The organism is Halocynthiibacter namhaensis (assembly GCF_000812685.1).
GTDB lineage: Bacteria > Pseudomonadota > Alphaproteobacteria > Rhodobacterales > Rhodobacteraceae > Halocynthiibacter > Halocynthiibacter namhaensis.
The window spans coordinates 57,249-114,919 of the sequence record NZ_JWIF01000012.1 but is presented as its reverse complement, the minus strand read 5'-3'; the positions used below and the strand labels follow the sequence as shown (position 1 = coordinate 114,919).

General features: G+C 53.1%; 56 protein-coding genes and 1 pseudogene (2 of these 57 cut by a window edge). 27 read left to right on the top strand and 30 right to left on the bottom strand.

Annotated features, from left to right (window positions below; all coding sequences use genetic code 11):
- The 3 genes from argF to RJ38_RS02035 all read right to left on the bottom strand — a co-directional run.
- On the bottom strand, positions 1-175 hold the beginning of the coding sequence (gene argF / locus RJ38_RS02045; RefSeq protein WP_039017246.1) for an ornithine carbamoyltransferase. The gene continues 752 nt to the left of window position 1, outside the view; 175 of the gene's 927 nt are visible here — the first part of the coding sequence; it begins with the start codon at positions 173-175; its stop codon lies beyond the left edge, outside the window.
- Positions 176-189: 14 nt separating this feature from the next.
- Complete coding sequence (locus RJ38_RS02040) at positions 190-1,365, bottom strand: aspartate aminotransferase family protein (RefSeq protein WP_039017274.1); 1,176 nt, start codon at positions 1,363-1,365, stop codon at positions 190-192.
- A 249-nt stretch (positions 1,366-1,614) separates the two neighbouring features.
- Positions 1,615-2,355, bottom strand: a complete 741-nt coding sequence (locus tag RJ38_RS02035) for a hypothetical protein (RefSeq protein ID WP_039017245.1) — start codon at positions 2,353-2,355, stop codon at positions 1,615-1,617.
- A 257-nt stretch (positions 2,356-2,612) separates the two neighbouring features.
- Here RJ38_RS02035 and RJ38_RS02030 point away from each other — a divergent pair, with 257 nt between their 5' ends.
- Positions 2,613-3,512 carry a DMT family transporter gene (locus tag RJ38_RS02030; RefSeq protein ID WP_039017244.1) on the top strand — a complete coding sequence of 300 codons (900 nt, stop codon included), beginning with the start codon at positions 2,613-2,615 and terminating at the stop codon, positions 3,510-3,512.
- Between the two features lie 20 nt (positions 3,513-3,532).
- On the opposite strand, the gene RJ38_RS02025 is transcribed toward RJ38_RS02030, so the two are convergent.
- Positions 3,533-3,751, bottom strand: coding sequence for a DUF6500 family protein (locus RJ38_RS02025; protein ID WP_039017243.1), 219 nt, complete (start codon positions 3,749-3,751; stop codon positions 3,533-3,535).
- A gap of 197 nt (positions 3,752-3,948) precedes the next feature.
- Between RJ38_RS02025 and RJ38_RS02020 the strand changes: the two genes are divergently transcribed.
- Positions 3,949-4,545 (top strand): GcrA family cell cycle regulator, encoded by a 597-nt coding sequence (locus RJ38_RS02020; protein ID WP_039017242.1) that lies wholly within the window; start codon positions 3,949-3,951, stop codon positions 4,543-4,545.
- A 66-nt stretch (positions 4,546-4,611) separates the two neighbouring features.
- Here RJ38_RS02020 and RJ38_RS02015 read toward each other — a convergent pair whose 3' ends face one another.
- The 6 genes from RJ38_RS02015 to RJ38_RS01990 all read right to left on the bottom strand — a co-directional run bounded on the left by RJ38_RS02015 (position 4,612) and on the right by RJ38_RS01990 (position 13,145).
- Complete coding sequence (locus tag RJ38_RS02015; protein ID WP_039017241.1) at positions 4,612-5,208, bottom strand: hypothetical protein; 597 nt, start codon at positions 5,206-5,208, stop codon at positions 4,612-4,614.
- Positions 5,209-5,213: 5 nt separating this feature from the next.
- Entirely contained in the window at positions 5,214-7,235 is a 2,022-nt protein-coding gene (locus RJ38_RS02010) for an AsmA family protein (RefSeq protein ID WP_039017240.1), read from the bottom strand.
- A 121-nt stretch (positions 7,236-7,356) separates the two neighbouring features.
- A complete protein-coding gene (locus tag RJ38_RS02005) occupies positions 7,357-9,360 on the bottom strand; it encodes a hydantoinase/oxoprolinase N-terminal domain-containing protein (protein WP_039017239.1) in 2,004 nt (667 codons plus the stop codon).
- A gap of 294 nt (positions 9,361-9,654) precedes the next feature.
- Positions 9,655-11,304: a chaperonin GroEL gene (groL, locus tag RJ38_RS02000; protein WP_039017238.1), complete on the bottom strand. Its 1,650-nt coding sequence runs from the start codon at positions 11,302-11,304 to the stop codon at positions 9,655-9,657.
- A gap of 60 nt (positions 11,305-11,364) precedes the next feature.
- Complete coding sequence (locus RJ38_RS01995) at positions 11,365-11,652, bottom strand: co-chaperone GroES (RefSeq protein ID WP_039017237.1); 288 nt, start codon at positions 11,650-11,652, stop codon at positions 11,365-11,367.
- Between the two features lie 689 nt (positions 11,653-12,341).
- Positions 12,342-13,145 carry a helix-turn-helix transcriptional regulator gene (locus RJ38_RS01990; RefSeq protein WP_052245133.1) on the bottom strand — a complete coding sequence of 268 codons (804 nt, stop codon included), beginning with the start codon at positions 13,143-13,145 and terminating at the stop codon, positions 12,342-12,344.
- A gap of 130 nt (positions 13,146-13,275) precedes the next feature.
- On the opposite strand from RJ38_RS01990, the gene RJ38_RS01985 reads away from it, so the two are divergent.
- The 9 genes from RJ38_RS01985 to RJ38_RS19450 all read left to right on the top strand — a co-directional run bounded on the left by RJ38_RS01985 (position 13,276) and on the right by RJ38_RS19450 (position 22,940).
- Entirely contained in the window at positions 13,276-15,258 is a 1,983-nt protein-coding gene (locus RJ38_RS01985) for a CocE/NonD family hydrolase (RefSeq protein ID WP_039017236.1), read from the top strand.
- Positions 15,259-15,290: 32 nt separating this feature from the next.
- Positions 15,291-16,841: an ABC transporter substrate-binding protein gene (locus RJ38_RS01980; protein ID WP_238321625.1), complete on the top strand. Its 1,551-nt coding sequence runs from the start codon at positions 15,291-15,293 to the stop codon at positions 16,839-16,841.
- Between the two features lie 68 nt (positions 16,842-16,909).
- Entirely contained in the window at positions 16,910-17,848 is a 939-nt protein-coding gene (locus RJ38_RS01975; RefSeq protein WP_039017235.1) for an ABC transporter permease, read from the top strand.
- Positions 17,849-17,860: 12 nt separating this feature from the next.
- The gene (locus RJ38_RS01970) at positions 17,861-18,718 is read left to right on the top strand and encodes an ABC transporter permease (protein ID WP_039017234.1); all 858 of its coding nucleotides are present in this window, start codon (positions 17,861-17,863) and stop codon (positions 18,716-18,718) included.
- A complete protein-coding gene (locus tag RJ38_RS01965) occupies positions 18,715-19,689 on the top strand; it encodes an ABC transporter ATP-binding protein (RefSeq protein WP_039017233.1) in 975 nt (324 codons plus the stop codon). Before RJ38_RS01970 ends, RJ38_RS01965 begins: the two co-directional genes overlap by 4 nt.
- On the top strand, positions 19,686-20,609 hold the full coding sequence (locus tag RJ38_RS01960; RefSeq protein ID WP_039017232.1) for an ABC transporter ATP-binding protein: 924 nt from the start codon (positions 19,686-19,688) through the stop codon (positions 20,607-20,609). Before RJ38_RS01965 ends, RJ38_RS01960 begins: the two co-directional genes overlap by 4 nt.
- Before the next feature lie 26 nt (positions 20,610-20,635).
- The gene (locus RJ38_RS01955) at positions 20,636-22,252 is read left to right on the top strand and encodes an amidohydrolase (RefSeq protein WP_238321624.1); all 1,617 of its coding nucleotides are present in this window, start codon (positions 20,636-20,638) and stop codon (positions 22,250-22,252) included.
- Between the two features lie 197 nt (positions 22,253-22,449).
- Entirely contained in the window at positions 22,450-22,707 is a 258-nt protein-coding gene (locus RJ38_RS01950) for a hypothetical protein (RefSeq protein WP_039017230.1), read from the top strand.
- Positions 22,708-22,712: 5 nt separating this feature from the next.
- A complete protein-coding gene (locus RJ38_RS19450) occupies positions 22,713-22,940 on the top strand; it encodes a TraB/GumN family protein (protein ID WP_420319405.1) in 228 nt (75 codons plus the stop codon).
- Here the strand turns inward: RJ38_RS19450 and RJ38_RS01945 are convergent.
- Positions 22,835-23,521, bottom strand: coding sequence for a DUF2161 domain-containing phosphodiesterase (locus RJ38_RS01945; protein WP_039017229.1), 687 nt, complete (start codon positions 23,519-23,521; stop codon positions 22,835-22,837). The genes RJ38_RS19450 and RJ38_RS01945 overlap by 106 nt on opposite strands.
- Positions 23,522-23,946: 425 nt before the next feature.
- Here RJ38_RS01945 and RJ38_RS01940 point away from each other — a divergent pair, with 425 nt between their 5' ends.
- On the top strand, positions 23,947-24,312 hold the full coding sequence (locus RJ38_RS01940) for an MmcQ/YjbR family DNA-binding protein (protein WP_039017228.1): 366 nt from the start codon (positions 23,947-23,949) through the stop codon (positions 24,310-24,312).
- 399 nt (positions 24,313-24,711) lie between these two features.
- Here RJ38_RS01940 and RJ38_RS01935 read toward each other — a convergent pair whose 3' ends face one another.
- Entirely contained in the window at positions 24,712-25,254 is a 543-nt protein-coding gene (locus RJ38_RS01935; RefSeq protein ID WP_039017227.1) for a hypothetical protein, read from the bottom strand.
- A gap of 185 nt (positions 25,255-25,439) precedes the next feature.
- Between RJ38_RS01935 and RJ38_RS01930 the strand changes: the two genes are divergently transcribed.
- The 6 genes from RJ38_RS01930 (at position 25,440) to RJ38_RS01905 (ending at position 30,388) form a co-directional block, all read left to right on the top strand.
- Positions 25,440-26,360, top strand: coding sequence for a manganese-dependent inorganic pyrophosphatase (locus RJ38_RS01930; protein ID WP_039017271.1), 921 nt, complete (start codon positions 25,440-25,442; stop codon positions 26,358-26,360).
- 78 nt (positions 26,361-26,438) lie between these two features.
- Positions 26,439-27,314, top strand: coding sequence for a TIGR01459 family HAD-type hydrolase (locus RJ38_RS01925; RefSeq protein WP_039017226.1), 876 nt, complete (start codon positions 26,439-26,441; stop codon positions 27,312-27,314).
- A 132-nt stretch (positions 27,315-27,446) separates the two neighbouring features.
- Complete coding sequence (locus RJ38_RS01920; protein WP_039017270.1) at positions 27,447-27,887, top strand: MaoC family dehydratase; 441 nt, start codon at positions 27,447-27,449, stop codon at positions 27,885-27,887.
- Between the two features lie 64 nt (positions 27,888-27,951).
- Positions 27,952-28,893: a bifunctional riboflavin kinase/FAD synthetase gene (locus RJ38_RS01915; protein WP_039017225.1), complete on the top strand. Its 942-nt coding sequence runs from the start codon at positions 27,952-27,954 to the stop codon at positions 28,891-28,893.
- Positions 28,890-29,339, top strand: coding sequence for a YcgN family cysteine cluster protein (locus RJ38_RS01910; protein WP_039017224.1), 450 nt, complete (start codon positions 28,890-28,892; stop codon positions 29,337-29,339). Before RJ38_RS01915 ends, RJ38_RS01910 begins: the two co-directional genes overlap by 4 nt.
- On the top strand, positions 29,339-30,388 hold the full coding sequence (locus RJ38_RS01905) for a threonine aldolase family protein (RefSeq protein WP_039017223.1): 1,050 nt from the start codon (positions 29,339-29,341) through the stop codon (positions 30,386-30,388). The genes RJ38_RS01910 and RJ38_RS01905 overlap by 1 nt, the downstream gene beginning before the upstream one ends.
- Here RJ38_RS01905 and RJ38_RS01900 read toward each other — a convergent pair whose 3' ends face one another.
- Together RJ38_RS01900 and RJ38_RS01895 are read right to left on the bottom strand one after the other, a co-directional pair.
- The gene (locus RJ38_RS01900; RefSeq protein WP_039017222.1) at positions 30,389-31,183 is read right to left on the bottom strand and encodes an alpha/beta fold hydrolase; all 795 of its coding nucleotides are present in this window, start codon (positions 31,181-31,183) and stop codon (positions 30,389-30,391) included.
- Positions 31,184-31,218: 35 nt separating this feature from the next.
- Positions 31,219-31,818: a 2-hydroxychromene-2-carboxylate isomerase gene (locus RJ38_RS01895; protein ID WP_039017221.1), complete on the bottom strand. Its 600-nt coding sequence runs from the start codon at positions 31,816-31,818 to the stop codon at positions 31,219-31,221.
- 126 nt (positions 31,819-31,944) lie between these two features.
- Between RJ38_RS01895 and RJ38_RS01890 the strand changes: the two genes are divergently transcribed.
- Both RJ38_RS01890 and RJ38_RS01885 read left to right on the top strand, forming a co-directional pair.
- Positions 31,945-32,967 carry a ribose-phosphate pyrophosphokinase gene (locus RJ38_RS01890; RefSeq protein WP_039017220.1) on the top strand — a complete coding sequence of 341 codons (1,023 nt, stop codon included), beginning with the start codon at positions 31,945-31,947 and terminating at the stop codon, positions 32,965-32,967.
- A gap of 141 nt (positions 32,968-33,108) precedes the next feature.
- The gene (locus RJ38_RS01885) at positions 33,109-34,056 is read left to right on the top strand and encodes a capsular polysaccharide export protein, LipB/KpsS family (protein WP_039017219.1); all 948 of its coding nucleotides are present in this window, start codon (positions 33,109-33,111) and stop codon (positions 34,054-34,056) included.
- Positions 34,057-34,069: 13 nt separating this feature from the next.
- Here the strand turns inward: RJ38_RS01885 and RJ38_RS01880 are convergent, their stop codons facing one another.
- The 6 genes and pseudogenes from RJ38_RS01880 to RJ38_RS01855 form a co-directional block, all read right to left on the bottom strand.
- Positions 34,070-34,420: an H-type lectin domain-containing protein gene (locus tag RJ38_RS01880; protein ID WP_039017218.1), complete on the bottom strand. Its 351-nt coding sequence runs from the start codon at positions 34,418-34,420 to the stop codon at positions 34,070-34,072.
- Positions 34,421-34,559: 139 nt separating this feature from the next.
- On the bottom strand, positions 34,560-34,964 hold the full coding sequence (locus RJ38_RS01875; RefSeq protein WP_039017217.1) for a F0F1 ATP synthase subunit epsilon: 405 nt from the start codon (positions 34,962-34,964) through the stop codon (positions 34,560-34,562).
- A gap of 12 nt (positions 34,965-34,976) precedes the next feature.
- Positions 34,977-36,400: pseudogene (gene atpD, locus RJ38_RS01870) on the bottom strand (F0F1 ATP synthase subunit beta).
- Between the two features lie 17 nt (positions 36,401-36,417).
- Positions 36,418-37,290 (bottom strand): F0F1 ATP synthase subunit gamma, encoded by an 873-nt coding sequence (locus RJ38_RS01865; protein ID WP_039017216.1) that lies wholly within the window; start codon positions 37,288-37,290, stop codon positions 36,418-36,420.
- 19 nt (positions 37,291-37,309) lie between these two features.
- Positions 37,310-38,848 carry a F0F1 ATP synthase subunit alpha gene (gene atpA, locus RJ38_RS01860; protein ID WP_039017215.1) on the bottom strand — a complete coding sequence of 513 codons (1,539 nt, stop codon included), beginning with the start codon at positions 38,846-38,848 and terminating at the stop codon, positions 37,310-37,312.
- Positions 38,848-39,414, bottom strand: a complete 567-nt coding sequence (locus tag RJ38_RS01855; RefSeq protein WP_039017269.1) for a F0F1 ATP synthase subunit delta — start codon at positions 39,412-39,414, stop codon at positions 38,848-38,850. The genes atpA and RJ38_RS01855 overlap by 1 nt, the downstream gene beginning before the upstream one ends.
- A gap of 199 nt (positions 39,415-39,613) precedes the next feature.
- On the opposite strand from RJ38_RS01855, the gene RJ38_RS18730 reads away from it, so the two are divergent.
- On the top strand, positions 39,614-40,450 hold the full coding sequence (locus RJ38_RS18730; protein ID WP_156121720.1) for a hypothetical protein: 837 nt from the start codon (positions 39,614-39,616) through the stop codon (positions 40,448-40,450).
- Here RJ38_RS18730 and RJ38_RS01850 read toward each other — a convergent pair.
- Both RJ38_RS01850 and RJ38_RS01845 read right to left on the bottom strand, forming a co-directional pair.
- Positions 40,382-41,203 carry a methyltransferase domain-containing protein gene (locus RJ38_RS01850; RefSeq protein ID WP_052245132.1) on the bottom strand — a complete coding sequence of 274 codons (822 nt, stop codon included), beginning with the start codon at positions 41,201-41,203 and terminating at the stop codon, positions 40,382-40,384. The genes RJ38_RS18730 and RJ38_RS01850 overlap by 69 nt on opposite strands.
- A 65-nt stretch (positions 41,204-41,268) precedes the next feature.
- Complete coding sequence (locus tag RJ38_RS01845; protein WP_039017214.1) at positions 41,269-41,922, bottom strand: DUF938 domain-containing protein; 654 nt, start codon at positions 41,920-41,922, stop codon at positions 41,269-41,271.
- Positions 41,923-42,009: 87 nt separating this feature from the next.
- Here RJ38_RS01845 and gloB point away from each other — a divergent pair, with 87 nt between their 5' ends.
- Together gloB and clpA are read left to right on the top strand one after the other, a co-directional pair.
- The gene (gene gloB / locus RJ38_RS01840) at positions 42,010-42,780 is read left to right on the top strand and encodes a hydroxyacylglutathione hydrolase (protein WP_039017213.1); all 771 of its coding nucleotides are present in this window, start codon (positions 42,010-42,012) and stop codon (positions 42,778-42,780) included.
- Between the two features lie 231 nt (positions 42,781-43,011).
- Positions 43,012-45,339 carry an ATP-dependent Clp protease ATP-binding subunit ClpA gene (gene clpA / locus RJ38_RS01835; RefSeq protein WP_039017212.1) on the top strand — a complete coding sequence of 776 codons (2,328 nt, stop codon included), beginning with the start codon at positions 43,012-43,014 and terminating at the stop codon, positions 45,337-45,339.
- A 95-nt stretch (positions 45,340-45,434) separates the two neighbouring features.
- Here clpA and RJ38_RS01830 read toward each other — a convergent pair whose 3' ends face one another.
- Complete coding sequence (locus RJ38_RS01830) at positions 45,435-45,881, bottom strand: Lrp/AsnC family transcriptional regulator (protein ID WP_039017211.1); 447 nt, start codon at positions 45,879-45,881, stop codon at positions 45,435-45,437.
- A gap of 140 nt (positions 45,882-46,021) precedes the next feature.
- Here RJ38_RS01830 and RJ38_RS01825 point away from each other — a divergent pair, with 140 nt between their 5' ends.
- The gene (locus tag RJ38_RS01825) at positions 46,022-47,092 is read left to right on the top strand and encodes an ornithine cyclodeaminase (RefSeq protein WP_039017210.1); all 1,071 of its coding nucleotides are present in this window, start codon (positions 46,022-46,024) and stop codon (positions 47,090-47,092) included.
- 5 nt (positions 47,093-47,097) lie between these two features.
- Positions 47,098-48,012 (top strand): citrulline utilization hydrolase CtlX, encoded by a 915-nt coding sequence (gene ctlX / locus RJ38_RS01820; RefSeq protein ID WP_420319408.1) that lies wholly within the window; start codon positions 47,098-47,100, stop codon positions 48,010-48,012.
- 21 nt (positions 48,013-48,033) lie between these two features.
- Here the strand turns inward: ctlX and RJ38_RS01815 are convergent, their stop codons facing one another.
- Entirely contained in the window at positions 48,034-49,701 is a 1,668-nt protein-coding gene (locus RJ38_RS01815) for an ABC transporter permease (protein WP_052245131.1), read from the bottom strand.
- 130 nt (positions 49,702-49,831) lie between these two features.
- Between RJ38_RS01815 and RJ38_RS01810 the strand changes: the two genes are divergently transcribed.
- Positions 49,832-50,710 (top strand): hypothetical protein, encoded by an 879-nt coding sequence (locus RJ38_RS01810; RefSeq protein WP_039017208.1) that lies wholly within the window; start codon positions 49,832-49,834, stop codon positions 50,708-50,710.
- An 18-nt stretch (positions 50,711-50,728) separates the two neighbouring features.
- On the opposite strand, the gene RJ38_RS01805 is transcribed toward RJ38_RS01810, so the two are convergent.
- On the bottom strand, positions 50,729-50,989 hold the full coding sequence (locus tag RJ38_RS01805; protein WP_039017207.1) for a DUF2312 domain-containing protein: 261 nt from the start codon (positions 50,987-50,989) through the stop codon (positions 50,729-50,731).
- A 134-nt stretch (positions 50,990-51,123) separates the two neighbouring features.
- Here RJ38_RS01805 and RJ38_RS01800 point away from each other — a divergent pair, with 134 nt between their 5' ends.
- Positions 51,124-51,339, top strand: a complete 216-nt coding sequence (locus RJ38_RS01800) for a hypothetical protein (protein WP_039017206.1) — start codon at positions 51,124-51,126, stop codon at positions 51,337-51,339.
- A 12-nt stretch (positions 51,340-51,351) separates the two neighbouring features.
- Here the strand turns inward: RJ38_RS01800 and RJ38_RS17925 are convergent, their stop codons facing one another.
- The 5 genes from RJ38_RS17925 to RJ38_RS01775 form a co-directional block, all read right to left on the bottom strand.
- Positions 51,352-52,692 carry a FliM/FliN family flagellar motor switch protein gene (locus RJ38_RS17925; RefSeq protein WP_052245130.1) on the bottom strand — a complete coding sequence of 447 codons (1,341 nt, stop codon included), beginning with the start codon at positions 52,690-52,692 and terminating at the stop codon, positions 51,352-51,354.
- A gap of 96 nt (positions 52,693-52,788) precedes the next feature.
- Positions 52,789-55,488 carry a sensor histidine kinase gene (locus RJ38_RS01790; RefSeq protein WP_039017205.1) on the bottom strand — a complete coding sequence of 900 codons (2,700 nt, stop codon included), beginning with the start codon at positions 55,486-55,488 and terminating at the stop codon, positions 52,789-52,791.
- Positions 55,475-55,852, bottom strand: coding sequence for a hypothetical protein (locus RJ38_RS17920; RefSeq protein ID WP_052245129.1), 378 nt, complete (start codon positions 55,850-55,852; stop codon positions 55,475-55,477). Before RJ38_RS17920 ends, RJ38_RS01790 begins: the two co-directional genes overlap by 14 nt.
- Positions 55,853-55,865: 13 nt before the next feature.
- Positions 55,866-56,234 (bottom strand): response regulator transcription factor, encoded by a 369-nt coding sequence (locus RJ38_RS01780; RefSeq protein ID WP_039017204.1) that lies wholly within the window; start codon positions 56,232-56,234, stop codon positions 55,866-55,868.
- A gap of 132 nt (positions 56,235-56,366) precedes the next feature.
- On the bottom strand, positions 56,367-57,671 hold the 3' portion of the coding sequence (locus tag RJ38_RS01775; protein WP_039017203.1) for a helix-turn-helix transcriptional regulator. It continues 66 nt past the right edge of the window; only the last 1,305 of its 1,371 coding nucleotides appear in the window; its start codon lies off the right edge, out of view; its stop codon occupies positions 56,367-56,369.

Here is a 57,671-nt window from a genome sequence, read left to right as displayed (position 1 = left end):
TTCTGGTCGATGGTTTTTCAAAAATCAGTGCAACCATGTGATTTGCAAGCGGCTGTTCCGCATCCGGAGTGCCCTTTGGCATGCCCGCACGGGCAGATTTCATCGCCGCAGCGGTATCGATCATATAGCGCAGATCATCTGGCGCCGTTTTGTTGATATCGAGAAAATGTTTCATAATAAGGCCCTCCTTCAGGCCATTTCAACGGCAGTTGCCGCCGCATCAAGCCGCGTCACGGCCTCAGAGATTTCTTCATCAGAGATGTTAAGGGGAGGCAGCAAGCGAATGACATTATCCGCAGCTGGCACGGTAATCACGCCATTGGCGTATCCCGCATTCACCACATCCATATTGACCGCCTTGCAGCGCAGCCCCAACATAAGACCCGATCCGCGCACAAATTCAAACACATCTGGATGCGCAGCAACGAGACCTTCAAGCTTTTGGCGCAACAAGCCAGCGCGTCGACTGACACCGTCAAGGAAATCCGGGTCGACAACGATTTCCATCACTTTGCTGCCCACAGCACAGGCCAAAGGATTGCCGCCATAGGTCGATCCATGCGTCCCCGCCACCATGCCGCTGGCCGCGTCTTCATTGGCCAGCACCGCACCAAGGGGAAAGCCACCCCCAATACCTTTGGCGACCATCATAATGTCTGGCGCAACACCGGCCCATTCATGGGCAAACAGCTTTGCAGTTCGCCCCACGCCGCATTGGACTTCATCAAAGATCAACAGGATCCCCGCCTCATCGCACATCATGCGCAAAGCCTGTAGATCCGCGTTCTCAATCGGGCGGATGCCACCTTCCCCCTGCACGGGTTCTACAAGGATCGCAGCCGTTTTGTCGTTGATTGCAGTCTTTGTGCCTTCTACATCACCGAAAGGCAAATGCACAAAACCTTCCAAGATCGGGCCAAATCCTTTGACCATCTTGTCAGAGCCAGCGGCAGCAATGCCAGCGCTTGATCTGCCATGGAAAGACCCTTCCCATGTGATGATCTCAACCCGTTCGGCTTGGCCCTTATCGAACCAATATTTCCGCGCCATTTTCACGGCCAATTCGCAAGCCTCGGTGCCGGAATTGGTAAAGAACACTGTGTCAGCGAAGGTTGCCTCGACCAATTGATCTGCGAGCTTGGTCTGCGCCGGAATGTCATAGAGGTTCGACGTGTGCCACAGCTCACCTGCCTGCGCCGTAAGTGCTGCGACCAGATCTGCATTCGCATGGCCCAGCGCGTTAACGGCAATACCTGCCCCCAGATCCAAGAAACGTCGGCCGTCTGCCTCAATCAACCAAGAGCCTTCGCCCTTCACAAATGAGAGCGGTGCACGTGCATATGTCGGCAAAACGGAAGGGATCATAGGTGTTTCCTCTTTCAGAAGGTCACATGGAAAGGCAAAAAACAATTGCTGCCAAACCACAGAGGCCATGTCAAATTGTATTGGTGATGTTTGTAAGTTTTGCGCGCATCTGGCGCATATGAAACAGGTTTTAATGAAAACCCCGGTGCCAGTGGCACCCGGTTAAGTCAGCGTCGTCGCAGGACGGATATGATGATCACTGTGTTCATGCGCCAGACTTAGCCCGCGAATATCACAGACGCAAGAGGGTTAATCTTGTGTTTCTCTCTTTCTGATCAAAAGCCAACCAAGGTTCAAAGCGACCGCCGCCGTGGCATAGATAAAAGCCGCATATATGGAGAACGGGCCAAACGCATAAAACACGAATGTCAGAAACAGCAACGCCAGCGCGGTGATTATCCGGGCACCAACAGCCAATACAGCAAGAACTGAAAGCGGGCGGATGCGCCTCTTAGTGCCAACCAATGTCCAAATCATCGGCACAAGCAAAGCGGCAATCGCGCTCCACCATGCGATAGCGATCAAACCGGGCAGCGGGTAGGAAATAATCGAGTATAATTCGTAATATAGAATTTCACCCCAAATCGCGTCTCGGGTCAGGAAACCATAGCTCGCGTCCATATCTTCAGGATAATTAAATGGCTGCCCAGCATCTTCAACGACCATCGCAGCGAACCAAGCTTCGGGCGCCAGTTCATGAATTTCGCCCGAAACACCGTTGTAGACGCCGCAACCAGAAACCGTACCGTCACAAAAGATAATGAACTGTGTCGCGACAGGTGACACCGCATGAACTTGACCCTCTGTATCCACGACAATTGCTCGCACTGGATCAGGCCCGAGAACCCCGTCACCATACAACAGTTTGATCGAGAACTGCCTCCCACTTTCCGTCTGAAACGGGGCCGTCTGTGTATAATATGGGGAATGCGCCCATACGCCTTGCGCCCAAAACGCAAAGACAAGAGAAATCACACGAAACAACGTCATCTAGTCCCCCCATTAACCATAATCATCATTGCCCTAGATCGAAAACAACGGCGACCCAGAGTGAAGTTTATCATGATCAAATAGAGACGGAAGTCCTTATTCTTTCGATGGCATAACCCAATGTCCCAACACGAAGATTTTGCAGCGTTGACGCTTTCGCATCCCATCGCAGAATTATGACGTCTTGACATATCTCCGCTTGCCTTCTGACGGCCAGCCATAAATACAAAACAAGAACAAATGTCGCTGGATGTATCATGCCTCAAACCGCACCCCGTATCTCGCCGCAATTGGCCTCTGTGCTTTTTATGCTTTTGGCCTCGGCCTTACTGGCGGGGACGAGTATTCTGGCGAAAACCCTTGGCCAAGGCATTGTTGCAGCAGATGGCAACGGGCTGCATGTGTTTCAGATCAGCTTTGGGCGGTTCGCATTTGCATTTCTCGCGATTGCCATAACGGTCACGGTATTGCGGCCAAAATTCGGCCCTCTTGAGATCCCGTTGCACATCGCCCGCACGACCGCAGGCTGGAGTGGTATAACCTTAGCCTTCACCGCCCTGATCTGGATCCCCTTGCCCGACGCCCAAGCGATCAATTTCCTCAACCCAGTTTTCGCGATGATCTTTGCAATTCCATTATTGGGGGAACGTGTTGGGCCCTGGCGCTGGCTTGCGGCTGCCATCGCGTTTCTCGGGGCTTTGATCTTGCTGCGCCCATCAGGTGCAAGTTTTCAGCCCGCAGCCCTATTTGCCCTAGCGTCGGCCGTGATCACCGGTTTTGAAGTCATCTTGATCAAACGTCTCAGCGGGCGACAAAACCCTTTGCAAATTCTGTTCACCAACAATGGGATCGGTCTGTGCATTGCAACAGCTGCGGCCCTGTTCGTCTGGACGGCACCTGAACCTGCCGAATGGGGCGTCATGGCGGCACTCGGTATCACGATGATCTGTGCTCAGGCATGTTTCATCCAGTCCATGCGCCGCGCAGAAGCGAGCTTTGTGATCTCGGTCTCTCTGTCTTCCCTGCCCTTTGCAACCTTACTGGACTACATGGTGTTTGATGCTGTCCCAGATCGGGTCAGCCTGTTTGGCGCCGCGATCATCCTATCAGGCGTGCTTTTGCTATTCTTCCGAGAGATGCGCGCAAAGACACCCTAACTGTCCTTGCAAGCAATCGGTTACTTACCAGCTTTGATCATGTCTCGAATTTTTATGGCCTTTTCAAAGTGATCCAAAGCATGAGTTTCAATCCACCAGCGGGCGGCCTCCATCAGAAGGGTCGGATCGTCGTTTTTATTGGCAAAAAACGCATAAAAAGAAAGGCCGACACCATCCCCTTTCTTTGCAATCTTTTCGTCGCAAATTGAGATTATTTTCTCTCTTAGGCTTGCACGCATTTCTATATCCCATGTCAAAACACAGCATTGGCATACCATCACTTCACACAAAATCCCAAAAAATTGCGCAATCGCTTGTATCCGCCAGCCAGCGCGCTAAAATAGGCGATCACTCATTCCTGCGGCCCCTGTCCGTTGGTGCCGATTCCTTGGCGCACGCATAGGCCCCGCAACACGCGAAGATAAAGGAAGACTGCATGTCCTGGACTGACGAGCGCGTCGAAGTACTGAAGAAAATGTGGGGCGAGGGGCAATCGGCCTCTGTCATCGCAAAGGAACTCGGCGGCGTGACCCGCAATGCAGTGATCGGCAAGGTGCATCGCCTGGGCCTTTCCAACCGTGCGAGCACCACAAAAGCCGCGCCTAAGAAAGAGACCGCTGCGAAACCAGCCGCTAAGCCCCGGACTGCGGCGGCCCCCAAAGCTGCGGCGAAGCCAAAGGCAGCAGAACCCGCCAAGGAAGTGCCCGGCACAACAAGTGCAGTGCCCGCGCGTGTCGTGCAACCCGGCGGACGTAAAGCGATCATTCCAGCAGGCCAACCCCTGCCGCCACAGCCATCTGCCAATGAGATCAGCCCAGAAGCCCTTGCTTCCGTACGCGAAGTAGAAAAAGGCGCGAAGAAGCTGTCTTTGATGGAACTGACCGAACGCACCTGCAAATGGCCAATCGGTGACCCTGCAACAGATGAGTTCTGGTTCTGCGGCCTCGGCACACAAACCGGCAAGCCCTACTGCGAAGCCCACGTCGGCGTGGCCTTCCAACCCATGACCAGCCGCCGCGATCGCCGCCGCTGATCTGGATCATATTTTGGAATGACAAAGCCCCGCGCCTGATCAGGTTGCGGGGCTTTTGCATTGTCGTTACGCCGATGTTAGCCAGCGAAAGTATCCAAATGCCTCATCCGTTTCGAAAGAATAACATTGATCATTCCAGTCGTCCATTAGGCGCAATCCACCTGAGTTAGGTAATTTCATCGAGATTTTACTGAGTTCATCTTTCGGTAAAACCTGCCCATCCAAGTGAACTAGGAACGTCTTCCACTCACTCCGCATTCTCGAAAAAGCAACAAATCTAACCATCTGAAGAAAAGAGAGAAAACGATCCTCCACGTCACTAGATCCACAAACGTGAAGCTTTACGTCTCTTTTTACAAAACTTTCAAACTCCCTGAATAGATCGCACTGCTCACAGGCCCATATAAAATAACTTTCTGCATCTTTTTCAACATTCACATCTAGTTCATGCAAAAGAAGGTGGCCCCTTGCCCACACCAAAAAGATGCGCTCTGACTTGCTTAAGTTAGACATGCCCCTGCATTGAACCAAGTGAAGGTCGCCTTCGTCGCCAGAACAGAACCACCAAGCCTCAAATGCATCACTAGAAATTCCGTCTAAGATTGCTCTGCATCGGGCCTCGTCCTCAGAAAGCGCCAGTAAATCCGAATGAAGGTTTTGCACTACACCTAGTTCCCGCCAAGCAACCCGCGCAGGGCGTCTTTGGCTTCGTTCTCCAAGCCACGGCGAAGCGTGTCTTCAAGGTCCTCGCCCTCTTCCCGCGTCACGCCCAACTCTTGCTCGAGTTTTTCCGCAGCCCGAGCTTCCAGTTCAGCGCGTTCCTGTTCTAAACGTGCCTCGGCGGCGGCTCGTTCCTCGGCAAGGCGGGCTTCAAGGGCTGCTTTTTCTTCCGCCAAATTTTGATCGATGATGGCCTGAAGGTCGGGGCGGAATTTGGGGTCTGCCCAGGTGCCCTCAATGATCACTGGAATCGTAATCCCGCCATCGCCCAACGCAACCGCCGGTGTCACGCGATAATCCAATGTTTGCGTACCAATCCCAATCACACCAGCACCATCGGCACGGATACGATCCGCCACAAAGGCCAAGTCATCATTGCGCAACACGCCCCCATCCATGGTAAAGCTGGCCCCTGCGGAATCAAAGATCGTCTTCTTGCCCTCGCCCTCAAAAGACAAATCAAAATTACGTAGCATCCCGGCCAAATCCAGCCCACGCAATTCGCCCTGCCCAATCGCAAAGCTGCCGCCGCCCGACAGGCTGTTCATGATGGCGTGCATAGTGTTGCCCACACCCAGGAAACGCATCTGAAAATCAGCGGTCCCAATCAAACGCTCGTACCCGGCAAGATCCCTTAGCGCGGGTTGCAACGCCAATTGCGCAAAATTCAGATTGCCGCCGATGGACAGACCGCTGCGGTTGTTCATAACGAAGTTTCCGCTGACGTTGCCTTGATAGGCCGCAATCTGAGCAATGTCGAATTCGATACGCGAATTATCCAACGTAGCTGAGGCCCGTGTCGGACCCAATTTCAACGTGCCCAAATCAATGCTTTGCGCCGCAAACCCGATCCGTGCATTAGCGGTAGATAGGAAGGAAGCATCAATCACATCGCGTGACCACCCCGTGCCACCGGCGGCCCCAGTGGCCGGTGTTCCGCCTTCTTTCTCAGAGGCTGCAAGACTTGAGAAATCGAGATCACCCGCGGAAAGCTGTGCTTGAATGTTGGGGCGATTGCCCGCAATGTTCACGTCGACATCACCGCTGAACGTGTTTTGATCAAGCGTCAGAGTTGCCCCGCGTAGATGCACTGTTTTTTCAGGTGTCAGGGTGAAATTCCCTTTCACTGCGATCGCTTGTCCAAACCCACGCGGCACAGACACCGGCGTTTGGCCAGCAATTTTATAGACAGACGCCATATCATCAAGATCCGCAGTCACCGCACCATCCAAGGCCAATGGCATCCAGCCGCCCCGCCCCTGAAAGCCTGCGGTCGAACCCCCAATAGATACATCCGCAGAAAGGTTAGACACCGCGCCGTTCAAGAACGGGCCAAATTCTGCGATCTTTGCGTCAAGAACTTGGCTCACGCCATTCATTGACATTTCTAGATGCACTGAGCCCTCGCCCTCAAAGCTGGGCAATTGTAACTCCATGTTCACGTTGCTCAGGGTGACATCGGTGCCGGTTTGGTGATCCAACCACCGCACGCCCCCGCTTGAGACAATGCCCTTGCCCACCGTGAACGCCGGGATCGAAGCACCCGTGGATGTGGAGGTTTCGCCGCTTCCCGTACTTGGTGCAACGCCTTCAAAAGCCCAGTTGGGCGTGCCATCGGAACGCACCTCCAAAAGCACCTCGGGGCTGATCGCCTCAATGCGTCGAATATCGATGTTCCCGCTGAGCAAAGACAGCGCATTCACCCCAACCAAAAGCTCATCCGCAGCCAACATTGGACCATTGTCAGACCAAGGTGCATTGGCGATTTCAACCCGGCCGGTACGCACACCAAGGACAGGCCAAATTGTGGTGCTGACATCTGCTGAGATCTCAATTGGTCGACCTGTCGCGGCCTCAAATTGTTCCTTAGCGATTTGCGCGATTTTCTCGCCTGGGATCATCAGCAACCCAACGATCGCCACGCCGGCGACCACAACCAAAAACATGAAAAATCGGATAATCCAGCGCATCAAACCGCCCCTTAAACACTTCATTTAAAGTGAATCTATGCTTTGGGACGGCCAGGAACAAGTCCCGATGCTTAATTGGGCAATTCCTGGCCAGATGTCACTGATCTGCAAGGGTCGCGATTTAGGCGGCAATGCGCGGGCGACCTGATGCTTCCACGGTGATATCCGCCTCAATGAAGACATCGTTGCCTTCGATATTGGCCGTTCTGATATCGCGCTGTACAGTGACTTGCACGCCCTCAGCCCCAGCACTGTCAGCATCCTTGGTCGCCCTCATGCGCAGTTCATCTTCGAGACGTTGCAGCGCTTTGTCTGAATCGATGAAAGCCTCAGGGCCGGTTTCCAGATGAACACGATATTGCCCATTAGACGGGCTGGTCACGGTGCCGCTGTGTCGGATGGTCACGCGCCCTACCACAGCCCCAATTGCATTGGCGACACCTGCAAATTCGGGGACCTCCATTTGGCAACTCAACAAGGTTCCAACCGCCGGGTAATAGGTTGGCGCCGATGCGCCAAGCCCGATAACAGGAAGGTTCAAACCCGTGTTGATCCGAACAAGCCCCGCATGGCCTTGCAAGCCCTTCTGCGTCAAAACATGGCGGGCAAGATCAATGGGTGGCAAGATGAAATCATCCGTTTCTTCAGCAAATGCGGATTCAAGCAGTGCGACCCCAGTTTCATGTGTCAAGCAATCGATGATCATCTGCGCCATCACCGTGGGCGACGCCGCTAAAACCTGCCCTGCCCCGGATATCTGACGACGAAACAGGTCCAACGCCATTTTCGCAGCATCCCGATCCCAAGCGTCGTTGAGATCCAAAACATGGCTGGCATCGGATGGTGTCACGCCGGACAATTGCACAAGCCCACGCCCAATAAGACGACGCAAAACGGAATGCTCCACCCGATTTCTCAGGATCATATCAAGGGGCTGCACGCCCTCACCAATACGCTCCAGCAATGTGGCTTCTCGGGTATCAAGCCCCGTCGTCGCACTGCCTTTCACCGCGCGCACAAACTGCCCATGCAATTCATCCACCGCAGCTGCGCGCATTTGCCTGGTCAGAGTGTCATGCACGATCTTTGGCGCATCCATCGCGATCAGTGAAATTGGCACGATACGTTTGGGGCCAAGGGCAACCATACTGCCCAAGCCTTGTGCTTTCATATGCACCTGACTGTCACCGCCAAGGCCTGTTGTTCGCATAGCCACCGCTTCGACCATGGTACGGAATGGGCCAACGCGGGCCCCGTTTGGATCGATGGCAGGACGCCCATCGCGCAACAAAGCGATGTCAGTCGTAGTCCCGCCAATGTCGCTGACCAAAGCATCGCTTTGCCCGGTCATCCAACGTGCGCCCACAATGCTGGCTGCGGGGCCTGACAGAATGGTTTCAATCGGACGTTCCAGAGCCATTTCAGCCGAGATCAAGGCACCATCACCGCGCACGACCATCAAAGGTGCGTGCACGCCCAATTCACCAAGCCGCGTCTGAGCGCGTGTGATCAAACGGCTGATGATCCCCACCAAACGCGCGTTCAAAACCGCCGTGATCGCACGCTTTGGGCCATTCAGTTTGGCACTTAGATGATGCGAGGCGCTGATTGCTTTGCCTGTCGTCTCGCGGATAATATCTGATGCCTTTTGTTCATGTGCGGGATTGCGCGTGGCAAATTGCCCGGCGACGGCAAAACCGGACACGTCTTGACCAACCTCAGCCAACCACCCCCGCAACCGGTCTTCATCTAGGGGTTTTGCCTGACCACCGGAATGATCATGCCCACCTTCCAGGAACAACACTGGATCGCCCGCCATTGCATCTGACAGACCATGGCGTTCAAGATCTTTTTCGCCAAAACCAATCAACACCAACGCAACCCGTTCGCCCTGACCTTCGATCAGCGCGTTGGTCGCCAAAGTGGTGGATAAAGATGCGAGGCTCACCTCATTCGGGTCAATATCAGCTTGATCCAACACGGCTTCGACAGCACGGCCAATGCCTTCTGCCAGGTCATGGCGCGTGGTCAGCGATTTCGCCGAGGCAATAACCGTTGTTTCATCACGTACAAGCACCGCGTCCGTATAGGTTCCGCCCGTGTCCACCCCGAGAGATAATGTCATGCTGTCCTCCTGTATCGCCGCGACGGGCTTACAGGCGATCCATCAAGCCTGCACGGTAAATTTCGACAAGATGCGTCGTTTTTGATCTGATCGAAGCCATCTTTAATACCCATCGTCCAGAATGACGCAAGATTTGCGCAAAGCCATATTTGAACAATACCCTAGCCAAATAAAAGGGGCTGCCCAATTATGAGCAGCCCCTTTTATTTTCTTTTGGCTAACAGCTTTTGGCCGGTTGGCCCTAGGGCCAAGCGCCTGATGCTTTCAGACAGAATTTCCTTAAGGAAATTCGTCTTACATCATGCCGCCCATGCCGCCCATGCCGCCCATGTCTGGCATACCGCCAGCTGCTGCGCCTGCTGGTGCAGGTTTGTCAGCGATCATAGCTTCTGTGGTGATCAACAGACCTGCGATTGAGGCTGCGTCTTCCAAAGCTGTGCGTGTTACTTTCACTGGGTCAATAACACCGAAAGAGAACATGTCGCCATATTCTTCAGTCTGTGCGTTGAAGCCGAAAGCAACATCGTCTGATTCACGGATTTTGCCGGCAACAACTGCACCGTCAACACCAGCGTTTTCAGAGATCTGACGCAGAGGTGCTTCAAGAGCACGACGTACGATAGCAACACCAGCGTTTTGATCCGCATTCGCGCCTTCAAGACCATTCAGACCTTTAGCAGCTTGAACCAGAGCAACACCACCACCAACGATAACGCCTTCTTGTACGGCCGCACGGGTCGCATTCAGGGCATCGTCAACGCGGTCTTTGCGTTCTTTAACTTCGATTTCAGTCATGCCGCCAACGCGAATAACAGCAACGCCGCCAGCCAATTTAGCTACACGTTCTTGCAGTTTTTCTTTGTCGTAATCAGAAGAAGTTTCTTCGATTTGGCCACGGATCTGTGTGACGCGTGCTTCGATTTCTGCTTTTTCGCCATTGCCGTCAACGATAGTGGTTTCGTCTTTGGTGATGTGAATTTTCTTAGCAGTGCCGAGCATGTCCATAGTGACGTTTTCAAGCTTCATGCCGAGATCTTCGGAAATCACTTGGCCGCCAGTCAGGATCGCGATGTCTTGCAACATGGCTTTACGACGATCGCCAAAGCCAGGAGCTTTAACAGCCGCAATTTTCAGGCCGCCGCGCAATTTGTTCACAACCAAAGTTGCAAGCGCTTCGCCTTCAACGTCTTCCGCGATGATCAACAGTGGTTTTTGTGATTGGATCACAGATTCCAACAGTGGCACCATGGATTGCAGGGAAGAAAGTTTCTTCTCGTGCAGCAAGATCATGCAGTCATCAAAGTCTGCAACCATCTTGTCCATGTTTGTCGCGAAATATGGGGAGAGGTAGCCGCGGTCGAACTGCATGCCTTCCACAACGTCAGTCTCAGTTTCGAGACCTTTGTTTTCCTCAACGGTGATAACACCTTCGTTGCCAACGCGCTGCATAGCGTCTGCGATCTGACGACCGATTTCAGCTTCGCCGTTCGCAGAGATCGTGCCAACCTGAGCAACTTCATCTGTGTCTTTAACTTCACGTGCTGCAGCTTTAAGAGCCTCAACAACGTTGGAAGTCGCAAGATCGATGCCGCGCTTCAGATCCATTGGGTTCAGACCAGCAGCAACTTGCTTGAGGCCTTCACGCACGATGGCTTGAGCCAAAACAGTCGCAGTTGTTGTACCGTCGCCAGCTTCGTCGTTGGTGCGTGATGCAACTTCTTTAACCATCTGTGCGCCCATGTTCTCAAACTTGTCTTCAAGTTCGATCTCTTTGGCAACAGTTACACCGTCTTTAGTGATGCGTGGCGCACCAAAAGATTTGTCGATGACAACGTTGCGGCCTTTAGGGCCGAGCGTTACTTTAACTGCATCTGCAAGGATGTTAACACCGTTAAGCATGCGATTGCGTGCGTCGGTACCGAATTTGACGTCTTTCGCCATGATATATTCCTTAGAATTTGTGTGTCAGATAGAAAGTGCGTGGCACGTGGTCAGATCCTAAAATTAGGAAATGATCCCCATGATGTCGCTTTCTTTCATCATCAGAAGCTCTTCGCCGTCGACAGTTACTTCTGTGCCGGACCATTTGCCGAACAGAATTGTGTCGCCGTCTTTAACAGCCATTGCGATCAGCTCGCCTGAATCTTTGCGCAGACCTTCGCCGCAAGCCACAACAGTGCCTTCAGCTGGTTTTTCTTTTGCGCTATCAGGAATGTACAAGCCACCAGCGGTTTTTTCGTCGCTTTCAGTACGGCGGACAAGCACGCGATCGTGCAGTGGTTTCAATGCCATGTTGGATAACTCCTGGCTTATGTTACGTTTTGGGCCCTTTTCAGCAAAGGGCAATCTCTCCGGTATTCCGGTATTAGCACTCACCTATGGTGAGTGATAATACAAAAGAGATAGGACCGTGAGGAAGTCAAGTCAAGGCAAAGACCTATAAGAATTTCATGATCATTCGTTCTAGCCTCTCAGCACCCCTTTATTGAAGATGCATATTCATGTGACCGTCATCATCATGCAAAAAACCTGACGGCCTTTCCTAGGGAATTTCGCGCCGAAGGCCTACCACGCGCGCACTTCTAATTCTCGCCCAATGGATTAGTCATTTGTGCAAAGATCCACGACTGCTGTGTCGGACAGCTTGCGTGTTCGAGAGGGAAATCAAACCTCAGGCATGCCAGCTCACGTTCCGAAGCTTACGCCCCAAACAATTTCACAGTGAACACTCGAATTTCAATCGAAACCTTGGCAGTTAAGGGCTTGCGAGATACCCCACTTTGTGGACGTGTTTCAGGGCCGAATAATGAACGCAAACATTGTCGCAAACCGGATTTTCAATCAATCCTTCACTGATACTTGAAATGACTGATGTCTGATGGAAAACCAGAACCCGAAACAGGTGTATTTCTTCTATAATACCGCCCCAACAGCCAACTCCCTTCGACTGGTTACGGCTCGCCAGAAATGCGTAGCTTTCGTCAAAATAATCCTTGAATTGTGGAGAAGGTGCTGCCTTGCTCCTGGCTTTCCGAAAGAAGCCTTTGGATGGTTGGGTCCAACCTTGAACTGGTTAACGCGATAGCACCGCAAGCGCCAATGGCTTCGCGGGCTGAAACGGTTTCACTGACGCGTTTCCAGATCGTGGGGGATGAATAAGGCGACAAACGCGGGCGCGATGCCACGCCGACCGTCATGCCACGCAAATATTGGACTTGCTGACGATGGGCAGGGAATAGGATCGTTTCCGAGATGAAGCCATCGTCACTAAACGCATTTTCGATCAGATAAATCCGGTTCCCACGCCACGACAACAGCCCGCTATAGCGCGTTCTTTGTCGAATGCTGCCATCCGGCGAAATCGCAACTTCATATGTGTGCGACACAACATAGCCATCTTGTTCCCTGATCCATATTAATGTGCGCAGGGCTGTCCCTTCCCAGGACGGGGTACAAAAATGCCCGTGATAGAACCCCAAATATCGGCGAAGGTCCCGGGCCTGACCACTGAAAATATTGGTCATCACATCCATTGGCCGGCGTTTTCTGGACGTCACATTTTGGATGAACCGTTCCACGAAGGGCTGATGGTCAAGCAGCAGGTCACTTTCGGTCATTCTGAAGTGGCGCGCGATGCGGCGCAGGGTATGGGCTGAGGGCATACCATTGCCGCTTAGGTATCGATTGAACTGTTGTCGATTGATTCCAATGTCCCGACAGACCTGCGCAATTGAGCCACGTTCAGCACAAAGGGATCGTAAATTTTCTGAAAAATCATTTCCCATGGCTCAAATCCTGACGCTATGTGATGCTAGTTAGATGCAACTAGCATCACATAGCTTACACTCGCTCACTTCCGCGATGCAAGAATAACGTTAACAGTCGTCCAAATTAAGGGATGAGAAGGCGACGAACGTGCAGGATTTTGGACAAAACACATCAACGCAATGGGTTGTGCTTGGGGATGGGCGTCGGTTGTCGGCGCGGCTTTGGATGCCTGAGGGGGTCAAGAGCGCTCCGGCTATCTTGGAATATTTGCCCTACCGCAAGCGCGACGGAACCGCTGCGCGCGATGAAACCACCCACAGCGTTTTTGCCAAGGCAGGCTATGCTTGCGTGCGGGTGGATATCGCTGGCACGGGCGATTCCGAAGGGTCTTTTGACGACGAATATTCTGAACAGGAATTGTCCGACGGCGAAGAGATCATCGCATGGATCTCCGCGCAGCCCTGGTGCAATGGCTCCATCGGGATCATTGGAATTTCTTGGGGTGGCTTTAACGGCTTGCAGCTGGCCTATCGTCAACCAAACGCCTTAAAAGCCGTCGTTTCTGTTGCCTCCACTGCGGATCGATACGCCGATGACATTCACTATATGGGCGGCTGTTTGCTGAGCGACAATGCCAATTGGGCCAGCCAAATGTTCGCCTATCTGTCCCGCCCTGCTGACCCTGAATTGCGCCCCGATTGGCGCGAAGATTGGATCGCCCGCATGGAAAACCTGCCCGATCTTGCGGCGGAATGGCTAAGCCATCCCACACGGGATGCGTTCTGGAAGCATGGTTCAATCTGTGAGGATTTCAGCAAGGTTCAGCTGCCTGTTCTTGCCATCACGGGATGGGCGGATTCTTATGTTAACACACCGTCCCTGCTTGCGAAGTCACTGCCAAACGCAAAGGCGCTGGTTGGCCCCTGGGAACATCGTTATGCCCATATCTCAAAATTGGGTGCCGCTGATTTTCATTCAGAGGTCATCGGTTGGTTTGATCGTTGGATGAAAAATGAGCAAAACGGCGCGGAAGATTTGCCCGCTTATCGCAGCTTCATGCAGGAACATTTCAACCCAACGCCGCAGAATAAACCCCGCGAAGGGCGCTGGATATCTGAGGAAAATTGGCCTTCTGAAAACGTTCAAATGCAGACCCTGTTTTTCGGCGCAAACGGCCTGACCAACAGCGCCCAACCCGGCGAAACCCATGTGCAAACCCCCGCCCATGTCGGCCAAACCAGCGGCTATTTTTGCGCGGGCATGCGCGTGGACAATGAATTGCCGGGGGATCAATCCGCAGATGACGCGCTAAGCATTTGTTTTGACACGAATGCATTGCCCGATGCGTTGGAACTGCTTGGACGGCCTGTGTTGAAAATCAGCTTTCGCGTCGACCAGCCCACCGCCCAACTTATGGCGCGCCTATGTGATGTCTCGCCCGAGGGTGTCTCGCAGCGGATCAGCTATCGCCCGCTAAATCTGACGCATCACGCAAGCCATGAAACCCCCGAATTTTTGCTGCCCGGCGAAATCTATGACGCCGAAATTGAGCTGAATGAACTGTCCCATCGCTTGCGGCCCGGGCATCGTTTACGCCTGGGGTTATCGACCTCATATTGGCCCATTCTTTGGCCCGCAGCGCAGGCCACAACCGTCACGCTTGTGACTGAAAACAGCAGCCTGTCTTTGCCCGTGCGCCGGGCAACAGACACGGGTGACACAGCACATCCTGGGGCTGCGGATAGCTTTCCAACCCTGCAAAGCGAGGTGCTGCGCGACACCGCCTCGCGCGTTGAACAAAGTCAGGAAGACGATGGCACGATCGTTCTGGAAACCTTTGATGATTATGGGAAATCCCGCGATCCGGGCCATGGTTTGGAAAGCGGCAGCCATGTGTCCCTGCGGTATGCGATCCATCCTGATGATCCGCTGAGCGCAAGCTATGCATCACAGTGGAACTTCACCTATGGGCGCGGCGACTGGCAGGTCGAAATCGACACGGAAACCTCAATGACCTGCGACGCCGACAACTTTTATCTACATCGAAAAATACGCGCAACAGAAGGCGCGCTGAAATCCGAAGTCCTTGTGAAGGAATGGTCCCAGACCATGGCGCGCGGATTTCTGTAAATCACATAAAGGGAGAAGACTATGAAACTCGAATGGACCAAAGCCCCCATGGGGCGGCGCAACTTTCTGATGACCGCGACGGCCCTGGGCGCACTGCCGCGATGCCGATGGGGTTTGGCGGACAGGCCATGGCAGCAGAGGGCAGCACATTGCGCGTGCGGTCTTACGGCGACATGTCGACAATGGACCCGGCCCACAGCAACGGCGTGTTTGACGAAGAAATTCACGCCTCGGTTTACAACAAGCTGATCCAGTATAAGCCGGGGTCTGAATGGGGTTGGCAATTGGATGCTGCATCAATGATCGAACAGGCGGATCCGACACATATTAAATTTGCGCTGCGTGACGATATTGGCTTCACCAATGGCCACGGCGCCATGACGGCTGAGGATGTGAAATTCTCGTTTGAACGCATTATCGCGGATGAAACAGAATCCCCGAACAAGCCTGACATGGGGTCTTTCAGCCATGTTGAGGTCACGGGCGAACGCGAAGGCACAATCGTGTTGAACGAACCTTTCGCACCACTTTGGTCCATCGCCTTGCCCTATATCACCGGGAATATCGTGTCCAAAGCGGCGACCGAAGCCGCAGGCGGACGTATCGGCACAGATCCGGCTGCTGAATCCGGTCCATATCTGCGCGCCAGCTGGAGCCCGAAGGAAAAAACCGTTCTGACACGCAACCCGGATTGGAAGGGGGACGCCCCGGCTTGGGACAACATCGAAATCCTGCCAATCGATGACGAAAACACCGCTGAGATCGCCTTTGAAGCAGGCGAGCTGGACTTCACCCGCGTGTCGCTTGGCTCCGTTGAACATTACCGCGCAGGCGTGCCAAATGGCGGCACCCTGGTTGAAAACCCATCGCTGTTTTACGTGTGGCTGGGCATGAATCTTGACCATCCCAAGCTGCAAAATCCCAAGCTGCGTCAGGCCATTCAGCACGCGATTGACGTGCCTTCCATCCTGGAAGCTGCCTATTTCGGTGCGGTTGAACCGTCTACCGGGATCATAGCCCCTGGCCTTGCTGGGCACCGTCAAGCTGGCAAAGTTGCCCCCGCGGCTGACTTTGCGCGCGCGGCTGAACTTATGGCTGAATCCGGTGAAACCAATGTCTCATTGACCTTGGATGTGTTGAATAAAACGACCTTCACCACCACCGCCCAGATCATTCAGGCGACCCTGGCTGGCATTGGGATCACCGTTGAAATCAACGTGCTTGAATCCGGCGCTTTCTGGGACAGCGGCAACAATGAGAACCTGCAACTGGTGTTGAATCGCTTCTCAATGACGCCAGATCCGACTTATGCGACGGCTTGGTTCACGACGGAACAGGCGGGCATCTGGAACTGGGAGAACTTCCGCAATGCGGAATTCGATCAGCTTCACGCGGATGCGGCCCGCGAAACCGATCTTGCGAAACGTGCAGAGATGTACATTCGCGCCCAGGATCTGATGGAAGAAAGCGGCGCTTACCGCTTTATCACCCATGAGGCGACGCCGGTTGTGCATTCCTCGGGCATCATACCTGCTCTGCGCCCGGATGGTCTGACCTTGCTGCGGTATTTCGGCAAATCCTGATCTGACATATGGGCGCGGCCTGATCGTCGCGCCCATATCTGCCGCACAGCCCAGGGAGCCATGTGGGAATGTTTATTTATACTGTGAAACGGTTCGCTTTGGCGGGGCTGATCCTGATTGTGGCGGTCACCGCCATGTTCTTGATGATCCGCGCCGTCCCCGGAGACCCTGTCTCGATCATGCTTGGGCCGCGCGCCACGCCGGAACTTAAGGCCTCCCTGATTGCGCAAATGGCACTGGATCAACCGATCTGGAAACAATTGCTGATCTACTACGGGGGATTGCTGCGCGGGGATCTGGGCATTGATGTCTTTTCCGGGCGTTCCGTGGTTGAGATCGTCTTTCAGCAACTTCCCTATACGCTTGAGATGATCACCCTTTCTGTCCTCTGGTCCGCAGCCCTTGGGATTGCCCTTGGGGCCTATGCCGCAGCACACCCTAATACGATGATTGACCGTATCGCCGCCGCCGTTTCCGTAAGCTTCGTCGCCGCGCCCGCATTTGTGGTCGCCTTGCTGGCTTTGCTGATTTTTGCGGTGCAATTGCAATGGTTTCCCGCCATCGGCGCGGGCGAGGGCTTTTGGGGGCGCCTGAACCATCTGGTGTTGCCGTCCTTTGCCATTGGCCTCAGCTGGGTTGGCTATATTGCGCGTCTTGTGCGGGCCTCTATGCTTGAGGTTCTGGGCGAAGGCCATATCCGAACCGCACGTGCTTTTGGTCTTTCGGAACGTCGCATCATCATGAGTTATGCCCTGCGCATCGCGATCCTGCCGGTTGTCACCGTGATCGGTGTCGGCATGGGATTTTTGCTAAGTTCCGCTGTTTTCACCGAAATCGTCTTTGCCCGCCCTGGCATCGGCAAGCTTGTGATTGATAGCATCACCACCCGAAATTACCCCGTTGTGATGGGCACTGTTTTGGTCTCAACCGGGTTGTTTGTGCTTTCAACGGCCATTGCAGATCTATTGAACGCCCTTCTTGATCCCCGCGCACGCAGCGCGAAATAAGGAACGAAAACCATGTCAAAACCCCGTTCCGAACTTAGTATTATCCTGCGTGGCGTCGCAAAAGATCCCCTGGGTCTGATTGGTTTGATCATTGTGGGCACGATTGTCGTCAGCGCGATTTTTGCCGCCTGGATCGTGCCCTATGACCCCATTGGAATGAATATCCCTGATCGCATGCAAGGCCCGTCCTGGTCCCATTGGCTGGGCACGGACAACCTTGGGCGTGACACGCTTTCGCGCGTGATCATGGGGGGGCAGGTCGCGTTGAAAGTTGCCTTGCCTGCGGTTTTTGGCGCGATGGCGATTGGTCTGACATTGGGAATGATCGCAGGCTATGGGCCAAAATGGCTGGATAACCTCTTGATGTTATTCTTTGATACCCTGCGATCCTTTCCGACCGTCATGTTTGCATTGGCCGTTGTTGCCCTCGTGGGGCCAAGCCTGCAAACCGTTGTTTTGGTGGTGATGGCCACGTCCATTCCGACCTATGGGCGGGTGGCGCGCACGCAAACCCTGACCCTGCGCAACAGTGAATTCATCCTGGCGGAACGCGCGATGGGCGCCAGCATGGCGCGCATTCTTGGGGTGCATATGTTGCCCAACATCATCGGCGTTCTTGGGGTGCTTGCCGCGATGGATGTGCCCACCGTGATCGCCCTTGAAGCGGGTCTGTCCTTTCTGGGCCTTGGTGTGAAACCGCCGACACCCAGCTGGGGCGCGTTGCTGAAAGATGGCTATGCGCTGATCCGTCAAACCCCCTGGCTTGTGGTCGGTGGCGGCTTGCCCATTATCCTTGCCACCCTTGGGTTCACCTTTCTGGGGGAAAGCCTGCGCGATGTGGTTGATCCAAAGCTGAGGAAAAACAGATGAGCGATACATTGTTAGAGATCGACAATCTCAGTGTGGATTACGAAACCGAACGGGGTGATCTGAAGGCTTTGCGCGACATCAGTTTTGATGTGCAAAAAGGCGAAATCGTTGGCATCGTTGGCGAAAGCGGATGCGGGAAATCGACGTTGATTTCATCCATCCTACGCCTCACCGCCCCCAACACCCGGTTTCGCCACGGCGAAGTGCGCTTTAAGGGCGACGACATCCTGACCAAAACAGAACGTCAGATGCGTGACCTGCGGGGTTCTGATATTTCGATTGTATTTCAAGACCCTATGCAGACCCATAACCCGGTTTTGTCCATCGGACGGCAGTTGGTGGACATTCAACATCGCTCAAACGCCACAAAAGCGCAGAAGCTGGATATCGCGGCGAAGATGCTTGCCGCGGTGGGCATTCCTGACCCGCAAGCGCGCCTAAAGCAATATCCGCATGAGTTCTCAGGCGGGATGCGACAACGTATTGCGATGGCGTTGATGTCTGAACCGGATTTGTTGATTGCGGATGAACCGACTACCGCGCTTGATGCCACGCTGGAAGTGCAGATCATTGAACGTTTGAAAGAGCTGCAAAGCGAGATGAACTGCGCCATCCTGTTCATTTCGAATCATCTTGGTGTGATCGCAGAACTTTGTGATCGTGTGGTCGTGATGTATGCAGGGGCCGTCGTGGAAAGCGGCGATGTCCGTGAGATTTTTCATGACCCCAAACACCCCTATACACGTCGCCTGATCGAATGTGATCCCGGTCATATCAAAACCCGCGCGCGCATCCTGCCGACCATTCCGGGCGAAGTGCCTGATCTGGTAAACCTGCCGGATGGCTGCATTTTCCGCGACCGCTGCGAACAGGCTACCGAGCGATGCCACCAGGTGCCCGCCCTTGAAAAACTGAAAGACGGGCATTTTGCCGCCTGCTGGCTTAATCACCCTGAGGAGGCCACGGCATGAGCGCGATTTTGGAGGTAAAAGACCTGCGAACCAACTACGGCAGTGTCAATGTTCTGGCGGGCGTCAGCTTTTCGGTTCAGCCGGGGGAAACCTACGCCATGGTCGGGGAAAGCGGATCTGGCAAAACCACGGTTATCCGCGCGATTGCCGGCCTTGCGCCGGCACAGGCGGGTTCCGTGAAATTTGACGGCCAGGAAATTCGCGGCCTGTCTGAACGTGCCATGCGGCCCTTGCGCAAAGACATCGCGATGATGTTTCAGGATCCAATTGGGTCGCTCTCGCCGCGTGTCACCGTGCGCAATCTGATCACTGAACCCTATCGTATCCAGGGGATGAAAGATAAGGACATAGATTCCGAGGCCAAACGCTTGCTGGCTTTGGTCAATCTGCCTGCCCATTTTGCGGATCGTTATCCTTATCAATTGTCTGGCGGCCAAGCCCGTCGCGTGGGCGTTGCGCGCGCCCTGGCGCTTGAGCCGAAACTGATCCTCGCGGATGAGCCAACCGCCGGGCTTGATGTGTCTGTGCAGGGAGAATTATTAAACCTTTTGAACGACTTGCGTGATCGCCTAGGCCTGTCCATGGTGATTATCACCCACAACCTGAATGTTGTGCGCCACATCGCAGATCGCATGGGCATTCTTTACCTTGGACGGCTTGTCGAAGAAGGCAGCACAGAGGCGATCTTTGATGAACCCCGCCACCCCTATACGCATTGTTTGCTGTCCGCCAATCCTGAGCCCGACCCGGATGCCCAGCTGGAACGTATCGCCCTGAAAGGCGAACCGCCCAGCCTTCTGAAGCGCCCAAGCGGTTGCGAATTTCGCGAACGTTGCCCTGTGGCCTCGGACATTTGCCTTCAAACCCCAAAATGGGAAGTAAACAACGATCACGGCCTGCGTTGCCTGACCCCTCGTTAATATCGGAATACAGCATGACTTCTGCAATGACCCTTTATTTTAACGGTGTGATCCTTTCTATGGATGCCACCAATTCCACCCCCGAAGCCGTGCTGACACAGGGCGAACACATTCTTGCGATCGGCAGTGAAGCGGAATTGCGTCAGAAAATGGATCAAGACACCCGCGAACATGATTTACAAGGCAAAACAATGCTGCCCGCCTTTATTGACCCGCATGGCCACTTCCCGGATCCGGGGTTTATCAAGCTGTTTCGCGTTGATCTGTCCTCGGCCCCGCGCGGTGATTGTGCCGATATTCCACAAGCGATTGAACGTCTGAAAGCACGCGCCGCGCGCACCCCTGTTGGCGAATGGGTGATGGGCGTGTCCTTTGACAATACCGCCATCGCTGAGGGGCGTATGCCCACCCGAGCTGAGCTGGATCAGGTCTCAAATGATCATCCGGTTTGGGTCATCCATGCCTCTGGTCACAATGGCACGGCGAACTCTATGGCGCTGAAATTACAGGGAATTACCGATGATACCCCCGATCCCCTTGGCGGCAGATACGGGCGCGATCCGGAAACCGGTGTTCTGAGCGGGCTGATTGAAGGCATCGCCGCGATGGGCCCGATGGGGGACACGGATTTTCTGATTGATCGCAAGAAATTCTGGCAGGGTTTTGACGCCACGCGTGACGAATATCTGGACCATGGTGTGACCTATGCGCAGAACGCCTGGGCCACCCGTGAGATGCTGGAACATTTCGCAAGCCTGCCCGCAGATCAGGACCCCGGCATCGATCTTATGTTGTTGCCGATTGGTGAAATGGAACCGGATCTGACCCAAGGTGACAACCCACTGAAATGGCCCGGAAACCCACATTTCACTTTGGGTCCACGCAAGCTGTTCACCGATGGCGCATTTCAATTGCAAACCGCGTTTCTGTCTAAAGATTACTACCAACCCATCGATGAAAACGCCCCACGTGGTATGCCTTATACCGATATTGGAGAACACCACAAACAGGTGAAAAAACTCCATGACATGGGCTTTCAGATCCATTGTCATTGCAACGGTGATGCCGGCGCTGAAATCTTTATCGACGCTGTGGAAGCCGCCTTACAGGACACTCCTCGACAAGATCACCGCCATACATTGATCCACGGTCAGGTGCTGCGCGATGATCAACTCAAGCGCATGGCGCGCCTTGGTATGACGGTCAGCTTTTTCTCAGCTCACATCCATTTCTGGGGCGACCGCCATTATGAAAACTTCCTTGGTCCTGAACGCGCAGAAAATATCTCGCCCGCTGCATCGGCCGAGAGATTCGGCGTACGCTACACGTTGCACAATGACGCGGCCGTCACGCCAACTCGCCCCATTCATCTGGCCCATTGCGCGGTCAATCGCGTAACTGCATCCGGACGCACGCTTGGTGAAAACCAAAAGATATCCGTGCTCTCTGCACTGCGCGCCCAAACCATCGAAGCTGCGTGGCAGGTTTTTCAGGAAGACACACGTGGTTCTATCGAAATAGGGAAAGTTGCAGACTTTGCAATTTTGTCAAGAGACCCTCGTGATGATGTCGCCAGCCTGAAGGAGATAAGCGTCGTGACGACAATTCGCAAAGGGAGGTGCGTCGGCCCAAATCAAGGGTGAGCTCCCTCTCGCTGCGCTTCTATCGACCTGTATTGCGGACACCGAATCTCACTTGCTCCTAGTGCATTTTTACTGGCGAGATCGTAACGTTCACGCCATGATTGCCCTAGGAAATACGGAACGGTTTGGATCGCCGCGTCATGACACATGCGCCGGACGTGGGCGTCTAGACACATGCCTTAAAAAAGGTCGAAGACGTGCAGAACCTGCTAGCAGGCGATCCCATTGCTAAGCAGATTGAGGACCTCAAACTGGACATATTAATCTATGAGGTTGATCGCGGCAGCGATGCGCAATTCACCACGGTGAAACACGCCTGTTTTCGCGGTGAACATCGCCTGCTGTGGGAATATGCCTTGATGGGCGCACGTGATCATCTCAACGCCCCCGCCAAACGTGAAGAGATGATCGCCGAACTTGAAACTGAGTTGCTGGCAGATCGTAATCTTGCCTGAAGGAAGTGCTTTTGCCTGCGGTCGAAAATGGGCGTTATTTGGTGGCCGTTGGGGCCGGGCATTTCTCGGGCGAGACCGGTGTTCTGAACCTATTGCAACAGAATGATTACAGTCTGACGCGGCTTGATCAATCAGATTGCACAGGGGCGACACCGCCCCACTGCGCAAGGCCTTCCACGCCTTTGGGGGTCAGCGCGTATATGCCCTTTTCGACCTTTTCAAACCAACCATAATGATCATTTCGCATGATGGTGGTCGCGGTGGGCGCGCCAGTTTCCTTGGCCACGATCGCGCCCTTGCTTGGCCCGTTTTCCGTAAGATAGGTCGCGCAGCGCAGGGCATCTTGGCGATAGGCGGTCATCAACCCCTTGCGCGTTGAACCGCCCTTATTTGGGTCGCCAACCCGGCGTTGAAATTCACGTAACAGACGTTGTTTACGTTGCTTCGACTTAACGGGTTTATAGGGGGCGGGATCAAGCAGGACCTCGGCAAAACCATCGCGTAGACGCACCAGGATCAGACCAAGACCGAGGCGACGACAGAGCGACGTGTTGTCTTTGAGATTGCGTTGAAACGCCTTCCCTGTCTGGCACGGTACAGCGATGTAAACCAGATCAGTGACTTTCAAACGTTCCACCCCTTGGTGAAACAACGCCAGCGAAAAACCAGTTTTGAGTTCAACAATCACGGGATCTTCCGCGCCGCGAAGGGCCATAACGTCAGCATCACCAATCTCGCCCTTGACTTCATAACCTTGGGCTTCAAGCAGGGTTTTGACGGGAACGTATAAATCTGTTTCGCGGGGTTTGGCCATGGGAGATCTAATCACGATAGGTTAATTTTGAAGAGGCTGATCACGGGAAAACAAAGCGCGTTGAGCCATAATAACAACGTATGTGCCATTGAATATGAATAGACCAGCCTGCTGACTTCGGTATCAAAACCGTTCATCGATAGAAAGTAAGCGCCATCTACGGAATGGCCGCTAACAGCATCACCACCTATAGAAAATGCAATCACCCAAAAAGATATAAAGTTCATAACAAAGAGGGTGATAAATCGCATTTTGGTCATGTGTAGTTTTTAAAGATTAGCGAAAGAAAGGCAAGTTACGGCTGCCTAACTGTCTTGGCATTTCGTGCTGTTGGGCCTGTTGCCGCCATCCATTGCTTTAAATCAGTGACTGAGGCATCCTTTTAACATACCCAAACTGACCTGATTATTCTGCGGAAGATGAATATGGATCAAAACGCCTTTAACGCTTTTTGCGGCTCTCTCAGCCACACCACCCATGTGGTGCAATGGGGGAATGCGGATGTTTGGAAGGTCGGCGGCAAGCTGTTTGCGATTGGCGGCCATAATAAAGGCACCGGGCAATATAGTGTTACGTTTAAGGTCTCGGACATGGGATTTGAGATCCTGCCCGATATGCCCGGCGTTCGGCCCGCCCCTTACCTAGCATCGCGCGGGATGAAATGGGTGCAACATTATGATCTGCCCGGCCTGTCTGACGCGGAATTGCAGAACCATATTCGTGCGTCTTATGAGATGATCCGTGACAAGTTAACCAAGAAACTAAAACGCGAGTTGGGGTTTGATGCCTGATCACCCCCATCTTTGATAAATCGCACTTAGGGCGAGGGCGAACAGGCCAAACTGAACCGTCAGATAGCCGCTTTCCTTGATGATAAAGCTCTGCCTTTGACAGCTTTGGGCTCACAACAGGGGCAAAGGCCTCGGATATGCAGAAGACTAATCCATCAATGCGCGAAGCGTGTCCCCTGCCCCGGTGGTTAAGACGTCCATCAGGCCGAGTGTCGGCGGAGATTCAGCCAAAGACGCTGGTTTTGAAGACTGGGTTAGTGAAGCACGGCGCGCACACTGAAGCCGAAGTGTTTTCGATGCATGCCCCCATCGGAACCATCGCTTGGCACGAGGCAAGATCGACCGTGCTGACGGTGAGATTCTAACTGCAACGTCATCCAAAGCACCAAGGCTTGCCTATCACTGCAGATAACAACAGCCAGCATATCCATCCCGTTTCGTGGAATAAACAACCGAAATATTGCTGCTGAATCCCGCTTCATCTTCCAGCATGTAGGAACAAATATTGGCCTGATCATAACGGGAGTTGCCGGTTTCTATAACCCCCGAAACCAGTGCGTCACCAGATCGGAACATCAGCCGCGAAGGGTAGGACTTAATAGGAAGATAGCGGATCTCTGGCAGATCAACAGACACTTGCGCCGATGTCTCGATCCGCCCACCTCTATCACCTAGATACAGCTGATGAAACGGTTCGTAACCTTCGCAGAACAGTTGCAGCCTTCCCGTCCTCAGGAGTTCGGGCAGAAAGTCAGCAAAAAGTGGCTGGCGTTCCTCATGAAACAACTGACCGTCAGTTCTGATCAGATGAAATGCATGTTCATCCCTATCATAAACCTCGAAATGCGTTGAGTTGATCCGCCCAGTGGGGATCTGATCCGCGATGGCGGCTGAGGCAAAAAGAGCCAAGGCAGCTGGAAGCACACAAATATAAAACATCATTCTCACACATCACGAACTGACACCTCACCCACATAACAGAATGCGGTGCATGACAAAATCCCCCCCCGTGGCCAATTGTCCACCTGCAGCGCAAACATAGCGGCCTTGCACTTGATGCAGGTGACAAGCGTACAGACCCTGCGTATAAGGCGGCAAAATCTATCCCTCTAAGCATGGACATTCTGATGACCGTAAAAGTTTTTGGCCATAAGGCCCCCGATACTGATTCCACCGGCTGCGCCATTATCCAGGCTTGGTATATGAACGAAGTTCTGGGCGTTGCTGCTGAACCTCGCCTGCTGGGCACACCAAACACCGAAGCCGCATTTGTTGTGGAAAAATGGGGCTTTGATACCCCTGCTTTGTTGACTGACGTCGAAGATGGTGAAGCCGTTGTGATCGTTGACACCAACAACCCGGCTGAACTTCCAGCCAATATCAACAACGCGAATATCCTTCAGATCATTGACCACCACGCGCTGGTTGGTGGCTTGACCACCAAAGGCCCGATCGACATCACCATCCGTCCGCTGGCCTGTGCCGCGACTGTGATTTATGACCTTATGGGTGATGATGCAGCGAAAATGCCCGACAATATCAAAGGTGTGATGCTGTCATGTATCCTGTCTGACACGCTTGAATTCCGTTCCCCAACCACCACGGACCACGACAAAGCTTTGGCTTTGAAATTGGCGTCCGAATTGAACATCGACCTCGGCCAATACGCCAGCGAAATGTTCGAAGCAAAATCAGACGTTTCCGAATTCTCAGACGCTGAACTGTTGCGCATGGACAGTAAAGAATACGCCGTGGACGGCACCAAATTCCGCGTGTCCGTGTTGGAAACAACCGCGCCAAAAATGATCTTGGATCGCAAAGCATCCCTGATCGAAACCATGACCACAGTTGCGACTGAGGATGGCGTTGACCAGGTTCTGCTGTTCGTTGTCGACATTCTGAACGAAGAAGCAACCATGCTGATCCCCAACGCCTTGACCAAAACAGTGGCCGAGAAAAGCTTTGGCGCAACAGTTGACGGCGACGCGGTTGTATTGCCCGGCGTTATGAGCCGCAAAAAACAGATCATCCCTAATCTGGCTGTCTGAGACTTGCGCACTCCGCGCTAATCTGATTTCTGCAAAGGGCCCTGATTGTGGGGCCCTTTTCTTTTGGGAACACATGCCATGACACAGATCATCGAACACTTGTCCGAAATTTCGCACCAATATGATGCGCTGTTCGTCGACCTTTGGGGCTGCGTTCATAACGGGATAACCCCCTTCCCCGCCGCGATCGCCGCATTGCAGCAATATCGCGCGAATGGCGGCAAAGTGGTTTTGGTGACCAATTCGCCACGTCCCCATGCCTCTGTGGAAATTCAGTTGGACCAAATCGGCGTGCCACGCGATGCTTGGGATACGATGGCGACATCCGGCGACTCTGCGCGCGCGGCGATGCATCTGGGTGCTGTGGGCGAGAAGATCTATTTCATTGGCGATGGCGAGGTTGACATGGGGTTCTTCGATCACATGTCTATCATCGACAATCCGTTGGATATTCAACAAGTGCCTCTGGCGGACGCCGAAGGCATTGTCTGCACAGGGCCATTTGATCCATTTGCAGACCCGTCGGTCTATCGCGCGGATTTCTTAATGGCGAAACAAATGGGTCTGAAGCTGCTCTGCGCCAACCCAGATATCGTTGTGGATCGGGGCGAAAAACGGGAATGGTGCGCGGGCGCCCTAGCGCAATTGTATACGGAGATGGGGGGCGAAAGTCTCTATTTCGGCAAACCGCACCCCCCGATCTATGATCTTGCCCGACGTCGTCTGGCAGCGCTTGATGTTGATATTCCTGATGATAAAATCCTAGCGATTGGCGATGGCATCATCACCGATGTGGCTGGTGGCGTTGGTGAAAATATTGACGTTCTATTTATCTCTGGTGGCCTGGCCGCGCTGGAAACTGCGACAAAACATCAGCCGAACGAAGCCCTATTGAACGCTTGGTTGAAGGACCAAGATCACCATCCGACCTATACCATCGGCTTCCTCCGTTAGAACCCATCACGCAACCAAATTACAAAATTCATAAATCCAGCGACACAAAGTTACCTCAGTGATTGATTTCAATTCCATGCAAAGCTATGCTGCACTGCAGTATAAGTCAGGAATCAGATCAGGATGGCTAAGATGTTGGACAGCACACCACAGCGCGGGACGATCTTCATTGAGGATCTGGAAATTGGCACGCATCGTCACTTGACCAAAGTGGTGACGAATGAGGACATTCAGATGTTTGCGGAGGTCTCAACCGATCGTAACCCAGTGCATCTGGATGATGAATACGCAGCGGGCACCATGTTCAAGGGCCGCATCGCACATGGCATGCTGACCGCTGGGTTAATCTCTGCGGTTATCGGGGAACAGTTGCCCGGGCATGGCACAATCTACCTGTCCCAAAGCCTGAAATTCATGGGCCCCGTGCGTCCGGGGGATGAGGTCCGCACAGATGTGATCGTGACCGACATCAACCGCGAAAAGCGCAAAGTCACCATGGAAACCAAATGCGTGGTAAACGGGAAACCCGTATTACTGGGCGAAGCCGTGGTTCTTGCGCCCTCTCGCGCATAAAAACCCTTGGCGCCCCTCTGCTAAGCCCCTTGCATAGACCGGTTTCACGGGCTAGGCCCATGGCATGAAAATCATCCGCGATACCAGCTTTATGGCCAGTGAAGACGGCGGCGCTGCCGTTGCGATTGGCAACTTTGACGGCGTGCACTTGGGGCACCAGGCCGTGATTGACCTGACCCGTTCTGAGGCGACCCGTCTTGGATGCCCGCTTGGCGTCATGACCTTCGAACCCCACCCCCGTCAGTTTTTTGCGCCAGATGCGCCCCCCTTTCGTTTGATGAATGATCAGGCCCGGGCCAATCGGCTAGAAAAGGTCGGCGTCGAACGCCTATATGAGCTGAACTTCGGTGCAGCTTTGGCCGAGTTATCCGCAGAAGAGTTCGCCCGTGACATCATCAAAGGCGCGTTAAACTTGCGTCATGTGGTGGTTGGGGCCGATTTCTGCTTCGGCAAAGGCCGCAGTGGAAATGTCGCCGACTTACAACGGTTTGGGACGGATTTTGACTTTGGCGTAACCGTTGTTGAACTGGTAAAAGACGCGAAAAGTGAATTTTCATCGACCAACATCCGCCAAGCTTTGACCGATGGTCGCCCCGGCGACGCTGCCCGCATGTTGGGCCATTGGCACCGTATGGAAGGTGAGGTCATTCGCGGCGATCAGCGCGGTCGCGATCTTGGTTTTCCCACAGCGAATATGTCGATCAATGGGCTGCACCCGCCAAAATTTGGTGTCTATGCAGTGGAAGTGGACGTCATCGACGGTCCCCACGCGGGGCAATACATCGGCGCCGCCAGCATGGGTGTACGCCCGATGTTTGGGGAAAACCTGCCGAACCTTGAGACCTTTATTTTCGACTTCAAGGGCGATCTATACGGAACGAACCTGTCGGTTGCTTTGGTTGAATATCTACGCCCAGAGGAAAAATTCGACAGTCTCGACGCATTGATCACACAGATGGATGCGGATTGTGCCAAGGCGCGCGACATTTTGCAGGCCCAGCCATGAGTTTACGTCCGAAATTTTGGGAAAAATACGCCTTCGACAAGTTAACCCCACAAGAATGGGAAGCCCTTTGTGATGGCTGTGGGAAATGTTGTTTAAACAAGCTCGAAGATGAAGACAGCGGCGTTGTGGTCTTCACCCGCGTGGCGTGCCGTTTGCTAGATGATGAAACTTGTAGATGTTCGCAATATGAAATTCGCCGTCAATTTGTGCCAGAATGTATTGTTTTAACGCCTAAAACCTTGCCTGATGTGTCATACTTCATGCCACATAGCTGTGCTTATCGGCGCATGCATGAAGGGCGCGGGCTTGCAGATTGGCACCCCTTGGTGTCTGGTGATGCCGACAGTGTACATAAGGCCGGTATTTCGATGCAGGGCCAGACGGTGCCAGAATTTGAAGTTCCTGAGGAAGAATGGGAACACTATCTAATTGAGGAGCAACTCTGATGTATTTCGCCTCTGATAATGCAGGCCCTGTGCACCCCAATGTGATGGCCGCCCTTGAAGCTGCAAACCAGAATTACGCCATGCCCTACGGCGCAGACCGCATCAACGAAGAGGTCGTGAAACGCATCCGCGCGATGTTTGATGCCCCCGAAGCCGCAGTTTATTTGGTGGCGACGGGAACGGCCGCGAATTCGATCGCATTGGCGACCCTGTCCAACCCCTGGGAAACCGTCTTTTGCAGCCCGATGGCACATATCCAGGAAGACGAATGTAACGCGCCAGAATTTTACATGGGTGGCGGGAAGCTGACCTTGGTTCCAGCGATTGATGCGAAGATGACACCCGACGCCTTGCGCAAGTCTATTACAGCCGAAGAAGTGCGCGGCGTACACGGGCCACAGCGCGGCCCAATTTCGATCACACAAGTCACCGAACGCGGTACAGTCTATTCAGTCGGCGAAATCAAGGCGCTGACGGCGGTGGCGAAAGAATATGACTTGCCCGTGCATTTGGATGGCGCGCGCTTTACCAACGCGCTGGTGTCTTTGGGTTGCAGCCCAGCCGAAATGACTTGGAAAGCCGGCGTGGATGCAGTCAGTTTTGGCGGCACAAAGAACGGTTTGATGGGTGTGGAAGCTGTCATTTTCTTCGACCCCAAGCACGCCTGGGAGTTCGAGTTGCGCCGCAAACGTGGGGCGCATCTGTTTTCCAAGCATCGCTATCTTTCAGCACAAATGATGGCCTATTTGGCGAATGATCTTTGGGTGGAATTGGCGACATCAGCGAACACCAATGCCGCTCGTTTGGCGAGTGGGTTGCGACAATGTCCCGACGTTCGGTTTGACTTCCACCCTGATGCCAACATTGTTTTTGCAAGTTTCCCCCGCTCCGCCCACAAGCGCCTGCACGACGCAGGCGCCATCTATTATGTCTGGGAAGGCACGCTGGAAGGCGATGACCCTGATGAGATGCTGACCGCACGCATGGTCTGTGACTGGTCTATCAGCGACGATTATATTGATCGCTTTGTGGCGCTTGTGAAAGGCTGATCAGATATTCAGAAATTGGCGAAGCAAGCCGCCAATCTCTTCTGGATGGGTAATGGGCGCCATATGCCCTGCCCCGGCGACCACTTGCTCTTGAATACCAAAAGCGCATTCAAGGCGTTGGTGAATTAAGGTGATATCATTAGGCGAATGTTCGCCCCTGATAATCTGCACTGGACAGCTTAGACTGCGAAGGCGATCCGGGGTGAAATGCCCATCTTCGTCGAAATAGATCGTCGGCCAGCTCGCGGGAATCAAGCGGATGCATTGCGTGATATATGCGCGTTGGCTTTCTGGTAGATCTTCCCAGATCAGGCCATTTCCCCAGATCTGGGTAAATTGCCGTGCTGCCTCTTCGCGTCGCCCGTCGTCAATCAGTGCTTTAAGCGGTTGTGCCAAAGCGTAAGACGCTTGGTACGCCGCAGTGCCTTTCAAGGTGCAAAACAGAACCGGCTCAATCAGGGTTAAGCTGCGCACGCGTGTCGGCTTCTCAAGCGCCAAACGCAACGCGACAGTACCACCGAAGGAATGGCCAACCAAGTCAACGGGTTCATCGCCTGTTGGCAGTGCCTCTGCAGCGTATTGCGTGGCCTGATCATGTAAGGCACGTGTCTCATCCCAAGCAGGTGATCTGCCATGCCCGGGATGATCTGTGGCAACCATATGTAGATCATCTACCAACAATCCGGCCAGGCCCTTCCAGGCTCCCGAATGGGCGTTCCCGCAATGCAGTAACAGCGCTTCGCGGCTGTTTCCGACACCCCATTCACGCCAATATGCATCTGCCTGTAAAGTCATTGGTCGGACCCCAAGTTGGTTTCCGACCCGTGATGTCAGAGTTTCCCGGCGAGGTGAAGGTCGAGGTCCGTCAGTTTGTCATGTCCCCAGAATAACGTCCCGTCATCTACCACATAAAACGGTGCACCAAAGACGCCAGCCTCAACGGCTTCCTCTAGATTGCGCGCATAGGTTTCCGCGCCGGCAAGAAGACCGGTATCCGCAAGCGCAGCGCCAAAGCCGGCGCCCTCGAGGCAGGCTTTGATCACGCCTTCATCCGCCACGTTCTTTTCACCCGACCAACAGGCCGCCAAGACGGAATGCACCAATTTCCCCAAGTCCCCGCCCCCGGCATTTTGCGCCGCGATAATCGCGTAAGATGATGGGGCCATGTTGGTCGGGAAATGCGCGGGTTGTTGGTTCATATCCACACCCGCCTTTTTCGCGGCGCGCTGCAACTCCTGCGCGCGATAGCCCATGCGATTTGGGTGACGATCCTTTGGCGCAACGCCACCGGTACGCGCAAACAACGCCATAATGTCCAGCGGCTTATACGTGATCGTCGCGCCGTGGCTTTGGGCGATTCTTTCAAGCTCAAGCCCGGCGAGATAGGTGAAGGGGGAAATTGTCGCAAGATAATAGTCTATATGGGCCATTTCGGCACTCTCTCCTGTTTGAACACGCAGATTGCGCGGTCTTTTCTTTATTTGAACCTACCTGGATGGTAAGCGGTGTCACGTCACGATTCTGTTACGCTCTGCGCCAACCCCCAGGACCTCATCATGCCGACACCTTCCGAGCCAAAACTAATCTCAGGTAACGCCAACCAGACTCTCGCAAAAGCGGTCTCTCGGCGCATCTCAATGCACCGCGGCATGAACATCGATCTGCTCGATGCCCGTGTTGAGCGCTTTAACGACGGCGAGATCTTCGTCGAAGTCTACGAAAATGTTCGCGGCGAGGATATGTATATTATCCAGCCCACGTCAAACCCTGCAAATGACAACCTGATGGAACTGTTGATCATTGCAGATGCCCTGCGCCGGTCTTCTGCGGATCGTATCACGGCCGTAATCCCCTATTTCGGGTACGCACGCCAAGATCGCCGTGCCAAGGCCCGCACGCCAATCACTGCGAAACTAGTGGCCAATATGTTGGTCGAAGCTGGTGTTGAACGCATTCTAACCCTCGATCTGCACGCCACACAGATACAAGGCTTCTTCGATATTCCCGTGGACAACCTTTATGCCTCGCCCATCTATGCGCTGGACGTAAAGCACCACTTTAAAGACCAGATGGACGAGATCATGGTTGTGTCCCCCGACGTTGGTGGTGTGGCCCGTGCACGTGATCTGGCGCAGCGTATCGGCGCCCCTTTGTCCATTGTTGACAAACGCCGTGGCAAGCCAGGTGAAGTTGCGGAAATGACTGTGATTGGTGACGTGAAAGACAAAGTCTGCCTGATCATCGACGACATCGTTGATACGGCTGGCACGCTTTGTAAAGCGGCTCAGGTACTGATGGAAAATGGCGCAAAGGAAGTTCATTCCTACATCACCCACGGTGTGCTCTCTGGCCCGGCTGTGGACCGGATTTCCAAATCTGTGATGAAGAACCTCGTGATCACAGACACAATCGAAGCCACCGATGCCGTCAAAGCTGCACCAAATATCCGTATCGTACCAACCGCACCGATGTTTGCCCAAGCAATCATCAACACTGCCAGCGGTACATCTGTGTCATCGCTGTTTGACCACAAAGCCTTGGGCCCGATTTATGAAGGCCTTTATTCTTCCGAAGAATAAACTTGTGCAAACCACGACTTCAAGGCCGGCATATGAAAATATGTTGGCCTTTTTTGTGGTCGATTTTACAAGCTTATCTTGACTTTACCTCATAAAATCCCTGTTTAATGGCCAAGGGGTATTTCCCAAATGAGACATAACATGCGCAATGAAATTTTCTTTCATTCCCCACGCCGATCACTTGGCGGGCGTTTAGATTACCGCCTGATCCCCTTTTCCGACCGTCTGCGTCAGGCATTGGTTGAGATCAAAGTGCCGCACCAATTTATTGATCGTGATGATTTCTCACTGCGCAACGCAGCCGGGAAAAACCACATTACATTTCACACAAACAAATCAGACCCCAAATACATCAATTGGAAAGACGGCTATTTGGACGATTACCATTACTTCGATCCCTCCGGCTTCTCAGGGTATTCCGCAATTGTAGATCAGCGGTTTTCGCCAGACCAAGTTGACAGAAAGATGGCAGAACGTTTTTATGACGACCTGTCAGAGAAATATATCGCAACCGGTCGCACCAAATGGGACCCTTTGGGTCTGGCATACAAGGCTTCGCAAGTGCCGAAAATACCCGCTGGATCTATCGTTGTGTTTTTACAAGTCCACAATGATGTGACCATGAAACTTGCCTATACATCCAATGAAAAAATGATTGCGGCCACCCTAAGAAATCGAAATGGCCGTGCGGTTTACATCAAACGTCATCCAAAATGCTCGTCAATCGAGGTCACCGCCATGTTGAAAAAATATGCTTGCGACAGGTCGGACGTATACATCACCCGAGGGCATGTCCATCATCTGGTTGAACAGGCAGGCTTGGTTGTGTGCATGAATTCAGGCGCAGGATTTGAAGCTTTGCTGCAATGCGTTCCCGTGGTGACTTTTGCAAAATCTGACTATCACCACGTCAGTTTCACCGTGCGCAACATTGAGATGGCCGACTCTGTTTTTTCCAAAGTACAGACCAAGGAAATGCGGATCAAAAAATACCTATATTGGTATTTGAAGCAGAAGATGGTCTCGCCTTTGGATGAAAACTTCACCGAAAAAATTGCCGACACCATGGCTAAGCAAGGTTGGCTGTAACGCGCTTGGCGCGTTAGTACAGTTCCCAATCGTCTTGATGCTCGAGTGGGCCAATGGCCAACCAAGAGGCACGAATACGAGCAACGCGTGAGTCGCTCCATGTGCGGAAAACCAACTCGAAGCCAGTGGTCGTCACGTTTTCGGCCTGAAGATCACCACGCATGTTGCTGTGCTTGTCGATATCCCACATGGACATGCTGACTTGCACCACGGGAATTCTTGAAAAAGGTTCTGAAAACGCAACCGCTCGGCGGCTTTGGCGTTGTCCTTTGCCTTTCCACATTTCACCGTCGTGCTCGAAATCAGAGAACATGACCTGTTCCCCATTTTCGACGCCGACCAAATTATGTCCCATTTTTAACATCAATGGATCCTGATACCTAATTACAGTTAATTTCTTAGAACAAAAGAAATGGTTAGAAAACGATAAAAGCTCCGCCATGTGGCGGAGCTTTTATAATTTTCGTCGATCCAGGCGAAATGTCAACCTAAAGCTGATCCACTTAAGCAGATAGCCCTAGTTGCGCACCCATTGCGATCAAATCATTCAAACGTTTGTCCGCAGTGTCACGTGATGATTCTGTTGCAGAATCACGCGCTTCACCAGCTTCAGTCACAAGCGCTGCAAGCAGTTCTTGTGTCATCTCAGACGCAGGCACAGCCTGTTCCGCCAGCACAGAAGTTGCACCAGCAGACACTTCGGCAAAGCCACCTGTTACGGCGAATTCCAACGTCTCACCACCGCCAAGCACCTTTAGGATGCCTGGACGGATTGTTGTGATCAGCGGGGCGTGATCGGCCATAGCTGTGAGGTCGCCCTCGGTGCCCGGAATGTGGACCTCGGTCACTTGCAGTGACGCGAGGCTTTTTTCCGGCGAGACCAGATCAAATTGCATTGTATCGGCCATCAGGCACCCTCCTTAAGCAGCGTCAGCCGCCATTTTTTCGGCTTTAGCGATCACTTCGTCGATGCCGCCAACCATGTAGAAGGCGCCCTCTGGAAGGTGATCGTATTCACCAGCTACAACAGCTTTGAACGACGCGATTGTGTCTTCCAGTTTCACCTGTTTGCCGTCTGCGCCAGTAAATACTTTCGCAACGTCAAATGGTTGAGACAAGAAACGTTCAATCTTACGCGCACGGGCCACTGCCAGTTTATCTTCTTCAGACAGCTCGTCCATGCCAAGAATCGCGATGATATCTTGCAGGGATTTGTAACGCTGAAGGATCTGCTGAACGTCGGTGGCAACTTTATAGTGCTCTTCACCAATGATCAGTGGGTCCAGAAGACGTGATGTGGAACCAAGTGGGTCCACAGCTGGGTAGATGCCTTTTTCAGAGATGGAACGATCCAAAACTGTGGTCGCATCCAAGTGAGCAAAAGACGTCGCAGGTGCAGGGTCGGTAAGGTCATCCGCAGGAACGTAAACGGCCTGAACGGACGTAATAGAACCTGATTTAGTGGATGAAATCCGTTCCTGCATCGCACCCATGTCAGTTGCGAGTGTTGGCTGATAGCCCACAGCGGAAGGAATACGACCCAGAAGTGCGGACACCTCAGAACCAGCCTGTGTAAAGCGGAAGATGTTGTCCACGAAGAACAGAACGTCTGAACCGGATTCGTCACGGATTGCTCAGCCAAGGTCAGACCTGACAGCGCAACACGCATACGCGCACCGGGAGGCTCGTTCATTTGGCCGTAAACCAGCGCAATTTTTGATTTCTCAAGGTCATCAGGAACGATAACACCAGATTCAATCATCTCGTGGTAAAGGTCATTCCCTTCACGTGTACGCTCACCAACACCCGCGAATACGGATACACCAGAGTGCACCTTCGCGATGTTGTTGATCAATTCCATGATGAGAACGGTTTTACCCACACCCGCACCACCGAAGAGACCAATTTTACCACCTTTGGTGTAAGGGGCGAGAAGGTCGATAACTTTAATACCTGTGGTCAGGATTTCAGTTTCGGTGGACTGTTCGTCAAACGCAGGTGCGTCGCCGTGAATCGCACGTGTTTCTTTGGTGTTCACAGGGCCTTTTTCGTCAACCGGATCACCGGTAACGTTCAGGATGCGACCCAAAGTTGCCGTTCCAACTGGAACAGAAATTGGGGAACCTGTGTCTTCAACCGCTGCGCCGCGAACAAGACCTTCGGTCCCGTCCATCGCAATGGTACGAACAGTGTTTTCGCCAAGGTGCTGGGCAACTTCCAGAACCAGTTTCTTACCGTTGTTAGTGGTGTTCAGCGCGTTGAGGATGGCCGGAAGGTCATCTTCAAACTGAACATCTACAACAGCGCCAATCACCTGAGTGATTTTGCCTTTTGCATTTGCCATGTCGTCGTCTCCGATTTCTAGAGCGCTTCAGCGCCCGAAATGATTTCAATTAGCTCGTTTGTGATCACTGCCTGACGGGATCGGTTGTACTGAATGGTCAGTTTGTCGATCATGTCGCCTGCGTTGCGTGTCGCGTTGTCCATAGCGGACATACGCGCACCCTGTTCAGAGGCGCCGTTCTCAAGCAGAGCCGCGAAGATTTGCGTGGCAACGCCGCGCGGCAGAAGATCCGCGAGGATTGCTTCTTCTTCTGGCTCGTAATCATAGAGCGTTGCTTCTTCACCCGATGCATCCTCAAAGGAGGCAGGGATGATTTGGCTTGCGGTCGGGATCTGGCTGATCACGGACTGGAAGCGGTTGTAGAAGATCGTTGCCACGTCAAATTCACCACCGTCGAAACGGCTTAGAACGTCTTTGGCAATGTCATGCGCATTGGCATAACCCAATTTCTTGACCTCAGAGAGGTCAACATGGTCAATCATCACGCTTTCAAAATCGCGTTTCAGCTGTTCACGGCCTTTTTTGCCTACAGTCAGCATCTTCACAGTTTTGCCAGCGGCTTGCAGCTTTTGAGCATGCGCACGCGCCAGTTTCACGATGGTTGAGTTGAAGCCGCCACACAGGCCGCGTTCAGACGTCATAACCACCAGAAGATGAACCTGATCCGCACCCGTGCCCGAAAGCAATTTAGGTGCAGAATCTGATCCGCCAACCGAGGCCGCCAACCCACCCAGAACCGCATTCATGCGATCTGCGTAGGGACGACCTGCTTCGGCTGCTTCCTGTGCCCGCCGCAGCTTAGCTGCGGCGACCATTTGCATAGCCTTCGTGATCTTACGAGTGTTCTTAACACTCCCGATCCGATTTTTAAGGTCCTTCAGGTTTGGCATTTAAATATCCAGTCCCGGGTTAAGCGAAATCAGCGGCGAATTCGTCTAGCGCTGCTTTGATCTTGTCAGCCAACTCACCTTTAACCTTACGGTCATTTTCGGTGATGTCTGCCAGAAGGTCAGCGTGCTTAGAACGCAAGTGGTTCAGCATGCCTGCTTCGTAGCGACCAACATCGGATACTTCGATTTTGTCGAGGTAGCCGTTGGTGCCAGCATAGATGACGCAAACGATTTCAGAGTTGGTCAGCGGTGAATACTGTGGCTGTTTCATCAGCTCAGTCAGACGCGCACCACGTGCCAGCAGCTGCTGGGTTGCGGCGTCAAGGTCGGAACCGAACTGCGCAAATGCAGCCATCTCACGGTATTGAGCCAGAGACAGTTTAACCGGACCAGCAACAGAAGACATCGCTTTGGTTTGCGCGGATGAACCCACACGAGAAACCGACAGACCAGTGTTCACAGCAGGACGGATGCCCTGGTAGAACAGTTCTGTTTCAAGGAAGATCTGACCGTCGGTGATGGAGATCACGTTGGTTGGAATAAACGCAGAAACGTCACCACCTTGAGTTTCGATCACTGGCAGAGCAGTCAAAGAACCGGAACCGTTATCCTCATTGAGTTTTGAAGAACGTTCCAGAAGTCTGGAGTGAAGATAGAACACGTCACCTGGGTATGCTTCGCGTCCGGGTGGGCGACGCAGAAGAAGTGACATCTGACGATAAGAAACCGCTTGCTTGGAAAGGTCATCATAGATGATCAAAGCGTGACGGCCATTATCGCGGAAGTGTTCCGCCATGGATGTCGCAGCATAAGGTGCCAGGAACTGCATAGGCGCAGGGTCAGAAGCGGTCGCGGCAACAACAGTTGTGTATTCGATCGCACCGGATTCTTCCAGTTTCTTCACCAGCTGTGCAACGGTTGAACGCTTTTGGCCAATCGCAACATAGATACAGTAAAGCTTCTTGCTTTCGTCGTCGCCAGCAGCCTCGTTATAAGACTTTTGGTTCAGGATCGCATCAAGAGCGATCGCTGTTTTACCAGTCTGACGGTCACCAATGATCAATTCGCGCTGGCCACGGCCAACTGGGATCATCGCATCAACGGATTTCAGACCAGTCGCCATTGGCTCGTGAACTGATTTACGTGGGATAATGCCCGGTGCTTTTTGATCAGCAATCGCACGTGTGGTGGTTTTGATTGGGCCTTTGCCATCGATCGGGTTACCCAGACCGTCAACAACGCGACCAAGCAATGCGTCACCAGTTGGAACGTCCACAATCGCGTTGGTACGCTTAACTGTGTCGCCTTCTTTAATGTCACGGTCAGAACCGAAAATAACAACACCAACGTTGTCAGTTTCAAGGTTCAACGCCATGCCGCGAATCCCACCAGGGAATTCGACCATTTCACCAGCTTGGATGTTATCCAAACCGTGTACACGCGCGATACCGTCACCAACGGAGAGCACACGGCCCACCTCGGCAACTTCGGCGTCCTGGCCAAAGTTTTTGATCTGCTCCTTAAGGATCGCAGAGATTTCGGCTGCCTGGATTCCCATTATCCGACCTCTTTCATTGAATTCTGGAGTGCTGCGAGTTTGGAGGCAACCGAGCTATCGATCATCTGCGAACCCACTTTAATAACAAGACCACCGATGAGAGCGTCATCTACGGTCGCGTTGATTTTTACATCTTTACCGACAGTGCCCTTAAGCACTTTGGCAAGCTTTTCTGACTGGGCTTTGGTCAGCGCCTTAGCACTGGTTATGTCCGCAGTCACTTCGCCTTTTGCATCCGCAATCATTGCGCGCAGCGCATTGATCAAATGTGGAAGCACGAACAAACGACGCTTAGAAGCCATCAGGCTTAGCGCATTTGCAACAGCAGGCGAAAGTTTCATCTTTTTAGCGATGGCGCCCACAGAGGCACCTTGCTCTTCGCGGGTGTAAACCGGCGAATAGATAAGATCGGCGAATTCGCCGTTTTCTGCAAGAAGTACGCCCAGCGCATCAAGATCGCTTTCCAGCGGCTTGAGTTTCTTGCTTTCATTGGCCAATTCAAAAATGGCCGTGGCATAGCGGTTTGCAATGCCAGTTGAGACAGAAGCAGATTCAGACACGTCCACCCTTCCGATGTCATAAGCTTGCGCCATCCAGGGTGAACGGCAAACAAGCGGCGTGAAGCGCGCGGGGGTCCCTGCGCACGAAATCGAGATCGATGTAACAGAGGCGACCCGTTGTCGCAAGATGGTTTGCGCTATCTGTTTGCGTCAAGCCTTTACTTTTTGGCAAGGAAACAGGAACTCTCTGCAAGGGTGCGACGTATTGTCAGCATTTTTCGTCATTCTTGCAGCGCGATACGCAATCGAGCCGAACAAACGATTCCCCACTGACTGCGCAATCTGGTTAGATGTGCCTATTCCAACCCGGCGCTCTAAAGTTCTGAGTTCACCTGTTGCAAAGGCATATCGCAAGATGAAAATTATCATTCTTCCCGGTCTTGACGGAACCGATACATTGCGGCGGGATTTCTGTGACGCGCTTGCGCCCCAAATCGACGCCAAATGTCTTAGCTATCCTGTAGACGTCACCACATATGCTGATCTGTTGCCGATGGTTCAATCACAGCTATCAAAAGTGGAAGGCAACTATATTCTGGTCGCCGAATCTTTCTCAGGCCCCCTCGCCTTACAAATCACAGCCAGTAAGCCCGCCAATCTGAAGGCAGTTATATTTATCGTAAGCTTCCCAAGCTCGCCCCGCACTCTACCCTCGATCCTCGGCAAGATTACGGCCTGGATGCCCCCTACGTTTTGGGGCATCCGCCATATTATTGATTGGTTTGGATTCGGGAAATGGGGAAGCCCTGATCTGAGCCAATCACTTTTACAGGTCTTAAAAGCAGTACCACCAACGGTGTTGGCCCAGCGGTTAGAACAGGTCTTGCAATGTAATGAAGTTGCGAGACTTCAAAACAGCTCGATCCCCATGTTTTCTATTGAAGCCAGCCACGACAGACTCGTCTCAGGCAGGGCATGCAATGAATTTCCAAACGCAGGCGTTGAGACCTGCCATGTTGAAGGACCACATTTCTTACTTCAAGCCCGCCCCAACAACGTCGCCCGCCAGGTTCTTCTCTTTTGTAGCCGCCTCGGGCTTTGAACGCCCAATCGGTTTCACTTCAGGTGCCACCAGGCCCTCTAACACACGCAAAGGTTTGCGGGCGCGACTGACAAGGCCAGGGGGGCGTGGGGCGAGCGTTTGTTTTTTAGCCTCAACCAATAACACACCACCAGCCAGCCAAGGGGCCGCGCGGCCGAAGCCTTCCCACAGCCCTGTGCTGCGCAGCCAAAACCGTTTCTCGCTGGGCGGGGCAAAAAGGGCCGATAGATGACGCCCCGGTATAAAGTCGTGGTCCTTAAGCTGGGCCTCAAGTTGGCTGTTGCTATAGGGGCGACCATAACCAAAAGGCGTGCCGTCGCGCCGCGCCCAAAGGCCCGCACGGTTTGGCACGACAAAGATCGCACGCCCACCGGGACCAAGCACGCGCCAGCATTCATCCAGCAATGTCTTAGGGCGATCAGATGTTTCAAGCCCATGCATGACAATCAGGCGATCAACAGAACCGGTTTCAAGCGGCCACATGGTTTCTTCAGATAGAACCGCGACATTCGCCTCACCCGCGGGCCAGGACATGACGCCTTGTTGCGCAGGCATAAGCCCAATCACACGCCGTGCCGTTGGCAGGTATGGGCGCAACAAAGGCACGGCAAAGCCAAAGCCAACCACCGTTTGCCCTTGAACATCTTGTGGCGACCAAAGCTGTTTCACGCGATCGCGCACACCTTTTTGCGCCGCACGCCCCAACAGGCTGCGATAATAGAACTCTCTCAGATCAAGTACATCAAGATGCATTGGAAACCTTTTCGCAACTGCGCAAAGAACAGCTTAATATATAGCGCGTGAATTGCCAGAGGGTATTAAGCCCTTCGCGCGTGCAAGATAAGATTGTTCGCAGGCATCTTGATTTCACAAGGATCGACAAGCCCTGCCAGGTTAAGCTGTTCTTGCACCCAATGCGCATCCTTATAGCCGATATCAGGGTCTTGTGATGTCAGCCTTGCGTGGAAATCCGCATCCCCCGCGCTGCGGAATGCGCCGTGATCCCGAAACGGTCCATAGACCATCACACGTCCCCCGGGTTTCAAAGCACCGGCCATGCCTGCCAAGACGTTGGCTGCATCCGCAGTCGAGATCAGATGTAGCAGATTGACCACATATATGAAATCATAGCGCGTCGGGTGATCACCCCAGCCAGAAATCGCGTCAAATGCCTGAACATCCCGCAGATTTGAAAGCCCGGCCTGCGCGGCCCAAGCCCGGACACTGTCATGACGTTCCTCCGAAACATCACTGGGATGCCATGTCAGGCCCGGCCATTGCGCGGCGAAATCAGCGATATGCTGACCTGTCCCACTGGCGAGCTCAAGCACATTGCCTTGTTCAGGCAAAATGTCAGAAAGCACTGCTTTAATATGTGGCATATTGCGGGCGGCAGATGGTGCGTTCAAACGACCATCATTTTCGACGTCTTTTAAATGTGGGCTGTCCGGCAGAACGAGAGGTTTCTTCATGGGGGATTCCTTTTGCGTAGACCATCTGTTGCACCTCGCTTGGATTTGGGCAAGTCTGAGCGGATACTCTTTCGCGAAGGATCCGCCATGTCTCTGGAAATCGTCACCCTGCCCGCCCTCACGGATAACTATTTCTCTCTGATCCATAACCCGCAAACCGGTGAGACAACCTTGGTGGATGCCCCAGATGCAAAACCTATAACAGCTGCCTTGGCTGAACGCGGCTGGAAGTTAACGCAAATTCTGTTGACCCATCACCACCCCGACCACATTGATGGCGCGATCGAGCTGCAACAACAATTTGGTGCCGAGATTGTCGGTGCGAAGGCCGATGTGCACCGCTTGCCCCCACTTGATCACGCGGTATCCGAAGGCGATAGCTTCACCGTTGCAGGTATATCTTGTTCTGTTATTGACGTATCCGGTCACACACTTGGCCATATTGCCTTTTATATGCCTGATCTCAATGCGGCTTTCACCGGGGACAGTTTGATGGCCTTTGGCTGTGGGCGGCTTTTTGAGGGCGACCCAGATGTCATGTATGAAAGCTTGCAAAAACTGGCAGCTCTTCCACATCACACTGTGATTTACTCGGGTCATGAATACAGTCAGGGAAATGGTGCCTTTGCCGCTGCCGTCGATGGCGACAATCCTGCAGTTCAGGCACGGATCATCGTTAATACTGAAAAACGTGCGCAGGGTCACGCCACGGGCGTGTCCACGTTGGCGCTCGAACTGGACAGCAACCCGTTTTTACGGTGCCATTTATCCGCACTTAAGACGTCAGCTGATTTGGCCGAGGATGCAGATCCAATGCAGGTTTTTGCCGCAATCCGTAAACGAAAAGATAATTTCTAAGCAGGACGGGCGCCAGTTTCTGCAAAACGGTTCGCCAAAAGCGGTATAATTATCATTCACACCCAAGAAATTTGTAGAAATTGGGGCATTGTGAAGAAAATTGATGAAAAAGCCCTTGTATCGGCCGCGATCACAACCGAACTTTAATACTAGAGCGGTCATGCTAACGGGAAGCGCTATCAAATCATTGTAGCGCCTGCCTGCGGCCAGAAGGATAAGGAGCCCATCGCCATGCCTTCATTTTCAGCGACACTTGAGCAGTCGATCCACGCAGCTTTGGCGCTTGCCAATACGCGCAAACACGAATTTGCCACGTTAGAACATTTACTTTTGGCCCTGGTCGATGAACCAGATGCGGCGCAAGTCATGCAAGCCTGTGAAGTGAACTTGGATGTTCTACGCGGTGAATTGCAAGATTTCATCGATGATGAATTGGCCAGCTTGATCACCGACACAGAAGGATCAGAAGCCGTTCCTACAGCTGCCTTCCAGCGCGTCATTCAACGTGCCGCAATCCATGTGCAATCCTCAGGCCGCACAGAAGTCACCGGCGCCAATGTGCTGGTTGCAATTTTCGCGGAACGCGAAAGCAATGCTGTGTTTTTCCTGCAGGCCCAAGACATGAGCCGCTATGACGCGGTGAATTTCATGGCACACGGCTTGGCGAAGGACCCTGACTTTAGCGAAGATCGCCCCCTGACCGGTGCAGCGATGTCAAATGACGAAGGCGAAGGTTTCTCGGGCGTCGAGCCAGAGGAAAAAGAAACCGCGTTGTCCAAATATTGCGTAGATCTCAACCAAAAGGCCGTTGATGGCGAAGTCGACCCTTTGATTGGCCGCGAACATGAAGTTGAGCGTTGCGTTCAAGTTCTGTGCCGTCGTCGTAAAAACAACCCCCTGTTGGTTGGTGATCCTGGTGTGGGTAAAACCGCAATTGCGGAAGGGCTCGCACGTAAAATTGTGCAGGGGGAAACACCCGAAATTCTATCAGAAACAACGATCTATTCACTCGACATGGGTGCGCTTCTGGCTGGCACGCGGTATCGTGGCGACTTTGAAGAGCGCCTAAAAGCCGTGATGACCGAACTGGAAGAGCATCCCAACGCCGTGCTGTTCATCGATGAAATCCACACGATCATTGGCGCGGGCGCGACCTCTGGTGGGGCAATGGATGCTTCCAATCTGCTGAAACCGGCTTTGCAAGGCGGTAAACTGCGTTGCATGGGTTCAACCACCTATAAAGAATTCCGTCAACATTTTGAAAAAGACCGCGCCCTCGTGCGCCGGTTCCAAAAAATCGACGTGAATGAGCCAAGCGTGCCGGATACGATCAAGATATTGAAGGGCATTAAGCCTTATTTTGAAGAACATCACGATATTCGCTATACGTTGGACGCGATCAAAACTGCGGTGGAACTTTCTGCGCGCTACATCACAGATCGCAAGCTGCCTGATAAGGCAATTGACGTGATTGACGAAGCTGGTGCCGCCCAACATTTGGTGCCCGAAAGCAAACGTCGCAAGACCATCGGCACCAAAGAAATCGAAGCCGTGGTCGCCAAGATTGCGCGCATCCCTGCGAAAAATGTCTCGAAGGATGATGCCGAAGTTCTGCGCGACCTTGAAAAATCCCTGAAACGGGTGGTCTTCGGGCAAGATACGGCGATCGAAGCTCTGTCCAGTGCAATCAAGCTGGCGCGTGCAGGCCTTCGAGAACCCGAAAAACCCATCGGGAACTATCTCTTTGCGGGTCCAACAGGTGTCGGTAAAACGGAAGTTGCCAAACAGCTTTCCAGCACTTTGGGTGTTGAAATGCTGCGCTTTGACATGTCCGAATACATGGAAAAACACGCGATTTCACGTCTCATTGGCGCCCCTCCCGGCTATGTTGGGTTCGATCAGGGCGGCCTGCTGACGGATGGTGTGGACCAGCATCCCCATTGCGTCTTGCTGCTTGACGAGATCGAGAAAGCCCACCCAGATGTGTTCAATATCCTGCTGCAGGTCATGGATAATGGCCAGCTGACCGATCACAATGGGCGCACCGTCGACTTCCGCAATGTCATTTTGATCATGACGTCAAACGCTGGTGCATCTGAACAAGCCAAAGAAGCCGTTGGTTTCGGTCGTGACCGTCGCGAAGGCGAAGACACCGCCGCGATTGAACGCACCTTTAGTCCCGAGTTCCGCAATCGCCTCGATGCCGTGGTCAGCTTTGCGCCCCTTGGTCGTGACGTGATCTTGAAAGTTGTCGAGAAATTCGTGCTTCAACTTGAGGCGCAGTTGATGGATCGCAACGTGACCTTCGAATTGTCTCGCCCCGCCGCACAATGGCTTGGCGAACGGGGCTATGACGAGAAAATGGGCGCACGTCCTCTCGGCCGTGTGATCCAAGAACACATCAAAAAGCCGTTGGCCGAAGAGCTGTTGTTTGGTTCTCTCGCAAAAGGTGGAGTTGTTCGCGTGGGCGTGAAAGACGGCGAATTGGATTTGCAAATCCTTACGCCCGAAACCAAGCAACTCTCGGGCAAGTCACCGCGTCTGCTCATTGCGGAATAAACTGCCAGACGGTCACAAAAACTGATGCAGACCAGTCACAGAAAGCAATCTGCGGCTGGTCTGCATTAACATTCCCTGAATGTTACAGGCGGCGATTAAACACTCGACAGCAATATGCTGGTCTCACTGTTGCGCACCCCGTCGATCAAGCGCACTTCACGCAACACACGATCAAAATCTTGTAAAGTTTCGACCCGAATATCTGCAATCAGGTCCCATTTTCCACTGGTGGTGTGCAAGACTTGCAATTCAGGTAGGCCACGCAAACGGCGGATCACTTGGGACGTATTTTTCCCCATTACTTCAATCATCATCACCGCTTGTATCGCACTTTGATCATAGTCCTCACGTACACGTGCGGTAAAGCCCAGCACCGCGCCGGTTGCAAGCAAGCGATCCATGCGGGTTTGTACTGTGCCCCGTGACACACCCATGATCTGAGCAAGCTTTGACACAGGTGCACGCCCATCTTGACGCAACAGGCCGATCAACATGCGGTCGTGGTCATCAAATATATGCTTTGCAGGGTGGTTTTCTGTCATGTTTCCGCTCATTTTTGCAATATATACAATGCCAGCACGCAATTTGCTAGTATAGCACCCTCAAAATCCGCAACTTTAATATATACCCTGCAATCTGCTGCGTAGATACTTGAGGAAACGACAAATCAAAGGATAACCTGATGTCCGTGCCCTCCCCTTCTGACCGCGCTTTTGTACCTTTCGTCAGCGTCGACAATATGATGCGACTGATTCACCATATTGGCATTGAAGACATGCTTTCTGGAATCGCTGACTACATTGAAGACGACTTCAAAAGATGGGAATTGTTCGACAAAACCCCACGCGTTGCGGCCCATTCCACCGAAGGTGTGATCGAATTAATGCCCACATCAGATGGCACAACATATGGTTTCAAATATGTGAACGGTCATCCCAAAAACACCAAAGAAGGCTTACAAACCGTGACCGCCTTTGGCCTATTGGCCGACGTGTATACGGGATATCCGGTTTTATTGACTGAAATGACCGTCTTAACGGCGTTGCGCACGGCGGCGACGTCCGCCGTGGTGGCAAAACATTTGGCGCCCAAGAACGCGCGCACAATGGCAATGATCGGCAATGGCGCGCAGTCCGAATTTCAGGCCCTCGCAATGAAGGTTATCTGCGGCATCGATACCCTGCGTCTATATGATGTTGATCCCGCAGCGACCGCAAAATTGTTGCGCAATCTGGACGGGCACGGAATGACTTTGGAACCTTGCAACAGTGCCGAAGATGCTGTTCAGGGTGCGGATATCATCACCACCTGCACGGCAGACAAGCAAAACGCCACTGTATTGAACGACAACATGGTTGGTGCCGGAATTCACATCAATGCCATCGGTGGTGACTGCCCGGGCAAGACAGAGTTGCAAAGCGACATCTTGAAGCGCGCTGACGTTTTCGTGGAATACCCACCACAGACCCGAATTGAAGGCGAAATCCAAAACATGCCTGAGGATTTCCCAGTTACCGAAATGTGGAAGGTGATCACTGGTCAAGAAAAGGGCCGGACCAGCGACCGTCAGATCACATTGTTTGACGGCGTTGGCTTCGCAACCGAGGATTTCTCTGCTCTGCGCTATATACGTGACCAACTGGAAGGCACCGAACTGTTCCAGCAGCTAGATCTGTTGGCGGACCCAGATGATCCGCGCGACCTTTTTGGCATGGTATTGCGCGCCACGCCCACCACAGGCACCGCTACATGAATCGCATGTCGGTGCAGGCCCCCAGTGCCGTGATTATGGTGCGGCCACACCATTTTACGGTGAATACAGAAACTGCGTCGGACAATGCGTTTCAATCTAACGTTATGTCCGACGCAGATCACACGGTCCGCGCCTATAAAGAACATACGACCGCGAGCGACATGCTGCGTGCCCAAGGGGTACGCGTGCACGTGTTTGAAGGAGATGACCCACAAACACCTGATTGCGTCTTTCCTAACAATTGGTTTTCCACCCATGCCGGGGGGCACGTCGCGGTCTTTCCCATGAAGGCACAGAACCGCCGATTGGAACGCCGGCACGATGTGCTTGAGATGTTGAAAACCGATTACCGCGTGCAAGATATCATCGATTATTCAGGTTTGGAACCTGATGGATTGTTCTTGGAAGGCACTGGGGCGATGGTTCTCGATCATATTGATCGGGTGGCGTATGCTGTGGAATCAGATCGCACAAATCCCATCGCGTTGGAACGTTTCTGCACGCATTTCAACTTTGAGCCTATGGTATTTGCGGCCGAGGACGATGCGGGCAGGTCAATCTATCACACCAATGTATTGATGTGCATCGGAACCCGTTTTGCCTTAGTTGGGACAAGCATGATTTCAGATCCGGCACGTCGGCGAGAGGTGATCAAACGATTGGAAACCTCTGGACGTCAGGTGATCGATTTGACCACTGTGCAGATCGGAAAGTTTGCAGGAAATGCGATCGAATTGATGGGCAAGGATGGCCCTATCTTGGCTCTGTCACAAACCGCCTATGATGTCCTAACATTGGAGCAGCGCAATCAGATCTCGGCCTATGTTGAGATGTTGCCGCTGGCCATTCCGACAATTGAAATGGCTGGGGGATCTGTGCGTTGCACCATCGCAGGTATTCATCTCGCACCACGCAACTGATTGAAGGTTGCACCTCGTCCGCTATCGACTTGCGCGGGCGAGGATCATTACGGCACAAAGCCCTGTTAAAATAACCAACATCGCAGCTGGGGCGGCTTGTTCAAGGTTTTCAAGAGACGCCTGTTCATAAACCCGTGTCGCTAATGTGTTGAAATTGAACGGCCGAAGCAGCAAGGTCGCGGGCAATTCCTTGGCACAATCTACAAAAACCAACAAGATCGCTGTGGTCACGGACCCCCGGATCAATGGTGCGTGTACATCCCGTAAAACCCCAACATCTGAACGCCCAAGCGAACGCGCTGCCATCGGAAAACTTGGCGAAACCCTACCCAAAGCGGAGTCCGCCGCCCCCTGTGCAATTGCAAAAAACCGGACACTATATGCAAAGATCAACGCCACCGCAGTTCCAGTCAACAGCAACCCTGGCTCATAGCCTGTAATGGCCACAATGGTATCGGCTAAGATGTGATCAAAAGCCGCCAAAGGGATCAATATTCCCACCGCTAAAACGGCCCCAGGGGCGGCATATCCGACGGTGGTTAACGGTAGCAGCAGCCGTGGCAAGCGCTTCCCACTCAGCCGGACACCATACACCATGAACAACGCGGCCGTGACCGTGATCAATCCTGCGGACATGCCAGTGAAGACGGTATTCCACAGGGCTTCAATCAGGGAACGATCCAACCAAAACGCATAATTTTTAGCGCTGTGCCATGAAATGACCCCCACAGGCAGTAGGAAGCCAACACAGAATGGCACCAGACAAAACGCCAAAGCCAAGGCCGCATGCGTGCCGGACAGCTGTGTTTGAATCACAGGCCGGGAATTTCGTGCAGAGTTGTGATATCGATGTTTACGGCGACTAATGCGTTCCGATCCTGACAGCAACAACACCAACATCAGCACAACGACAGCAATCTGGGCCGCGCCCCCTGCGTTGTTGCTTTCCAACCATGTGGTAAAGATCCCGGTCGTCAAAGTTTGCACGGCGAAGAATTCGACCGTTCCAAAATCGGCAACAGTTTCCATCATCACGACCGCACAACTGGCCGCAAGTGCGGGGCGAGCAAGTGGCAAGCCAACGCGAAAAAACCGGGCGAATGGCCCAACGCCAAGCGCACGCGCGACATCATATCCAGCGGCAGATTGTTCCCGAAAAGCGGACCTCGTCAACAGATATACATAGGGATACAGCGCGCCTGCCAACACGATGATGGCCGCACCACGAGATCGGATGTCTGGAAACCAATAATCGCGCGAGGTCGCCCAACCAAAGATGTCGCGCAACAAAGTCTGCACCGGCCCGGAATATTCCAAAAAATCGACCAATGCATATGCACCGACGTAAGCGGGAATGGCCAATGGCAGCAACAGCAACCACTCAAGCATACGTGCGCCAGGAAATTTATACATGACAATCAACCATGCAGCCCCAATCCCGGTAGCCCCGGCCAGTATCCCGACTGACAACATCAAAACCAAGGTGTTTGTGAAATATCGCGGCAATGTTGTCGAAAGAAGATGTGGCCAAATGTTTTCCGTAGGGAAAAACGCAAGATAGACGACTGCCAAGACAGGCAAAATCACAAAGGTCGCGATGCAAAAGGCACCAAGAGACCAGATAGAAAAACCACCTTTGAAAGGTATTTTTCCCCGCACTGCGGTGCTAACCGTTTTAGAATTGCCCATAGTTTCGTAATTCAAGGCTTCACCACCTGTTTCCCTCGGGTTTTTTGTGCTTATACTGCCGCAACAACCACCACACCAGCACAGTTTGGTCGCACAGGTGGCACATTAATAAAGAGGTCGCGGGTTTAAGATGAAAATTGCTATTCACATTGGTGCCCACACAACCGATGGCGATCACCTGTTAAAAAGCCTGTTGAAGGATAAAGAACGCCTTCTCAACAGCGGTGTTCTCGTTCCTGGCCCTGGCAAATACCGTCGTCACCTCCGCGAAGCCTTGGCCTACGCTGAAGATGTCGACCTGACAGAGAATCAAGCTCAAGAAATTCTAGACACGATTCTGGAAGGGGCAACGCCTGATCGGCTGGTGCTGTCTGCCCCAAACTTCTTGGGTTTTCCTAAACTCGCCGTGGAAAACAACCGACTTTATCCACACGCCCATTCTCGCATGGAAACCTTAATGGGTATTTTGCCTGCAAAAGAAAAAGAATTGCACCTGTCCATCTGCAATCCCGTGGTTTTGCTCCCCATGCTGATCAAACAAGGTACAGCAAAGACAACCAGCCACGCCATCTTACATTCTGACCCCCGTCAGCTAAAATGGTCCGAGTTGATTAGAAGATTGCGCGAACAATGCCCTGACAACCATTTGGTTGTGTGGTGTTCTGAAGATACGCCACTTATTTGGCCAGAAATAATGCTGTCTGTTGCTGGTTTGGCTGCCAATGCAACCTTGTTGCAAGGCGGAGATGACATATTGGCTGAAATCATGTCACCAGATGGATTACAGCGATACCAAGCATATATGAAGGCGCGCGCGCCCATGTCACAGCAACAGCAAAGCGCGGTTGCGGCTGCTTTCTTGGACAAATTTTCAATCTCAGGCGCGCTTGAACAAGAAATTGATATTCCGGGATGGACTGATGCGTTGGTGGAAGAAGCAACCAACGCCTACGAGGAAGACCTCGCGCTTATCATGCAGATGCCAGATGTAGATATGATCCTGCCATAAACGGCAGGATCATATTGATTAGCTCATTCCAAGCGCTTCTTTGTACATCTCAAGAACCGCTTCTTCTTCGGCGATGTCATCAGGTTCGCGTTTGCGCAATGCGATGACTTTACGCAGCACTTTCGTGTCGTACCCACGTCCTTTAGCTTCAGCCATCACTTCTTTTTGTTGTTCTGCGATGTCTTTTTTTTCGGCCTCAAGCCGCTCAATACGCTCGATAAACTGGCGTAGTTCATCCGCCGTTACCCGGTAGCTCGAATCTGAGGTCATATCATTCATTACAGCGTCCTTTGCTTAAGGCCTTCTGATTACCCTGCCACGTCCTGCGCTGCAAGAGGCCCAAGAGACACCGGCGAGGTTGCGCACGCAGCGAAGGCACAGTAGAGGAATACGATCTTTAGACGGAGAAACACATGTCATTTGTAATCTGGCCTGGTGCCGCCATTTCTTTTCTCGGCCTTTGCGGAATCATCTGGTGCATTGTGCAAGCGATGAAGGCTCGCAAATCCGGGCTAGACGACGAGGCCATGCGCAAGCGACTGCAAACCATCGTCACCGTCAACCTATCGGCCTTGGCACTGTCCGGTATCGGCCTGATGATGGTCGTTGTTGGCGTGATCTTGAGCTAGTCGACACGAAAATCACGACGGGAGTGGCGGCAACCCAGGAAGATCAGGCAAGTCTGATAAATCAGGTAATCCCGGCAAATCACTTCCAGCTTCACCACCACCAGCCATTGCGGGCAAGTCTGGCAGACCGCCGCCCCCCGGAAGATCGGGCAGCCCGAAATCCATTTCAGCTGGCGGCATAGCGCTGTCGCCTGCAATGCCAGGAAGACTTGGTAAATCAGGCAAGCCCCCCGCATTTGAACCAATATCAGGTAAGCCGCCCGGCAATTCAGGCGGGACGCCACCAAGCGCCGCCATCGGTGAAGCGTCTTGCGTTCCAGCTACAGGGCCTCCAGGTGGTAACCCGAGGGATAAACCAGATGGCGGCGGGTTTAGCGCTGTATTTGACAGAGCGCCCTGTGCGTCCCCGACAGGCACTCCGAAACCATTTGTTTCTGTGTTGCGTATACTCGCGTTCTCACCTCTGGATGACGTCATGCGTATCGCACGCTGACCTGACGCTTGGCCAAGCCGGGCCGTCCCCACAACACGGTTGCCACTGTCGACCACTGTAAGCGCTTCGATTTGCGGCCCGGGGACATCAATTCTGTGTCCAACTTTCAACGACATCAGCCATGACAACGGCACCCGAGCTTGGTGAAGTATCGCCGTCAACTGCACCGTACTTTCCAACACAGACGCCCGCAATCCGCCCTGCCAATCTTCATGTTCTGGGCCGACGTGACCATCGGTGGTCGCGCTGCGAACGCTATCAGGCAGGGCCAGCCACAACATCCCTGTCTTGGCCCCGTCCCCAAGTTCGACTTTGCAAGCGTAGAAAAGATATCGCGTTTCCTCAAGTGTCATCGCAAGTTTGCGCCGGTCATTCACCTTGCGCAAGAAACGATACCCATAGAACCAAGGGCCGCGCCCATCGGCATCAAGCAGCAATTCCAGCATATCGAAGACGCGATCGATGAAGGGTTCACACATTTGCCCATCCGTGATGGTCCAGGGCCGAACCACAGCAGGGATCGCACTGATCTGGCCGGTGGTCTGGGTCTCGATCAAAGCAGCCAGCAATTGCGGGTCAACAGCGGCAAGCCCCTGCGCCCCGTCTTTGGCAGCCAAGATTGTCACAAGAGAATCTTCTGGAATGGCTTCCATCATTGTTTGCGTTTCCAAGACCCCTTCTTTGGTTTCTTTCACTGTCAAACGCATATTCAATTCAAGCTCTGCGGCTTTGGGCAAAGCGGCCTTCAACGCCAATACCGGGTTCATACGTTTTGCAGACCCGACAAGCCTGCGTGACGACATTTTGCGCATCACCGAAACTTCGCCGCCATCTTGTTCTTTGCTGTCCGTTTCAGACATCTGCCAACCCTTACTGCATGTCCCATCAGCATCGACAAACAGAGTTACCAATTGGTTACCAAATCAAAGTATTCCCTGCGGTAGTGGCTGCAAAATCTAGGTCGCTGGTGGCTTTAGGGGCACGGTCACACGAAATGCAGTGCCAGACTCGCCCGGAAGATAGCCAACCGTTCCGCCAAGATTATTCATGATTTCCCGACAAATCGCCAACCCCAATCCTGCCCCGCCAGCCCGTGCATGGTCCGTAAGTCGTGCGAATTTTTCAAACACCAAAGGTTGTTGATGGGATGGTATCCCTTCACCATTGTCGCTGAAATCGATGGCCACATTCTGGCCCATTACAGCAACCGAGATCGACAGAACCGGCTGCGCAGCAGTACAGTATTTTCGCGCATTCGAGATCAAATTGATGAACACCTGACTGAGACGGTCACCATCGGTTATCAACTGTAGATCTTCTTGATTTCTATTGCGTATAATCTCGAACGTGGTTTCGCTGCCGTCGCCAAATACCGACACCAAAGCGGCGGCAGCAGAACGATCAAGCACATCCGACAGAACGACTGTCTCGCAATTCAACGCCACCTGGCCATTTTCAAGCACAGACAGATCCAAAAGATCATCAAGCAGACGCGTCAGTCGAAGCGTTTCGTCATGGATAATCGACGCGTATCTGTGTTGATCATGCGGTTCCAACATGTCCATATCACGCAGAATTTCAGAGAACGCCCGAATGGACGTCATTGGCGTGCGTAACTCATGGCTGATCTGCGATAAAAACGCATCCTTTTGCACCGAAAGGCGGGTCAGTTTTTCATTCGCTTCGGACAACTGGCGCGCCGTACGCCCTAGTTCTGCAGATTTGGCCTCAAGCTGGTTGGAATATTCCATAATTTCAGCCGCTTCATCCGCAACTGCCATCAGGTCCTGCACCGACACAGACGCGCCTTCGGCTATTTGCCCAATCATCGCATGCGCCGTGGCAGATCCAACTGACCCTGCCAGTTCACGTTCCAGTCGTTCTAAAAACGCGGGCGAGCTGTCGGGAAGATGGTCAATCTTGCCTTGGGCCTTGGCTTCATTTTCGAACAGCTGTCGTGCCTGCTGCGCCCCCAAAATACGCTGTGACATAACCAAAAGATCATCTGCACCTGCCCCGCCTGAGGTCCATCCACGCGGCCCCTGACTGTGTTCAAATACATTGACAAATTGGACCCCCTGAAGGCGCTCCACAGGGTTAGGAAAAGTGAACAGAGAGACGACAAAAAACACAAGGAAGTTCAAAAGCATAGACCAGACAATCGCATGTACAACCGGATCAAGGCCGCTGGTGCCAAACAAGCCCTGTGGGCGTAGTACCTCAAAGCCAAACAGCCCGTTTTGCATGATGGCAACTGACAAAACGCCGCCCCCCGCAATTGATGGTAAGAACAGCGTGTAAAGCCAGACGCTAAAGCCGGTGATCAGCCCAGCTGCCGCAGCAATGCGCGTAGCCCGTCGCCAGAACAACCCACCGAGCAGCACAGGCAAAACTTGGGCGACACCAACGAAGGAGATCAACCCGATAGACGCCAAAGCCGCGCCGCCGCCCGAGAAACGGTAATAGGCGTATCCCAACCCAACCACCACGGTGATCGACACTCGGCGCGCGGTCAAAACCACTCGTCTTAGGTCACCAGAAACTGTCGCACCCGGGGGCCGCATAGACAGCCATACAGGCATCACGATGTGGTTTGAAACCATGGTCGATAAAGCAATTGCGGCCACAATAACCATCGAAGTCGCCGAGGAAAACCCGCCCAGGAAACTGAGCAACGCCAATCCGTCTTTTCCCTGTGACAGGGGCAACGTCAATACAAACAAATCGGGGTTGGAACCGCGTGGCATCAAATCCAACCCGACCACAGCGATGGGCAGGACGAAAAGGCTCATCAACATCAGGTATAATGGAAAAGCCCAGCCTGCCATCGCAAGGTTACGTTCGTCGGCGTTCTCGACCACCATCACTTGAAACATACGTGGCAGACAAAGGAATGCGGCAGCCGACAGAAAGATCAAAGCAGCCCAGCGCCCAGGCCGGATCTCCCATGCGGCAATCGGGCTCGCGTCAATCCGCGCCAAAATATCAGCAGGCCCCTCCGCGATGCCCCAAACCACAAATGCACCAACAGACAGCAACGCGACAAGCTTGACAATTGCTTCAAACGCGATGGCCGTGACGACCCCATGGTGACGTTCATTCGCGTCCAAATTTCGGGTGCCAAATAAAACCGTAAACAGGGTTAACCCAATCGCAACCCACAGTGCCGTTGACGCCAAATCTGCTTGGGCGAACCCCGCTGACATATCGCGTGAAAACACCGAGAACGACAGGGTAACCGATTGAAGTTGCAGTGCAATATAGGGTGTTGTCCCGACAACTGCCAGCAAAGTCACCAATACTCCAAGCAGGTTAGACTTGCCAAATCGGGACGAAATCAGATCCGCAATCGACGTAATGCGCTGCGCACGCCCAATGCGAACAAGCCGCCGCAAAAGCCACCACCAGCCGACCATTACCAAGGTCGGGCCGAGATAGATCGTCACGTATTCAAGTCCAGATCGTGCAGCGTTTCCCACGGCACCATAAAAGGTCCAAGCCGTGCAATAAATCGATAGAGAAAGCGTGTAGACCAAAGGGGATCGCAACCAATTCAGGCGCCCTTGGGCCGCACGTCTATCCGCATAAAATGCGATGCCAAACAAGAAGACAACATAAGCCAGACAGACCGCGATAAGAATATTAAAGCTGACCATGATTCCGCCTCGCATCGGAACGCGATGCGCGATTGGGCGACACAGTTTGTGTCTCGTCTTGTGCCGTGGGCTGGGCGAGCGTTTCCTCACGTGCACGCAGTAAATGTGACACCCAGAACGAGAAAACTATCAGCAAGCACCAAGCCAGAAACAGATACAACATCGCACCTGACGCAGAAATACTGTCACGCCCCGATGATACCAAAATCGGTACAAGAAACATCAGTAAACCAAGTATTGGCAACAAGTTAGCTGCGTCCATCGCGCGTTTACGGCGATAGCTCTCCCACTCCAAGAACAGGCGCGACGGTGGGCTGGATACCAACGGGTCATCTGGCAATGTGTTGCGCGGATCTTCTGACATTAAGCCTCCAACTTCATGCCTCAGCCAATTCGCGCACAGCGGCGATCATATCGGTATTTGAAAACGGTTTGGTCATAAAACGCGACACCCCATATTGTTCGGCCAACTCGCGGTCTTTAGTCTGGCCACGCGCCGTCAACATCATGACAGGCAGGTCCCGTGTCGCTTGAGATGCCCGCAGATCACGCAGGATATCAAACCCCGAGCGTTTGGGCAGCATCACATCCAGCACGATCAAGTCAGGTTGGTGTTTTTGCACGGCTTCAAGGGCAGTATCCCCTCGGCCATGAGTTTCGACACGCCAGCCATCCCGCGCCAACAGAAAACGAATTGCCTCAACTATATTGGGCTCATCTTCGATCAATAATACGGTTTTTCCCAAGTCATCCCCCCTTGCCGGTCTACTCCCCAGACCAGCGTGCCTTTGTGGATGTGCACATGGCATCATCACATCATCGGTGGCCAACTATTGTCGGAAAACCGCGCCGTGTCAAAAGCCATCTGTTGCGGCATTTCACACCGCCCCACCCAAGATTGCTGGCTCTCGTCGCGCAGGGCAATCCGAAATCATGCAAATTCGGCAGCTTGAGCCAATATCCAACATCACCCCTCCCGCTTCCTGCATCGCTTTCTTTTCCAAACTATCCTGAGGGATCAACAACATGTGCCCACCTCGAACCACAGCTCCACCAAAGCCACCATGCTGTTTGCGCCACCCCCAAGACAAAGCGACAAAGCGCGGAAAATCGGCATCACCGGCCCGCCCCTGACTTTGACCAATCTGATTAACCAGCAACTCACCCGGCGTCACAAGCGCGCTGAACAACGGCCAACGTGCGCATGCGCCATCAAAACTGGGCACATTGAACCCATTCAGCGCTTTGCGACAGGTCAGATTTCCGGCGGCATCACAAGATACCAATCCAACATCGGAAACCCGTTCGGTGGGCGGTAGCGTTGCAAAGCGTTGGAAGACCTCTTCAACCGAAACATCAAACTGATCCGCCAATAAAATCGGATCCCAACCGCATGTAATTAAGGCTTTAGAAAAACTTTCGACTGGCATTTTTTGACTCAAAATCCACCACGACATAAATCGATTCACAGCCATTTCCCGAACCGCGCTCGATGTCAGTTCAGGGGCTGCGTGCGCAAGGTCTTGCGCCACAGTCTGTGCTTGGCGCTCGGTCAAATCGCTTTGTTCAAACCCTGCGACGTGCCACCCCATTCGCCCGAAGCACTTATCCAATTCGGCCTGAGGCGAGCTAAGGTTTTGATCCACATCTCCCGCATCATCCAAATATTTTACAAGCGATGCGGCACTTTCAGCCAAACGCCGTGCATCTTCATCTAGGTTCTTTTGAAACCGTTCTTGCCAAACGGTGTCTAGGCCCCCACCACCAGTCAAAATACCCGAGGTCGATCGGATCGCAGTCACAGTCGTTAAAACCTCGTGCAAAGCTTCGGACAAATGCGGGTCATGGGTCATGCGATCCGACAGCACTTCAATTGTGCGCTCAAGTTCTGTCACACGACGCTGGGTTTGCACCAATGTATCGGCCCAACCAGGGAAACGACTGGCGAAATCATCAATGCGATCCAGTTCCGGTTGCGCCTTGCCTTCATGCCCCGCAAACCCACTGCGCAATTCCCCCAACAACGAGGTTTGCGCGTCCTCAGAAAGATGCTTAGCCTCAATCCCGAGACCGGCCGCGATGTCAAACAATAGCTTCCCCGCGATTCTGCGGCGATTGTGTTCAATCAAGTTCAGGTAAGACGGCGAAATCCCCGCGCGTTCCGCTAGGTCAACCTGGCGCAG

Bases quoted from the DNA above. Each gene is read 5' to 3' on its own strand.
- RJ38_RS01915 (WP_039017225.1), top strand. From the start codon at position 27,952: ATGAAAATCATCCGCGATACCAGCTTTATGGCCAGTGAAGACGGCGGC.
- RJ38_RS01965 (WP_039017233.1), top strand. From the start codon at position 18,715: ATGAGCGATACATTGTTAGAGATCGACAATCTCAGTGTGGATTACGAA.
- RJ38_RS02030 (WP_039017244.1), top strand. From the start codon at position 2,613: ATGCCTCAAACCGCACCCCGTATCTCGCCGCAATTGGCCTCTGTGCTT.
- RJ38_RS01830 (WP_039017211.1), bottom strand. From the start codon at position 45,881: ATGACAGAAAACCACCCTGCAAAGCATATATTTGATGACCACGACCGC.
- RJ38_RS01890 (WP_039017220.1), top strand. From the start codon at position 31,945: ATGCCGACACCTTCCGAGCCAAAACTAATCTCAGGTAACGCCAACCAG.
- RJ38_RS17925 (WP_052245130.1), bottom strand. From the start codon at position 52,692: ATGTCTGAAACGGACAGCAAAGAACAAGATGGCGGCGAAGTTTCGGTG.
- RJ38_RS01895 (WP_039017221.1), bottom strand. From the start codon at position 31,818: ATGGCCCATATAGACTATTATCTTGCGACAATTTCCCCCTTCACCTAT.
- RJ38_RS02005 (WP_039017239.1), bottom strand. From the start codon at position 9,360: ATGACATTATCTCTCGGGGTGGACACGGGCGGAACCTATACGGACGCG.
- RJ38_RS01975 (WP_039017235.1), top strand. From the start codon at position 16,910: ATGTTTATTTATACTGTGAAACGGTTCGCTTTGGCGGGGCTGATCCTG.
- RJ38_RS17920 (WP_052245129.1), bottom strand. From the start codon at position 55,852: ATGTCAGAAGATCCGCGCAACACATTGCCAGATGACCCGTTGGTATCC.
- RJ38_RS01865 (WP_039017216.1), bottom strand. From the start codon at position 37,290: ATGCCAAACCTGAAGGACCTTAAAAATCGGATCGGGAGTGTTAAGAAC.
- clpA (WP_039017212.1), top strand. From the start codon at position 43,012: ATGCCTTCATTTTCAGCGACACTTGAGCAGTCGATCCACGCAGCTTTG.
- RJ38_RS01900 (WP_039017222.1), bottom strand. From the start codon at position 31,183: ATGACTTTACAGGCAGATGCATATTGGCGTGAATGGGGTGTCGGAAAC.
- RJ38_RS01920 (WP_039017270.1), top strand. From the start codon at position 27,447: ATGTTGGACAGCACACCACAGCGCGGGACGATCTTCATTGAGGATCTG.
- ctlX (WP_420319408.1), top strand. From the start codon at position 47,098: ATGTCGGTGCAGGCCCCCAGTGCCGTGATTATGGTGCGGCCACACCAT.
- RJ38_RS01805 (WP_039017207.1), bottom strand. From the start codon at position 50,989: ATGAATGATATGACCTCAGATTCGAGCTACCGGGTAACGGCGGATGAA.
- RJ38_RS02025 (WP_039017243.1), bottom strand. From the start codon at position 3,751: ATGCGTGCAAGCCTAAGAGAGAAAATAATCTCAATTTGCGACGAAAAG.
- RJ38_RS01925 (WP_039017226.1), top strand. From the start codon at position 26,439: ATGACACAGATCATCGAACACTTGTCCGAAATTTCGCACCAATATGAT.
- atpA (WP_039017215.1), bottom strand. From the start codon at position 38,848: ATGGGAATCCAGGCAGCCGAAATCTCTGCGATCCTTAAGGAGCAGATC.
- RJ38_RS01885 (WP_039017219.1), top strand. From the start codon at position 33,109: ATGCGCAATGAAATTTTCTTTCATTCCCCACGCCGATCACTTGGCGGG.
- RJ38_RS01880 (WP_039017218.1), bottom strand. From the start codon at position 34,420: ATGTTAAAAATGGGACATAATTTGGTCGGCGTCGAAAATGGGGAACAG.
- RJ38_RS01995 (WP_039017237.1), bottom strand. From the start codon at position 11,652: ATGGCATTGAAACCACTGCACGATCGCGTGCTTGTCCGCCGTACTGAA.
- RJ38_RS01800 (WP_039017206.1), top strand. From the start codon at position 51,124: ATGTCATTTGTAATCTGGCCTGGTGCCGCCATTTCTTTTCTCGGCCTT.
- RJ38_RS02040 (WP_039017274.1), bottom strand. From the start codon at position 1,365: ATGATCCCTTCCGTTTTGCCGACATATGCACGTGCACCGCTCTCATTT.
- RJ38_RS01875 (WP_039017217.1), bottom strand. From the start codon at position 34,964: ATGGCCGATACAATGCAATTTGATCTGGTCTCGCCGGAAAAAAGCCTC.
- RJ38_RS01850 (WP_052245132.1), bottom strand. From the start codon at position 41,203: ATGCATCTTGATGTACTTGATCTGAGAGAGTTCTATTATCGCAGCCTG.
- RJ38_RS02010 (WP_039017240.1), bottom strand. From the start codon at position 7,235: ATGCGCTGGATTATCCGATTTTTCATGTTTTTGGTTGTGGTCGCCGGC.
- RJ38_RS01910 (WP_039017224.1), top strand. From the start codon at position 28,890: ATGAGTTTACGTCCGAAATTTTGGGAAAAATACGCCTTCGACAAGTTA.
- RJ38_RS01945 (WP_039017229.1), bottom strand. From the start codon at position 23,521: ATGGCCAAACCCCGCGAAACAGATTTATACGTTCCCGTCAAAACCCTG.
- RJ38_RS01955 (WP_238321624.1), top strand. From the start codon at position 20,636: ATGACCCTTTATTTTAACGGTGTGATCCTTTCTATGGATGCCACCAAT.
- RJ38_RS01990 (WP_052245133.1), bottom strand. From the start codon at position 13,145: ATGGGAAATGATTTTTCAGAAAATTTACGATCCCTTTGTGCTGAACGT.
- RJ38_RS01930 (WP_039017271.1), top strand. From the start codon at position 25,440: ATGACCGTAAAAGTTTTTGGCCATAAGGCCCCCGATACTGATTCCACC.
- RJ38_RS01905 (WP_039017223.1), top strand. From the start codon at position 29,339: ATGTATTTCGCCTCTGATAATGCAGGCCCTGTGCACCCCAATGTGATG.
- RJ38_RS01825 (WP_039017210.1), top strand. From the start codon at position 46,022: ATGTCCGTGCCCTCCCCTTCTGACCGCGCTTTTGTACCTTTCGTCAGC.
- RJ38_RS01970 (WP_039017234.1), top strand. From the start codon at position 17,861: ATGTCAAAACCCCGTTCCGAACTTAGTATTATCCTGCGTGGCGTCGCA.
- RJ38_RS01810 (WP_039017208.1), top strand. From the start codon at position 49,832: ATGAAAATTGCTATTCACATTGGTGCCCACACAACCGATGGCGATCAC.
- RJ38_RS01940 (WP_039017228.1), top strand. From the start codon at position 23,947: ATGGATCAAAACGCCTTTAACGCTTTTTGCGGCTCTCTCAGCCACACC.
- RJ38_RS01935 (WP_039017227.1), bottom strand. From the start codon at position 25,254: ATGATGTTTTATATTTGTGTGCTTCCAGCTGCCTTGGCTCTTTTTGCC.
- RJ38_RS02035 (WP_039017245.1), bottom strand. From the start codon at position 2,355: ATGACGTTGTTTCGTGTGATTTCTCTTGTCTTTGCGTTTTGGGCGCAA.
- gloB (WP_039017213.1), top strand. From the start codon at position 42,010: ATGTCTCTGGAAATCGTCACCCTGCCCGCCCTCACGGATAACTATTTC.
- RJ38_RS01960 (WP_039017232.1), top strand. From the start codon at position 19,686: ATGAGCGCGATTTTGGAGGTAAAAGACCTGCGAACCAACTACGGCAGT.
- RJ38_RS01815 (WP_052245131.1), bottom strand. From the start codon at position 49,701: ATGGGCAATTCTAAAACGGTTAGCACCGCAGTGCGGGGAAAAATACCT.
- RJ38_RS01980 (WP_238321625.1), top strand. From the start codon at position 15,291: ATGGACCAAAGCCCCCATGGGGCGGCGCAACTTTCTGATGACCGCGAC.
- RJ38_RS02020 (WP_039017242.1), top strand. From the start codon at position 3,949: ATGTCCTGGACTGACGAGCGCGTCGAAGTACTGAAGAAAATGTGGGGC.
- RJ38_RS01790 (WP_039017205.1), bottom strand. From the start codon at position 55,488: ATGGTCAGCTTTAATATTCTTATCGCGGTCTGTCTGGCTTATGTTGTC.
- RJ38_RS01845 (WP_039017214.1), bottom strand. From the start codon at position 41,922: ATGAAGAAACCTCTCGTTCTGCCGGACAGCCCACATTTAAAAGACGTC.